Below are 47204 nucleotides of genomic sequence, written 5' to 3' on the forward strand. Positions count from 1 at the left end.
CGAGAAATGGCACAATCGTCCTCTACATCAGCGTTATTCGGTTTTATATTTGGATGGTTTATACGTAAAACTTCGTCGCGAAACCGTGGAGAAAGAAGTCATTTATGTGGTGTTAGGGGTGAACGAAGAAGGATATCGCGAAATTCTTGATTTCTTTGTGGGAGGACAAGAAAGCGCCTATGTATGGCAGGAAATCCTTCAACACCTCTATCAAAGAGGCGTCAAGGAAGTGCTTCTGGGCGTATTCGATGGACTACCGGGGTTGGAGGAAGCCTTTAAGGCGGTTTATCCGAAAGCCGATGTGCAGCGCTGTGTCGTTCACAAAGTCCGCAACACGCTCCATCGTGTTCGGAAAAAGATCAATTTGAAGTGGCAGAGGATCTGAAACTGATTTATCGCGCGCCGAATAAGGAGATGGCGTTACAAATGTTTCAACAGTTTGAGTCGAAATGGTCCAGCAAGTATCCGAGAGAAGTTCAATCTTGGGCCAATGAGTTGGATGTCCTCCTTACATTTATGGATTATCCAAGCAGTATTCGAAGTGTGATTTATACGACCAATGCCATCGAACGAACGATCAAGGAAATTCGGAAACGCCTAAAACCGATGAACAGTTTGAATAGTTTAGAAGCCGCTGAAAAAATCGTGTATTTGACCATTCAAGATTTTAATGAGAAATGGGCAGGGCGAAAGTTGCGAGGATTTGCCGAAGCGCATGAAGCCCTTCAACGAATGTTTGAAGAACGTTATTTTTAACCAAATATTGTAAATAAACAAAATAAGGGGATTCTCCCTTTCCACACAAGAGACTGAATATTCAGTCTCTTGTGTGGAGGAAACCAGTCTCCCCTCTATTCTAAATCTATTTCAGGGATACCCTATCTATTTTACATTACACAAAATTCTTGACGGTACCAATTTCACATACGCAAATGTTATAAAACAACTATTGACAAATATATATCTGTTATAATACAATAAAGTCAACAAAAGCGAAGGGGATGGGGAGTTATGTTAGAAAAAATGTCTGAATTTTATAAAAAGCTGCCACCGAAAACATGTTGCGAGTGCGGCGAAGAAATGGAAGAACAACATGAATGTTACGGAAATGTTTGTGCGCAATGTTTAAACGTCACTTGTTAAAGTAAAAAAGCAGCCACATTGGCTGCTTTTTTACTTTAATTTATAAACGCGTGCTTCATACGGTTTTAGCACGATCGTGTCAATCGATTCGTTTTCATCAACCGCATAGTTGCTAATGAGCAGTTGTTTTTCCGTAAACGTGATGTGGGACGGCAATGTAAATGTTGGCTGCTCGCTGCTAAAGTTTGTGATGACAAGCAGCTGCTCATCGTTCAACTTGCGCACGTATGCGTAAATTTGCTCATCATCTTCAAGCAACAGTTCATATGATCCGTATACGATAATTGGATGCTCTTTTCGGAGACGAATGAGCTTTTTGTAGTAGTGGAAGATGGAATTTTCATCTTTTAATGCTTGCTCGACGTTAATATCGCGATAGTTTGGATTGACGTCAATCCACGGCGTACCCGTCGTAAATCCTGCATGTTCTGTCGCATCCCATTGCATCGGTGTGCGCGCATTATCGCGACCGCGGTAATGAATCGCTTTTAAAATTTTCTCTGGTTCTTCCCCTTTATTGACAACAACATCGTTCCATAAATTAATCGTTTCAACGTCGCGATAATATTCGATCGACGGGAAAGCGACGTTCGTCATCCCGATTTCTTGCCCTTGATAAATGTATGGCGTTCCTTGCATCATATGCAACCATGTTGCCAACATTTTTGCACTTTCTACCCGATACGTTTTGTCATCGCCAAAACGCGAAACAGAGCGTGGCTGGTCATGGTTTTCTAAATAGAGTGAGTTCCACCCTTTTCCGTGAAGTTCCACTTGCCACTTGCTCATAATTTTTTTCAAATCTGTTAATTTCCACGGTTGAATGTCCCACTTGCCGAGATGGCTACCCGGTTTCGAATCGACGTCCATATGCTCAAATTGAAACAACATATTCATTACGCCATCTTGCTCGTTCGTAAACCGAATGGCATCGTCTGTCGTTACCATCGGCGTTTCTCCGACCGTCATAATGTCATATTTACTTAACACTTTCTCTTTCATTTCACGCAAATAGTCCATTAACTTCGGTCCGTTCACAAAATATTGTCCGCCCCATTGATAACGATCATTGTCATTCGTCACCGGAGCATCTGGCAACCCTTCCACTTTTGATAATAAGTTAATGACGTCCATCCGAAATCCGTCAATGCCACGATCTAACCACCATGTCATCATCTTGAAAATTTCTTCGCGCACCTTTTCATTTTCCCAGTTTAAATCTGGTTGCTTTTTCGAAAATAAATGCAAATAATATTCCCCTGTTGCTTCATCGTACTGCCATGCTGAGCCGCTAAAAAATGATTGCCAGTTGTTCGGCTCTTTCCCATCTTTCCCCGGACGCCAAATGTAATAGTCGCGATACGGATTATCTTTCGACTTACGTGATTCAACAAACCAATAATGTTCATCGGACGTATGGTTGACGACTAAATCCATCACTAATTTCATCCCGCGGGCATGCATTTCGCGCAGCAGTTCGTCCCAGTCAGCGAGCGTGCCAAATTCGTCCATAATGTCTTGGTAATCGCTAATATCGTAGCCGTTATCGTCGTTTGGTGACTTATAAACAGGCGACAGCCAAACGACATCGACACCGAGCTCTTGTAAATAATCTAGCTTTTCAATAATGCCGCGCAAATCACCGATGCCATCCCCGTTTGAATCTTTAAAACTGCGCGGATAAATTTGATACACGACTGCTTCTTTCCACCATTGTTTCATTTTTGGAATCGATTCCATCTTCTTTTCCCCTTTCCATTATTCTTTTACTGAACCGGACGTTAAGCCCGATACGATGCGGCGTTGGAATAATAATACCATAATAACGAGCGGAATCGTAACGATAACTGTTGCAGCTGAAATTTCGCCCCATGGAATCGTATATTGCCCTTGGAACATTGCGATCCCAACCGGTACCGTTTTATAATTTTCTGCTGTGTTAATTGTTAAAGCGAATAAAAATTCGTTCCATGCCGCAATAAACACGAGAATGGACGTTGTGAAAATGCCTGGTACAGCTAACGGCAAAATGACTTTAAAATACGTCTGCAACGGTGTTGCGCCGTCCATTTTCGCCGCTTCTTCTAAATCGAACGGAATTTTACGGAAAAACGTCACTAATAGCCAAATCGAAAGCGGCAACGCAAACGTCGTATATGGAATAATTAAGCCTAAATAACTATTCGTTAGCCCAAACTTTTTAACAAACATATAAATTGGAGAAATCGTCGCGATTTGCGGAAACATCGAAACAGATAAAACGATGCCAAGAATGATCGATTTCCCTTTAAAATCTAAACGGGCGATCGCATATGCAGCAAACGCTGCTACAAATACAGTATATACGGTTGTAATTGTCGCAATGACTGTGCTGTTCCATAAATATTTTAAAAACGGATAATTGACGAAAACAGAGACGTAACTTTTTAACGTCGGATGGCTCGTAAACCAATTAAACGCCTCATCTCCAAACAATTCCGTCAACGGCTTAATTGAACTTAATAAAATCCACAAAAATGGAAACATGATTAAAAAAACGAAAACAAATAAAAACACGTAAAACAATGGCCCGGCTTTCTTTTGCATCGTCGCACCTCCTATTTTCGATCAGAAATGAGGTCAGCACCTAAAATCTTAATGTAAATCGTCGAAATAATCGCTACGCAAATAAAGACGATTACCGCTAACGCTGAACCGCCACCGAAGTTTGTTTGTGAGAACATGACTTTATATGCTAAAATCGAAATCGTTTCTGTCGAGTTCGCTGGTCCGCCGCCTGTCAATACGAAAATTAAGTCAAATACACGAAACGCATCAAGCGTACGGAACAAGAGTGCAACAAGAATGCTTGACTTTAAAAGAGGTAGCGTAATTTTGACGAACTGTTGCCACTTTGTCGCTCCGTCAATCGATGCCGCCTCGTATAGTGAACTTGGAATCGTCTGCAAACCTGCTAGCAGCAATAATGCCATGTATGGAGTCGTTTTCCACACGTCAGCGAAAATGACAGCAAACATTGCTCCTGTTCCTGTCGTGAGTAGCTCACTCATATCATTAATAATTCCGATATCCGCGAAGTATTTTGCAACAATTCCGTTTTGTCCATCATATAAAAATTTCCACATTAACGCGGATACGGCTGTCGGAATTGCCCACGGAATTAAAATCGTTGCTCGGACAAGTCCGCGTCCAAAAAACGCTTTATTAATCAACAGCGCGATCGCTAAACCGAGCACTAATTCAATGGATACAGAAATAACCGTAAACACAGTTGTGTTCCAAAGCGCTTTCCATAAACGGGAGTCGCTCAAATAGTTTTTGTAATGTGCTAAACCGACAAAGTTCGGTTCAATAACCGCCCCGCTTAATCCGTTTGCAAGCCCTGTTAATTTGTCCCCTTGTTTTAATTGTCCGTTTTCGTTTAATGTCTTTAATGTTTGTTTCGTTTCGCTAATCGTTTTTGTTAAATGTTGTGCCGCTTCTTCATCAATAGAAACAATTTTGAGCTCTTCACTCGGCACTTCAAAATTGTTCAAAATCTCATCAACTTGTTCATATCGTTTTGCTGCTTCTTTATCCGCGCGAATTTCCTCATCAACTTGTTGCAATTTTTCTTGCAACGATTCCAGCTGTTCTTTTTCCGCATCCGTTGCTTGGGCTATCTCTTGCTTTAATGCGCTCATTAAAAATGGATAATTTTCTAAATATCGCTCTAAGTTTAAGCTGTAATCAAGATGGAGAGCTGATTTCGCTGGGTTGTTCAGACGATAGTCAAATAAACTGAAATAAAATGACTGAATGACTGGCCAAATGGCAACAGCTAAAATAAGCAAAAGCGACGGAGCAACAAGAATATACGCTAAACGGCGCTCCGATTTTTTTTCGTTTTTCACTCGTTGTTCCCCCTTTATGCAAAGGATTTAGCCTTCAGCGCTCATATGAGGCTGAAGGCTAATGTGCAACTACTGCATAACTGCTTTAATTTCTTTTTCCATGTTCGCCACGGCCTCTTCGACTGTAATTTGCCCCGCAATTGCTTTTGATACGTTAATTTGAATAATTTCAGATACTTCTGGATAGTTCGGTACAACTGGACGTGGTACTGCTGCATTTAATCCGTCAACAAATCCTTGTTCTGCAAAGAATGGGTTCGCTTTTAACACTTCTTCGTCTTTAAATAGTTCTGGAAGCGTTGGTGCTAAACCGCCGTAAATCGCAGAAATTTTTTGACCTTCTGGACCAGTCATAAATTTCACAAATTCCCAAGCTGCTTCTTTATTTTTCGAATATGCGTTAATTGCTGTCATCCATCCACCTAATGCAGCAGCTGACCCTTTATCACCCGCTGGTAGTGGCGCAACGCCGACTTTGTCAACGATTTTTGATTGTTCTGGATCGTTTGCTAACGCGTATTGGTATGGCCAGTTGCGAATAAATGGCGATTGACCTTCAATAAACGCTGTATGAGATTCTGGTTCTGTAAATGTCGTAATGTTGCTTGGCACAACGTCAGACGTTGCAATTTCAACAAGCTTTTTCAATCCCTTAATTGTTTCAGGGCTGTTGACGACTACATTGTTGTTTTCATCAACAATTTTTCCGCCGTATGCCGCAATAAATTCAATCGCATTACATACTAACCCTTCATATTGTTTCGCTTGCATTAAGTAGCCAAATTGTGTGCCACCTTGTCCTTTAAACTCACGTGCAGCTGTCAACAACTCATCCCAAGTTTTTGGTACTTTCTCCTCTGGTACGATGTCTTTACGATAAAATAATAGTCCTGTGTCAATAAACTTCGGCATCGCCCATTGTTTTCCATCGAAATTCCCAGCGGCAAGCGCACCTTGGTTGTATGCACTTAAATCAATGCCATCTTTTTCGATGAAACGATCAAGCGGAAGAACGTATCCAGCTTGTGCAAACTCTGCTGGCCAAACGACGTCTAAATCCATGACGTCAATTTCAGACGACTTCGCATTTAACATCGTCACGTATGCATCATGCTGAGCCCCTGTGTCTGAAGGCATTTCGCGGAACTCTACTTTAATGTTTGGATATTTTGCTTCAAACGCTTTGACAATTTCTTCAGTTGCTTTTGTCGCATCTTTACCACGAGCATAAACGATTTTTACAACTTCTTCCGATTTTTTTGTATCATCGTTTTTGTCCGTTGTTTCTTTCGTCCCTGTGTCTTGACCGCTAGAGCATGCTGTCAATCCGAGCGTAAGTGCTAGCAATGCAGAAGAAAATTTCGTTACCTTCTTCATGAAAAATCCCCCTTATATTTAAATTGGAATGTATGTCAAGCTTCACGTTGATGAAGCTTGCTACCAAGCGTTGATGCGCGCACAATAAGCTGAAGTGGAAACTCGTAAATTTCCTTTGTTTCATATTTTTTTGTTTGAATTTTTTCAACGATCACATCCACTGCTTTTTGCGCCATTTGTTTCACCGGTTGATGCACCGTCGTAATTGTCGGATTCGTTAACTCTGTAATAGCTTGATTATCGAAACCGACGACTGCTAAGTCTTCAGGGATACGATAGCCGCATTTCACCGCTTCCGATATAATGCCAGCGGCCACTTCATCGCTTCCAGTAAATACGGCGGTCGGTCGCTCTGAAAGCTCCATCATTTTTTGGAATACACGCTTCCCGTCTGCGATATGAAATGCATCGCGAAAAGCATACTGCTCATGAAATGAAACTTTATACTCCGCCAGCGCCTTTTTAAAACCGATTTCACGCGACTTTGCCACATTGCTTCGATAACCGCCGGAACAGTATGCGATTTTCGTATGGCCTTGTTCGAGCAAATGTTTTGTCGCTATGTATCCCCCGTATACTTGATCGAGCCGAACCGTTGGAACGTTTGCACGATCATCAAACTCATTGCAAAGGACAATCGGCCCGTATTGCAAAAAAGGTTTTAGCTTTTTCCATTCATTTTGAATAGAAGCTAAAATAACACCATCTACTTGTTTCGTTTTTAATAAATTCATATAGTTTAACTCTTTTTCAGGCGAATAGCGCGTCTGACAAATAATAAGCTGGTAGCCATATTCGGCTGCCGCAATTTCTGTCGCTTCTACAAGTTCGCTGAAAAAAGGATTTGTAATACGCGGAATAAATAGCGCTAAAATGCTCGTTTTTTGATTCCGCAAACTTCTAGCCGATGAATTTGGTACATACCCTAGCTTTTCCATCGCTTCAAGCACGAGCTTTCGTTTCTCTTCTGACACGTACGGGTGATTGTTAATAACGCGCGAAACCGTCGTCCGTGAAAGCCCTGTTAGCTTGGCGACATCTTCAATCGTCGCCATCCTCCCATCCCCCCTCATTCCAATCGAAAAGAAACGAATGAAATCGTTTTCATACTTATATTATACGCACATCACCTTGTATATGCAAATTAATTTTTTTAAAATTTTTTTCATCAAAAAAAGCTTCTGAAGCATATTACGCCTCAGAAGCTCGTTCGACAGTCGTTGTAAATTGACGACGATGTTGAATCGTAAAATACGTCATCGTTCCAGCCATCATAACTACGATAAACATAAGCAATTTGCCGACGTTTTCCCACATAAACGCAAAATCACCGCTCGAAATGACCGCTTTAAATCCGAAAACGGAATACGTCATCGGCAACCATGCGTTAAATAGCTGGAGCGCATGCGGAATTAGCTCAAGCGGGAACGTTCCAGCACTTGTCGTCAATTGCAAAATTAAAATGACGATACCGATAAAACGTCCCGGATCTCCAAAGGCTGTAACGAGAAATTGAATAACAGATAAGAAGGTAATGCTTGTCACGATGCTAAATACGATAAATAACGGAACGCTTTTTACTTCTAAATCAAGTCCGAGAAGCAGCACGCTAACAGCAAGAAGCGCTTGCACAATGCCAACGACGACTAATACGCTGAATTTTGCAAAAAACCAATGAAATGGCGAGCGCGGCGGTGCAGCTGGTTCCCGTAATGGAAAGACGATCGAAAGCAACAGCGCGCCAACAAACAACCCTAACGACAAGAAATATGGCGTAAATCCGGTACCGTAGTTTGGTACTTCATGTATTTTTTCATCTTTTACTTTAACCGGTTCAGCAAACATGTTATACACGTCCTCGTTTGCCTTCACATCGCTTGCTTTTTCAGCACCTTCTTTTAATTTATCCGCTAATTCTAAAGAACCGCTCGCAAGCTGATTCATGCCGTCTTGAAGTTTGTTCGTACCGGTCGATAATTCATTCATTCCATTTGTTAATTGTTGCGAACCGTCCGCTAAGCGCTGGGCGCCGTCTTGCAGCTGATCCGCACCATTGACAAGAACTTTTAACCCAGAAGCAAGCGCTTGGCTACCATCCGCTAATTTACTTGTTCCTCGCTCCGCTTCTTTCATTTTTTCATGTAGCGTACTCATACCCGAAACAAGCTTCGTTTGTCCATCGAGAAGCACAGTCATACCGTCTGTGACTTGTTGTTGTCCGGCAAGCAGTCGTTTCACGCCGCCGTTTAATGCTATATGCCCTTCATGTAGCTGCTTCGCCCCATTACTTAATGATGTAGCTCCTAATTGTAACGCTTTTGCTCCATCGTTTAATTGGGCAACCCCATTTTCTACTTGCTTGCTTCCAAGTGATAGTTGGACAACATGTTGTTTCAGCTGCTCATATATTGCTTTTTGCGTTGGATCCGACGTTTGTTCGATTAGTGAATCAAGTTGAACAGCTAATTGATCTAAACCGCCAGCTACTGTCATCGCTCCCGTTTTTACTTGCTCTGCACCTTGTTGCCATTGTGCGAGCGATGTTGAAAGCTGTTCTGCTCCTCCGCTTAATTGCTCAGATGCTCGGAGCAGTTGCGGCATGCGGGCGTCAAGTGCTTTCGTTCCGTCGAGCACTTGCTTTGCTCCTGAAGCAAGTTTCGTTGTCCCTTCTTGCGCTTGTTTTGTTCCCGAAAGCAATTGTCCTTGTCCGTCTGCCATCCGCTTTATTCCGTCATGAACAGCTTGAACACCTGTTTGCACTTGTGTTGAGCCATCGGCTGCTTCATGCATACCTTCCGTAAAAACGAGCGATTTTTCGGCAAGCGTCGCTAAATGACGGTGCAATTCATTAGAACCGTCTTGCGCTCGTTTCATTCCGTCATACAGTTCGTTCGTCCCTTCGCTTGCTTGTTTCACACCGTCATGTAACGTTTTTGCTCCGTCACTCGCTTTCGCCAATCCGTCTGCTAACGTTTTTATGTTATCAAACATGTTTTCTGCGTACGTTTCGGTTAACGTTTTCGCTACTTCTGTTTTTATTTTTTCAGCCGCCGTTTCACCAATTTGGGCAGATAAAAAGTTGAAGCCTTCATTCGGCATGTAAATGAGCTGAAGCTTTTTCGGATGATCGTCTTGTAACGTCGTCGCACGTTGTGAAAAATCTTCAGGAATTTGAATGAGCATATAATACCGCTGCTCCTTCAACCCTTTTTTTCCTTCTTCTTCACTGACGAAGTGCCAATCAAACTGTTTCTTTTCCTTCAGCTTTTCGACGAGATCTCGGCCGATATGCAGCTCTTTTCCTTCAAACGTCGCTCCTTTGTCGTTGTTCACAACAGCGACAGGTACCTCATCTAAACGATCGTACGGATCCCAAAATGCCCATAAAAACATGCCGCTATATAAAAGCGGAATAAACAAGACAGCGACAATCGGAATAAGCAGTTTCCGATTCGAGGCGATCATTTTCATTTCTTGCACCCATAATTTGAATGCGTTCACACACTCAACCTCCTATCAAAACATTGACCATTTTGTTTATTTAGTCATTCGTTACAAAAAAGAGAAGGATCACCGTAGAGATAATCCTTTTAACAAATACAAATCAAACAGTTCAGCAATTTTTTGTGGCGACAACGGTTCGTGTTCTTTTTCCCAGTCGACGTGTAACGCGATATACATTTTAAACATTAAAAACGCTGTTAACTCCGCATTGCACGAGCGAATTTCGCCTTTCGCCATCGCCTCTTCAATTTTCTCACGAATAAAAGCAATCATTTCGCGATCGAGCCGCTTCATCACATTGCGCACAGCTGGTGTACCGATATCGCGCACTTCTTGCAACAGTTTGATCGTCAACTCGTTCTCCTTACGAAACGTAAAAATGCGCTGTAACACCCGTTGCACATTTTCGTTAAACGGCAAGCGAGCGTCAACTGCTTCGTTCGCTTCGTACTTAATTTCAGAAATAATGGACGAAACGATATCTTCAAGCAGTTCTTCTTTGCTTTTAAAAAACGTGTAAATCGTCCCTTTCCCGACGTTTGCCATTTTCGCCACTTGATCCATCGTTGTCGCTTTATAGCCAAAAAGGGAAAATGACTTCGCTGCCGCTTCAACAATTTGCTTCTTTTTTTCCGACATAATCGTTCATCCTTTATTTTGACTAAATGAACATTTTGGTCATTTCGTTTTTTATTGTACCATCATATCGTTACATTTGCAACAAGAAAGGTGCCTTATAGTGAAGACACCTTTTCCTTTGTATAAGACAAGTAATGGAGCACCTTTTTTACTGCTTCTTCCCCTTGATCGATACAGTCTGGAAGGCCGAGTCCCTCGTACGAACTTCCAGCTAAAAATACGCCCGGCAAATGTTGTTGCATATCGTTCTTCACTTGCTCCATGCGCTCGCGATGACCGACGATATATTGCGGCATCGACTGTTTCCAACGCGTAACGACAGAAAATATCGGGCTCATCGTAATATTCATCACTTTGTTTAAATCGTCCATGACGACTTGAACGATATCATCGTCCGTTTGATCAACAATCGCTTCATCTCCCGGGCGCCCAACATAACAGCGCAACAAGACGTACCCTTCTGGTGTCGTATGCGGCCATTTTTTATGCGTCCACGTACATGCGGTAATCGTATAATCGCTATCGCGTGAAACGACGAATCCTGTTCCGTTCGTATCTTTCGCTATCGCCTCTTTCGGAAACGCTAGCGCAACGGTCGCAACGGAAGTAGACGGCATCGTTTCAAAAGCGGCAAACATCGACTCGTTCGGAAAAAGCGACGTTAGCGACTTGTGCGGAATAGCAATAATGACGCTATCTGCCTCTTTTACCTCGCCGTTGCTTAACGTTAAAACGTATTGTCCGTTGACTTTTTCTATTCGCTCGACGCGCACACCTTTATAGACTGTTCCCTTTTCTAGTTTTTGTTCAACTGCATCAACAAGTGACGACAATCCTGTTTTTAACGTTTGAAAAATGCCTTTCTCGCTTTTTTGCTTCGTTTTTTGCTTCGGCATCGAACGTTTCATTCCTAACACGAGGCTACCGTGTTTTTGTTCTAAGTGGAAATATTGTGGGAACGTCGCCATTAAACTAAGCTTATCAATATCACCAGCATAAATTCCCGACAATAAAGGCTCAATTAACCGATCAACGACTTCGTTGCCGAGACGGCGGCGGAAAAAATGACCGAGCGACACGTCTCCTTCTGCTTTTAACGGCGGCAATATAAAGTCCGCTGCTGCGCGAAGCTTGCCAAACGGAGAAAAGAGACGCGTCACTACAAACGGGGCGAGTTTCGTCGGAATGCCCATCACCGCACCGCTCGGAATCGGATGTAACGTTCGATTGACGAGAATGTACGATTGACCTGCCGTATTATGCACAAGCTCTTGATCGAGCCCAACCTCGTGAATGAGACGCGAGGCGCTCATCTTGCGGGCTAAAAAAGAATCAGGACCGCGCTCAATAATAAATCCATCGCGATAAACGGTCTGTACTTTTCCACCGAGTCGATGACTCGCTTCAATTAATTCACACGAAATCGGCCACTTGTTTTCTCGTGCTTCTTTTTGTAAATAGTAAGCGGCTGTCAATCCCGTCATGCCACCGCCAATAATGACGACTTTCTTTTTCATGATGTTTCGCCTTCTTTACGTAAATGGTTTAACACAACAGTCGCTAAAGCATCAATAAACTGCGGATGCGCATTCGGCATCGGCGGACGATAGTAGCTGACGCCAAGTTCATCCGTCACTTGCTTACATTCAATATCATTATCGTACAACACTTCTAAATGGTCGGATACAAACCCTGCTGGAACATAGACAAACGCCTCATATCGTTTTTCTTCATACAACTGCCGCGTTAAGTCTTGCACATCAGGACCAATCCAAGGCTCCGGCGTATTTCCAGCGCTTTGCCATCCGATCACATATTGTGACACACCTGCTTCTTTCGCGATCAAATCAGCCGTTTCTTGCAGCTGCTTTGGATATGGGTCTCCCATCGCGATAATTTTTTCAGGCAAGCTGTGAGCCGAAACAATTAATATTGCTTTTTCTCGCTCGCGCTCAGACATCTGGGCGTACGTCTCCTTCACCCGTTCTGCCCAATATCGAATAAATTTCGGCTCCGTATACCAGCTTTCAATGCACGTCAGCTTCGGTCCACCTAAGCGCGCAGCTTCATCTTTCGCTCGATCGTTGTACGATTTTACGCTAAACGTTGAAAAATGCGGAGCTAATACGATCGACACCGCTTGTTCAATTCCGTCTTCATGCATTTGCCGCACCGCATCTTCTACAAACGGCTCAATATGCTTCAAGCCTAAATACATGCGAAATTGTACGTCATCTTGCATGTCGTTCAAGCGCTCAGCGAGCTTCTCCGCTTGTTCTTTCGTAATGGCCGCTAGCGGAGAAATGCCGCCAATCGCTTCGTAGCGCTCACGCAACTCAGCAAGCATCTCTTCCGACGGCTTCCGCCCGCGGCGAATATGTGTATAATATCTTTCTAAATCTTCCTCTTTATATGGCGTGCCGTACGCCATGACGAGCAATCCGATCACTTTCTTTTTCATTATTCATTCATCCTTTTCTTTGCGCAGAGTAATCGTGAATAAACACTGTCAATCGTTTCAATGTCTCCGGTTGAATTTGTGGGAAAATGCCGTGCCCTAAGTTAAACACATATCCCCCTTCATGCGCCATGCCTTCATCTAAAATTTGCTTCACGCGCGCTTCAATGACTTCCCACGGAGCAAGCAATACGGCCGGATCTAAATTGCCTTGTAGCGCTTTTGTCAATCCCATGTCACGCGCCTCACGAATGGACAAGCGCCAGTCTAAACCGACAACGTCAAGCGGCAAGTCATGCCATTCTTTTGCTAAATGGCTCGCCCCGACGCCGAACATAATGAGCGGAACATTTTCATCACGAAGGGCCGTAAAAATACGCTCCATCGTCGGTTTAATGAAATGACGATAATCAGCAACGTTCACCGCGCCAACCCATGAGTCAAAAATTTGAATCGCGCTTGCACCGGCACGAATTTGCGCTTTCACGTAACGAATCGTCATATCCGCTAACTTGTCCATGAGCGCAAACCATGCTTTTGGTTCAGCGTACATAAACGCTTTTGTTTTATTATAGTTTTTCGACGGTCCACCTTCAATCATATAGCTAGCTAACGTAAACGGTGCACCTGCAAAACCGATAAGCGGAACGGTCAATTGCTCTTTCGTTAATAGACGAATCGTTTCAAGTACATACGGCACATCGCTCTCTGGATCAATTTCTCCGAGGCGCTCCACATCCGCAAGTGAACGAATCGGGTTGCTAATGACTGGTCCAATCCCTGCTTTAATATCGACGTCAACACCGATCGCTGGAAGCGGTGACATAATATCTTTATAAAGAATCGCCGCATCAACGTTATATTGTTCGACAGGCAAGCGTGTGACGTATGCGCACAATTCCGGCTGATGTGTAATTTCAAAAAGCGAATATTTTTCTTTCAACGCGCGATATTCGGGCTGCGATCGTCCGGCTTGCCTCATATACCAAACTGGAACGTATTCAGTCGCTTCGCCGCGACAGGCACGTAAAAATGTATCGTTTTTAATCATTATGGCCATCCTTTCTACATATGTAATCGCTTATATTATAGTGTAACGAAACTGTTCATTTGTTTCCACTAACACAACTATACCGATTTTTTCACCGTCTGGGTAGTAATAATACGCAACGTTCATGAAATCGCCAAGAAGAAAAGAAAGTGGTAAAATATGAGCAAGAAAAGGAAGGAGATGATATCGGTGTACGTATTTATGACAAATGGAACAATCGACTACTTAAAACGGTTACGCGATCAGCATCCAAATGAGCGCATGTTGCTCGCATGTAATGAGGACAATGGTATGCTCATTCATGAGACAGAAGGAAACTCTTTATTTCATGAGCCTCGTCCATATGAAGTGCTAGATGCTGTTGGATTGCTCGAAGGGGAGTTCATCGTTTGTAATAACATTCCTGTCACAGATGAAGGTAGACCACTATTTGAACATCGCTTCAATCAGCGAGCGCGTTTAATTGAAAAAGAACCTGGCTTTGTCGCTATTCGCGTCTTACGTCCGTTAAAAAGCGATACGTACGTCATTATGACGATATGGGAAAGCGAAAGCGCCTTTCATCGTTGGCAACAATCAAAAGCATACGAAAAAGCTCATCAAAAACGCGGGACTGAAAAAGGTAGCGATCAACAACGCTCTATTTTCCCTCGTCCATCTTATGTGACGACATATACGGTCGTAAAAGAAGGCTGATGCACTATCAGCCTTTATCCATTCCAAGCGTTCATCCCGCCGCGAACGTTTACAACATGTTTAAATCCGTTTTTCACTAATATTTTTGCCGCTTGATTGCTGCGCATGCCGCTTTGACAAATGACGATCGTTTCTTTGTCACGGTCTAATTCATCCAATCTTTTAGATAAATCATGAAGCGGAATATTTTTAAATTGGCGAATGTTGCGTGCGCGATACTCCGCCGGCGTACGTACATCAATAAACTGGCGGCCTTTCGCTTGTTTTAACTTCTCTTTTAATTCATCCGGCGTAATATGCTCCACACCTTTTGTCGGCAACATTTTTGTCGCGACAAAATAAACGAGTACAAGAATAAGGAAAGCATTGACCCATGTGCTCATATTTCCCCTCCTAAATACATATATGGGTATACTACACCCTTTTCGTCTGTTTGTCAACGATGGTATAATGGTAAAAAACAGAAGGAGCGGGACGCATGAAAACGTTACTGTTTGCTAAACTTCACGAATATTATGACGACATGGTAGCCATTCGTCGTCATTTGCATCAACACCCCGAGCTATCGTTTCAAGAGTATAAAACGGCAGCGTATATCGCCGACTACTATAAACAGCTCGGCATTCCTGTGCGAACGAACGTCGGGGGGAACGGAGTAGTTGCGACGATCACCGGGAAAAAAGGTGGAAAAACGGTGGCGCTTCGAGCTGATTTTGACGCTCTCCCGATTCAAGATGAAAAAGACGTTCCGTATCGATCAACCGTCCCAGGTGTCATGCACGCATGCGGTCATGACGGACATACAGCGACACTACTCGTTCTTGCTAAAGCGCTTCATGAACTGCGTGACCATTGGAGCGGAACAATCGTTTGCATTCATCAGCATGCAGAAGAATACGCACCGGGTGGCGCAAAAGCGATGATTGAAGCCGGATGCTTAGAAGGGGTCGACGCGATTTTTGGCACCCACCTATGGGCAACAGAGCCGACAGGTGTCATTCAATATCGTACCGGACCGATCATGGCTGCTGCGGACCGCTTTCAAATCGTCGTCAAAGGTTCGGGGGGGCATGGAGCGGAGCCTCATAAAACAAAAGATGCGATCGTTACAGCCGCGCAACTTGTGCTACACTTGCAACAAATCGTTAGCCGGCGCGTCAATCCACTCGAACCTGCTGTCGTTTCAATCGGATCATTCATATCTGACAACGCATTCAACGTCATTGCTGATCGGGCAACGTTAGTCGGAACAGTACGTACGTTTTCTGAACAAGTGCGAAACGATATTGAACGAGAAATTGAACAAATTGTCAAAGGAACGTGTATCGCCAACCATTGTACATATGAATATAGTTATACGCGCGGTTATCCACCTGTCGTAAATCATGAAAAAGAAACGGCTTTTCTCGTCTCCATTGCCCATGAAGTAGAAGACGTCACTCACGTTGTAGAAATCGCTCCCCATATGGGTGGGGAAGATTTCGCCTATTATTTACAACATGTCAAAGGAACGTTTTTCTTTACAGGTGCAAAAGCAGAAACGACGACGAACGCTTATCCACACCATCATCCAAAATTTGATTTTGATGAGCGCGCCATGCTTATTGCCGCAAAAACGCTTGGGTTAGCCGCGATAGAATATATGAAATAAAAAAAAAGAAGCGGTGTTCATTCCGCTTCTTTCCATTTTTTCTTTACATACATAATGAGCAGAGTGCAAAGCAACCCTTCTGCTATAAGTACAGCCGTTCCTGCCGAAAGTGATACGATGAACGTAGACAACATTGTAAATAGAGCCGTTTGCATGCCGAATACAATAAGCCATATACCCAACACAGATTGACGTCGCTTTGTCATAGTTAACGGGTATAAAGCAAGCATCGGATGGCTGCGATGATGAGAAAAAAGCGGCAATAGCTGCAGCGCCGTCGCATAAGTGAACAACAACGAAAAAAATACATATCCTGTCGGTATCGTGTAAATAAATATAGCGCCAATCACTGTTAATCGGGTAACAATCCCTAAATATTCCCCGCTTCGCACAAACGTCCGCACATGTAAATATGTGTACGCTTGCTTCGTCGCCCGATCAACGATACGTAACAGCGGAGATAGCCAATAGCGCTTTTTTACCGTTTTACGCAAATGTGGAACGTCAACAAATAAATGAACGACACGATAAAATGACTGCATCCGTCTAGTTTCATCTTCGAGCAACACGTCCCACTTTAATGGGGTGTTTTTGACACTTCTTGTTATGTATCGTGCAACGATCATCATTATAACTGCCATTGTGACGACAAAAGCGTAAGCACCGACAAGAAAAAAATACATCGCCATGACATTCAACAAAAAGCGAATACAACGATGAAATAATGACCGCTGTGAGAAAGCATCTTCTTTCCATTGAACGAGCATATTCCATCCTTTTAGCGGAAAAAGCACGACACATAGCAAAACGAAAGATTGACTAGAAAATGTACGATGGAGCGGAAAAAGAGCGATCGCGATCATCATACATATGGACATATGCACGACAAAACTATACACGCCGGCGCGAAAAAAATACGGGCGCATATTTCTTTCAACCGGAAGAAGAAAAACGGTATCCGCTTCTTTCAGCAGCGTCCGCACCCCGCTTGACGTTAATACAAAGGCGAAAATGATCGATGCGACTATGGCGTATGGAAACTGTTGCAACGAATCGGTCCATTGCTTATACACGTATGCCCCCGCTCCAACGGCGATGAACAACACGATAAGCAAATGATCATTAAACATATACCGACCATATCGTCTCACTTGTGCTACATAGGCAATAAGCCGCTCTTTCCACAACTGTTTTTCATCAATCATCGTTCGTCTCTTCCTTTGTTAATTCGATATATATTTCGTCGAGCGTCGCATGAGGCATATGAAGCTGTTCTTGAAGCATCGGCAATGAGCCGCACGCTTTCACTTGACCGTTATGCAAAATAACGAATGAGTCACAATATCGCTCTGCCGTCGCTAAAATGTGCGTCGACATCAAAATGCCTGCCCCTTGTTTTTTCCGTTCATCAATAAGCTGTAGTAACGCTTGAATGGCGAGCGGATCTAACCCGACAAATGGCTCATCAATAATATAGAGTGGAGCGTCTATTAAAAAGGCGCACATAATCATGACTTTCTGTTTCATCCCTTTAGAAAAAAACGCAGGAAACGCCCTTAATTTTTTCTCAAGTCGAAACATCTGTAGCAACTGCGGCACTCGCTGATCGTATTGCTCATTTGAAATGCCATACGCCATGGCAGTGAGGCGCAAATGCTCTTCAAGCGTTAATTCTTCATATAAAACAGGCATTTCGGGAATGTACGTAAATTGGGCACGATACTGTTTCGGATCATCGTGAAAAGTTATTCCATTCATCGTAATCGACCCTTTTCGTGGTTGCATCAAGCCGATGATATGTTTAATCGTCGTGCTTTTTCCTGCCCCGTTTAACCCGATTAAGGCGACAACTTCTCCTTGATGGACAGTAAACGATACGTCGTCTAAAACGTTTTGTTTCGTATAGCCCCCGACTATATGTTGAACTTGTAATAACGCCATCGTCGTTTTCCTTTCTTATGTAATTATTTTTTATTTTAACAAATGAATAATGAAAAGAAAAACGGGTTATGATAAGTAGCGAAGAGGGACAAAACAAGTAGCAAGTCGCAGTGAGCAACAAAGCAAGTTCAAGAACATGATGAAATGAGGTGTCTACGGGCCGCATAATAAGCTAGCCTGTAACAACGAAAACACTCCCTTAAAAAGGGGATGGTCATCTTGAACAACATCGTACTCACAAACGCGTAACTGATTCTACTCGTAAATGAGGTGTTCCCAAAAGACACGTAATCATAAAGTTCCCTCTTCAGTGGGCAGGATGCGATGCGCATCCTGCTCTTTCCGTTTCTCCAATAGCCATCATTGTGGTAAAATGAAGACAAAACGGAAAGAAAGGTGGCGTAAACATGAGCGACTGTATTTTTTGTAAAATTATAAACGGTGATATTCCTTGTGCAAAAGTATTTGAAAATGATCACGTCATCGCTTTTTTAGACATTAGTCAAGTGACAAAAGGGCATACGCTTGTCGTACCGAAAGTACATAAAGAAAACATTTATGAATTAACACCTGAACTTGCCCAGCGTGTCTTTGAAGTCGTCCCTACAATCGCCAATGCGATTCGCGAACAATTTTCTCCAGAAGGCATTAATATTTTAAGCAACAATGGAGAAATCGCTGGGCAAACGGTCTTCCATTATCATATGCACATCATCCCACGCTACGGAAAAGGAGATGGCTTCGGGGCGGTATGGCGGTCACATCAAAGCGACTATACATTCGATCAACTTCAAGACATCGCCGCACAAATTAAGCAAGCTCTATAGAAAGAAGGTGTCCTAAAAAGGGCACCTTCTTTTTCAAACCGACTTATTCGCTCTTTAATGCATCTTTTAACGACTTGTCTTTAATTTCTACATTGGCATCTTTCATAAGCTGATCGAGCTTCGATTGTACTTTCGATGCATCAAGCTTGCTTTTTTTCACTTCATATTCAATTTGCTCTTTCATTTCATCGAACGATTTTTTCTCTTCTTTATCTGTCACTTTAATGATATGGTAACCGAATTGCGTTTTTACCGGTTCGCTAATTTCCCCTTTATTTAAAGCATACGCTGCTTTTTCAAACTCCTCGACCATCTTGCCAGGTCCAAACCATCCTAAATCGCCACCGTTTTGAGCAGAGCCGGTATCTTTCGAATATTCTTTTGCTAATTTCGCGAAATCTTCACCTTTTTCTAATTTTGCTTTAATTTCTTTTGCTGTTTTTTCATCGTCAACTAAAATATGACTTGCTTTCACTTTCGGCTTATATTCATCATAATATTCTTTCAATTCTTCATCCGTTACTTTCATGTCTTCCATCGCTGCTTTTTGGCGTAATAAATCGAGTTTTACCATGTTGCGAATGACTTCTTCGCCGTTTTGCTGCACCGCTAAATCATATTGCATACCGTACATTTCTTTTAAATTTTCAATTTCCTTATTCAATTCTTCGTCCGTCACTTTAAATTTTTTACTTAACACTTTTTCATGAACGAGATCGCGTAACACATCTTTCCCGAAACGTTCTTTCATCTCGTTGTATAGCTCTTCTTTTGTAATGTTGCCTGCCTTCGTTTCGACAACAACTTCTGATCCGTTATTACAAGCCGAAAGCGCAAGCATCGCTGCTGCCGACATGGCAACTGTCCATTTTTTCATTTCCCACAACTCCTATCTATAAATGTACACAAAACATACTATACCATATTTTTTCCGAAAGCTAAAATAAACCGCGAGTGCGCCCATACATTTTCGCTTCTTTTTACATACAATACATTGTCAAAGCGTCGCAACGCCTTCATATACGAAAGGAGGTGTCGTCTATGGGTGCAGGAGTAGGATATGCAAACGGATTTGCGTTAATCGTTGTGTTGTTTATTTTATTAATTATCGTTGGTGCAGCTTGGTTATACTAATCGAAAGGAAAGCTGACAGGAACGCTGTCAGCTTTTTCACGTAAACAACACTTCGATGTAGGAAGAAATGAGTAAAATGGTAATAAGGACGTTAATCGTTCGAAATACTTTCGGCTGTTTTTCTTCAGGAATTTCTTTTTGAATACAAAGTGAATTCGTTAGCTGATTAACGATGAACAGTACAATGGTCGCAAGGGGTATAAAATAAAGAGCCAAACGATTCCCCTCCTGTTTTATGTATGTATTTACTCCCCTAATTTACAACGATTTTTTCGATAAATCAATAATAGCATTTCATTTATGCAACAAATCCTGTAAAATAATACACACAAGTAGAGAAAAGGAGTTTCGAAAGATGAGCATTGAACATCGCATTGAAAAATTAGAATATTATTGTTCGCTCATGCTAGACATGATCTCACCAGAAAAAAAGCCTTTTTATGCGCTCGTCATCCGCTATGGCTTAACGAAAAAAGAAGTCGAAGACACGCTGCGACTGTGCGAACAATTAACTGAACAATATAAACAACAAAAAGAGGAAGGATTCGTGATTTTCACCTCGCTCTTTACTGAATTTGCGAGTGCGCTTCATCCGAACCTTCCGCTAGCTGAGACGATTGATGCGTTACAAAAACAACAACTATTCGTTCCACTCATGAACGAGTTTCAACGGTTATTACATACGCTCAACAAATGAAGCGACTTCTTCTTTTGGCTCATCTTTCTTTTTCAACTTCCCGTTCTCTTCCACGAACTCCTGTTCAATATTTTGAAAAGAACGCTCAAAAATTTCCATAAAATCGTCCCCGTACACATTTCGGATCACACACATCATTTCTAACATTTCTGGAAATTTACCGTACAATTCATACAACGGCTGAATGCCTTGAAGCACAGACGTCCGTTTCGGATCGTACGACTCCATTAATTTTAATAAAATATCTTCCCCTTTCTCCGTCAACTCGATGTACGTATTTCGTTTATCGTCTTCTTTTTTCGAAAACGACAACAATCCCCGCTCCTCTAATTTTTTCGAAAAGTTAAATGCGGTCGATACGTGCATAACACCAAACTTTGCAATTTCAGAAATAGATGCTCCTTTTAAATGGTATGCAATCCATAAAATATGATGCTCGTTAATGTTTAAATCAAACGGTTTGATCCATTGTTGCCAATCTTTTTCAATCGACTTCCATAGCGCTTTACTTAATTGGGCAACTCTTTGACTAAATAACATCGCCTCTTTGACAGAATAATGTCGTTCCGTGCTTTTCATCTCTCCACCCACTTTTTCGTATTTCCTTTGTTTTATCTTTTATTATGCCAGTAAAACAATAAATAATAAAGTATTAAATATTAGAATTTTTTAATAAATTTTAATATACACTTTTTGAACTAGGAGGAACAAGCATGGTCATCGCGACGGCGACAATTGGTCTCATCTTTTTGTATTTCACGATTGCTACGTTTTCTATATTGAATAAAGCGCGCATGTATCCCCCGAAAAAAGTATTAAAGCAACGCATAAGCGTATTCGGAACCCTCGCCCTTTTTTTTATCGCCCTCACTCTTTTACTCGTTCGTATGCAGTAAGAATGATATAAGGAAAACCCGACCAGAAACGATCGGGTTCTTTTTTATTACTGTTGTGAAACGGTATATGTTCGTCTCATAAGCGACTGAACGATCGGATAAATGACGATCATCGCAATCGTATTGACAAACGCCGTTGGAATGACGACAGCAACGAATAGACCACCAAACGTCGCTCCCCCTGGTAAGCCAACGATGGCTAATGCGACAGCTAAAAACGTCGCCCCAGAAATGAATGTGCCGACAGCAGTAAGCAATGCCGCCTTTACTGGCGTCGCTTTTGCCTTAAACAGCATAAACAATCCAAAAAAGAGCGCAGCCGTCACCACTTTATCAACGACGTTCGGAATAAATCCACCTGGGAAACTTGTCGTTACTCCAGAAATGATCCCTGTGGCAATAGCTAGTAAACTGACAGCCGTTTTGTTCGGAAAAAGCATGATGCCTAAAAACATCATCGTCAACATCATATCCGGCTTCATTCCGAAGAAAAAGCCTGGAATGACCGTGTGAAGCACAGCACCGATCCCAACAAAAAGCGATAACAACACTAACGTTCTCGTATTCATTTCTCATCTCTCCTCATCTCATTCTTTTCTCTTCTCAGCTTGTAAGCAACTTTAACAATATTATAGCACTTTAAAGTGTCGAGGTAAAATAAAAATTTTCAAAAAATATTTTTTCGGAATGTTTCCATAAACTGCACCAGCGCCTCGCACGCTTCTATATCAACAGCGTTATAAATTGACGCGCGGCACCCCCCGACCGAACGATGGCCAGCTAATCCAATAAACCCGCTTTCTTTCGCCTGCGCTAAAAATGCTTTAGTGAGATGTTCTGTCGGCAACGTAAATGTGACATTCATATGCGAGCGGCTTTCTTTTTCAGCATGACCTTTGTAAAAACCGTCGCTTTCATCAATACAGCGATACAACATCGCCGCTTTTTCTTCATTTTTCTTTTCGAGCGCTTGGACGCCACCTTGTTCCTCTACCCACTCAAGTACGAGCGACAACATATAAATCGCAAACGTTGGCGGCGTATTGTACAATGAACGGCTTTCGCTGTACGTGCGATAATTCAACATAGTCGGTAAACGATCGTCCCCTTTTTGCAACAAATCTTTCCGAATGATGACGACTGTCACACCTGAAGGACCTAAATTTTTTTGCGCCCCTGCATAAATGAGCGCAAAACGGCTCACGTCAATGTCACGGCTTAAAATATCGCTCGACATATCTGCGATCAAGTCGACAGAAACGTTTGGAAATTCACGCCATTGTGTTCCTGCAATCGTGTTGTTTGACGTAATATGCAAATAAGCAGGGCGTTCGGATAATTCGATATTCGTCGGAATATATGTATATTTCTCCTTTTTCGACGAAGCTGCGACGTGCGTTGCCCCTACTTTTTCTGCCTCTTTCATCGCTTTATCCGACCATGAGTCCGTCAGTACATAGTTGCCAACTTCCCCTTCTTTTAACAAGTTCATCGGCACCATCGAAAATTGCAAACTTGCCCCTCCTTGTAAAAAGAGGACATCGTGCGTGTTTGGGATATTCATTAACTTACGCAACAACATCTCCGCACGTTCATGCACAGCATCATATTCTTTGCTTCGATGGCTTAACTCCATGACAGACATGCCCGTTTGTTGAAAGTTGAGCAATTCCTTTTGCGCTCGCTCTAACACAGCAAGCGGCAACGCGGAAGGCCCAGCATTAAAGTTGTACGTTCGCTTCACACTTTTCTCCCCCTCGTATCATGTAATAATATATATCCTAACATGAAATATAAAAAAATGAAGAAAAATTTTTGAGAATTTTTTAAAAAAGAAAAGACCTTGTTATTCCAAGGCCTTCTGTCGCTGTGCGCGCGCTTGACGAATACGTTCCATATACACTTCCCCTTCTTTCTCAAGCAACGTCTCATCTATTTTCCGTTCTTCCCTAGCCGCGCGAATCGCCATATATCCGCTCATCACAATACCGACAATAAGCAACGTTATAAGCATAAACATCCTCCTTTAAGCTTGTCTTACTTTACACATATGCAAATAAGCGAAAAAATAGACGCATAAAAGAAGGAAATAGTTGTGAAGGAGCGAATATATGCGAAAGAAAGGGGTTGGGAAGATGAACGTATACACGCTTACTGTGTTTGAAAAAACGGGTGAAAAATTGCTCGATGAAACATTTACTGCCGCAAACGATGAGGAGGCAAAGCGAATAGGGGAACAAAAGTTAAAAGAAAAACAGCTTGAACATAAAACGCATCGCTGCACAACATCGAGCGGCAAACTCATTTTATTCCATCGATAAAGCCCCGATCATCTCGGGGCTAAAATAATTGTTCCATCATGTTTAATTTTTCTTTTGTGTAGTGTTCATAATTTTCATTGTACGCCTTCGGTTCTTTCGGATTGGCAAAATGGGTAATGGCTTTTGTTTCAGGATGCACGAACTTGCTCGATGCACCGCATCCTAGTCCAATAATGGACTGCTGTTCTTCCATGATCATAATGTTATAAATGCTTTCTTGGCCTGGCAAAGCATAACCGACGTTTTCTAAATTGCCGAGAATATTTTTTTGACGATATAAATAATACGGCACATATCCTTTTTCTTTCGTCCACTGCTCTGCTCGCTTCATCATTTCACTAATTTCATCGCGATCAGCTACTTTATACTTCTCTTTATTTTTCGTCATTTCTGAAGCGCGCTTGAATGACAACGTATGCACCGTCAACGACTCCGGCATAAGCTTTTCTGTTTGCTCAAGCGTATAACAAAACTGTTCAACACCTTCACCTGGCAACCCGATAATTAAATCCATATTGATATTGTTCATGCCTGCTGCACGCGCGAGATGAAATTTTTCGATCGTCTCATCAACAGTATGGTGGCGACCTATCGCCCGCAACGTTTCTTGAATATATGATTGTGGATTAATGCTAATGCGATCGATGTTCCATTTTTTCAACACCGCAAGCTTTTCTGGCGTAATCGTATCTGGTCTTCCTGCTTCAACTGTAATTTCACGCACCCGCTCAACGTTTGGAAAAACGCGATACATATGGGCATATAACGCATCCATTTCTTCTGCAGTAATGCTTGTCGGTGTTCCGCCACCGTAATAAATTGTCGTAATCGGAATGTTGCGTTCTCGTAAAAATCGCCCGATTTGTTCCATTTCATAATGCAATCCAATTAAAAATGCATCGACTGATCCTTGCTTTCCTTGAATGGCATATGCTGGAAACGTACAATATGCACATTTCGTCGGACAAAACGGAATGCCGATATAAATGCTCACTTCTTTTGACAAGTCATAAAGATCAGGGACGACCGTCAACTGACGGTCAACAATTTGTTGCATAAGCTGAATTTTTTCATCCGTCACTAAATAATCTTCGCGCAGTTGACGGTGCGCTTCCTCTTTTGTTACGCCAGACCGCAATGTTTGGTGCAGCAACTTTACCGGACGAACGCCCGTTAAAATGCCCCATTGCTGCACAAAACCTGTATACTGCTGCAGTAATGTTAAATATATATACGAAACCGCATGCTTCACTTGCTTCATGCGTCCTTTTTCTTCTGTCGTCTTCCACGCTCGCTCATAACGAGCGGAGCACGTACGATCATGTTCATCATGCAACGTTCCTGTAACGACAAGTTGCTCCTCACGTCGTACGACAATCGTCACGCGCACGTTAGCTTCTTCCGTCGGCATAAATGAAACTGTTCGCTCTTCAAAAAATAAACCGGTAATGACTTCAAGTGAACGTTGAAAACGTTCAACCGGATCGAGTCCACAAATGTCAATACGCAATGAAATCACCTTTCGCTTCAAAGTATTAGGCTCATTTAAGTGTACAGAAGAAGCGAAAAGCTCGTCAAGAAACGGAAATTATTTTTTCTCTATCGTGCGAATTTGCCGTAAAAATCGCTGACGATGTTGTTTACGAAAATGTTCTTTAATCATATATGCAACACCAAGTTGTTCATTTGAACGTGTCACCCAATCCGCCACAGCTTTCACCTCGTTCGGCGCATTCCCCATCGCGACGCCAAGTCCAGCCGCTTCGATAGCTGGCATATCATCAATTTGATCCCCGATGACGACCATTTCTTTCAATGAAATACCGAGTTCGTTTCCGAGGCGAATGAGTCCGTTTTGTTTTGATACACCTTTTTGGAACAGTTCAATTTTCCCTTCACTTATCGTGACCGCAAGCTCTGGAAACGCCTGTTCGATCGTTTCGACAATGTCATCACGTTCCTCTTCATCTGAATAAAACACGTCAATTTTCATCACATCAATTGGATCGTCTCGCAACACATCACTTAACGAATCAACAAATTGAGCTGGATAAAAAAACGGATCTCCTAAAATCGTTTTCGCAATCATATTGTTCTTTATTTTTTTTCGATTTCCGATCGAATACCGCTCATGAAGTAAGCGCACGTTGCAGTTAAAATGTTCAAGCACATGCACAATATCAAACGTTTTTTGTGCTGGAATGACTGACTCATGCAGCTTTTCGTCTAGTGACTTTGCGATGAGCGCACCTTGAAACGTCACTAAATACGAATCTAATTTGAGCGCTTTCGCTACTTTTTTAGCGGACAAAAAGTTCCTTGATGTCATCAATGTAATATATACATCTTTTTTCTTTACAAATTCGATTGCTTCTTTCGTTTTCTTCTCTAGCTTTCCATTTGTTTTTAATAACGTGCCGTCAATGTTTAACGCAAGTAATTTATACATGATCGTCCCCCCCTTGATGTCGTTGTCCTCATTCATACGTATGACAAGGGTATAAAAAAAAGAACACTCATTTTTCATGAGTGCCCATCATACAGCTGTTCAATCGGCTGAATCATCGCAGCCGTCGCCTGTGCAAACAACTCGTTTAACCGCTCTTCTGCACGAATTAAACGCGCGATATTTTCGTTCATTTCAATGACGTGCAAATGTTGCTGTAACATCTCTACATCCGTATCGCTTACAGGTAATCCATTCATTTGCTTTTGTTGCAGCTGTTTTTGTAGCGTGCGAAATTTCGTAAATAATTGGTGCGCAGTCGGATCGCGCTGCACTTGCTCATATGCGCGACGAAGTTCCATAAATGGTTCGCTCGTACGGATGGCTGTCGAAAGTTCATGAATAGCTTGAAGGACGTTCATGCGACACGCTCCTCTCCTTTTCCCTTTCTTTTTACGATATGAGCGAAGCGGTCGCCGTATGTCTACAATTGAACGAAAAACGCAACACATCCTTGGACGAGCCCGATGATTCCTCCTAACAAAGCACCTAAATACGTAATCATTTTAAACTCGCGGCGCGAAATCGTTAAAATCATCTCTTCTAACCGTTCAACAGAGAACGAAGCTACTTCTTCTCGCACAATTTCTTGCAAGTGCAACCGCTTCATCCATTGTTCCAATCGCTCAGATGCAAACTGTAAAAAGAAGCGTACAAACTGCGGCAAAGAAGAGCGTACATACGGGGCAACAAGCGGACCGAGCGGCTGTTGCAACGGCTCTTGCACAATCGCCGACGTCAATCGCTTCAACCATCCGACAACAGTTTCACGACCGACAAACTGTTCAACGTCACGGACGTGCATCGCTTTTACTTTTCCCCATTCGTTTGTAAATAATTGCACAAGCAATTGTTTTGCCCCATCACTTTGCAAAAACTTCACGACTTCTGGGCGAATTTTATCCGCTAAACTAACGTTGCCAAGAAACATTTGAATCATATTGCCAAACATACCACGGCTTTGTAAAAATTCATGAATCATATGCTCCATCTGCCGTTCCCCTTGTTCGCTCTCTACATATGCGCGCAAGCGGAACAATAAACGATCGACAATGGCTGGAATGGCGTCATCTATTTTTTGCAATAACTCGCTCGGAATCGCTGCATGGAGCGGAAGTTCGCCACGTTGCGTCATCATCATGTTACATTTTGTTTCGATCCACGTTTCAACCATTTGTTGCGGATGCTTTATACCCATCCGCTCTAACCAAAACGCAACCGTTTCGTCGGATTGAAGCCATTTTTCTACTTCTTCTTGCACGTAGTTCGTCATATCGCGAATAAACGTTTCATCGTTTAACTTTCGACGCAAGCCGTCCGCTGTTAATAAATGCTCAACAACCATGCGTCCGAGCTGTTCCGCTAACTCTTCACGCCGCTTCGGAATAAGTCCAGGGGTAAACGGGAGTCTTTTTCCTGCGATATAAATGGGACGATACGGACGGAAAAGCATTTTAATCGCAAGCGAATTCGTCATTCCCCCGATGAACGCTCCGACAACCATCATAAAAACTAAATAAAGAAAAAGCCCCATAACGATCTCCCTTCTACTAATGAACTGCTCTAACCATTCATTATAGGGCTTGTCCGTTATGAGTGCAAATGCGCGATAACTGCTTGTGTAATCGTTTCAAACATTTGCATAATAAGACGCGAAACACTTCCCGCTCCGTCGCATGTTCTGAAGCAAGCCATGCCTCTTTATATATATTCATTTTCTCAAATTGTTCGCGCCATCCATTTTCCGTTTCTTTCGTTGTTGTGTTCCATTCCTTTCCTAAATGAAGCAAATATAAATAACGAACGAGCGCTTCTTCTTCCTCGTCTAAATGATAGTTCATTAACGCATGTAAATAATGGACAACCATACTGTTCACCTCTCGTCATGAATATATGAACAAAGGAAATGAATCATGTATACTTTTTTTTCGGTCATACAAAATAACGAATAAGGGGGTATGCATAATGAAAGAACGCAACAATTATGAATGGGATGTCGATCGCATGATTAACGAAGGCATGGCGGGAGGTTACGTATATTCGTGCCATCACGCAACAAACATTGAAGAAGCGCGTGATGTTCAAACAGAACAACCACCACATGAAGTAAAATGAAGCGGCGAGCATTTTCTCGCCGCTTTTTGTATAATGGTCGTGATAGGATCGGAAAGGACTGGGATACATGTTAGAAAAATTACGGGCATATTACCAAGACGCACTTATTGAACGCGAGCAAGTGGACGAGCGGGATCAATATGAATGGTTTTCGACGGAACGCGGCGAAGTTTTTGGCATAAAAAAAGAAGCGCTTACTCCAAAAGAACGGACGTTGTTAGCAACGTTATTTACAAGATATGAAACGATCCCTTCTTGGTTGAGCGAGCGACAACAAAGGTGGTATCGCTTTTTAATACAGCATGATACGACAGCATTCGAACATGTGCCTTCTTCTACACATACACGCTTCATTTATTTTTACATTCAAAAAGGAACTGTTGATCCACATGACTTTATGGAAGCGATTCAATCGCTTTTTCCATATGATGTGACGATGTTATCGGAAACAGAACAACAATTTATCGTCATCGATCAACAAGAAGAGAGCATTGCCTCCACTCTTTATGAACTGATCGATACGCTATGTAGCGATTTCTACATTCAATTGCGGGCCTATATTGGACAAAAGTGCCCACATGGCGTTGAACTTACACACATATTTACCGCGGAAAAGCGATATTTTCACATCGGTATGAAACATAAACCCGAGCAGCGCGTTTACTCCATTGAAGACATCTTCCCTCTTTTGCTTATTAACGATGAAGAGATGACGTACGCCATGACGTTTTTACAAACAGTAAAACAAGATGACGATATGATTAAAACGATGAAGACGTTTTTCGAATGCAATTTAAACGTTTCGCTAGCAGCAAAAAAGCTTCATATGCACCGCAATAGCTTGCAATATCGCATTGATAAACTTATCGAAAAAACAGGCATTGATATAAAACAATTTAAAGGGGCGCTCACCGTTTATTTGGCTATTTTACTTCATGAACAACACTAGGCATATTGCCCGAAAACGTTTTCTTTTTTTTGTGCATCGTGTCCATTTACGACTCTCCCCCTTTCATATATGCTTAAATCAAATGAAATCGATTGCATAAGGAGGCGTACGTATGGCTGAGCTTCGTTTAGAACATGTGTACAAAATTTATGACAACAACGTTACTGCTGTAAAAGACTTTAACTTACACATCCAAGATAAGGAATTTATCGTTTTCGTCGGTCCGTCAGGTTGCGGAAAATCAACGACGCTTCGAATGATCGCAGGTCTTGAGGAAATTTCAAAAGGCGATTTTTACATCGATGGCAAACGGATGAACGACGTTGCGCCAAAAGATCGCGATATCGCAATGGTGTTCCAAAACTACGCTCTTTATCCACATATGAGCGTATACGATAACATGGCGTTCGGATTGAAATTGCGCAAGTTTCCAAAAGAGGAAATCGACCGTCGTGTTCGTGAAGCGGCACGCATTCTCGGCCTTGAGCAATATTTAGATCGCAAACCGAAAGCGTTATCCGGTGGTCAACGTCAACGTGTAGCATTAGGACGTGCAATTGTGCGCGATGCGAAAGTGTTTTTAATGGACGAGCCACTTTCAAACTTAGACGCAAAATTGCGTGTACAAATGCGCGCAGAAATCGCGAAACTTCATCAACGTTTAGGAACAACGACAATTTACGTTACGCATGACCAAACGGAAGCAATGACGATGGCAACTCGCCTTGTCGTGATGAAAGACGGAGTAATCCAACAAGTCGGTTCACCAAAAGAAGTGTACGAAAAACCAGAGAATATTTTCGTCGGTGGATTTATCGGCTCACCAGCAATGAACTTTTTGCGCGGCGTGCTTCAAGACGGCGTATTCGTCATTGGCGATGTGAAAATTGCTGTGCCAGAAGGAAAAATGAAAGTGCTTCGCGAGCAAGGTTACGTCGGTAAAGAAGTCATTTTAGGTATTCGTCCAGAGGACTTCCACGATGAACCAGTCTTTCTTGAGGCATCGCAAAATACAAAAGTACGTGCCCTTGTCGAAGTGGCAGAATTGCTCGGTGCAGAAATTATGGTATATTCACAAATTAGCGGCCAAGAGTTTGTCGCACGCGTCGATGCGCGCACAGACGTAAAAGCAGGTCAAACGATCGATCTTGCATTAGATATGAACAAAGCTCACTTTTTCGATGTCGATACAGAATTGCGCATCCGTTCCAATAGTGAGAAATAAATGGGAAGCCCGTTCATTTGAGCGGGCTTTTACTCTTGGATGAAACGGACAACATCGTCGCCGCAACGTTCGCAATGAAACAAATGAACACACATATGCTGCTTTCGCGTATGCGCGTATCCATCAACCATTTTCATCACATCTGCATCCATATACGGACTATAATCATCGAAATAATCCGTTAATTTCCCTTCGTCTTTTAATTTTTCCCCACATTGGTCACAATAAAAAACGATTGTCCGCAAGCCATTACATAACGGACAAATGTTCATTTTCATCCCTCGCTTCGCTATTTTCCATTATCTTTCCCACTTCACAAAAAATTACCACATAAAAAAAAGAATAATAACATGTTTTTTCCCCAAAATAGTAGTACAAGCAAGCAAACAACATTCGATGGGTTAAGCCAAGCTTGGCAGCGTGAAAAACATCACGCGTTGCTGGTGCAAATCCAGCTAACCCAACCATAAAAAAACTTTTCACGAGGAGATGATTGAACATGGCTAACACAAACCAATTATTAGTATACGGTGCACAACAAGCAATTGATCAAATGAAATACGAAATCGCTCAAGAATTTGGTGTAAACCTTGGACCAGATGCAACATCACGCGCAAACGGTTCAGTTGGTGGCGAAATTACAAAACGTCTTGTTGCAATGGCGCAACAACAATTAGGCGGATCTTACACAACTAAATAACATGGCTGAAAAACCCCCAAGCATTTCGCTTGGGGGTTTTACTGAATTCGTTGCAAAAACTGGCGCGTCCGTTCATGCTTCGGGTTTGTAAATAGTTGTTCCGGGTGGCCGCGTTCAATCATCATTCCTTCATCAAAAAAAATCACTTCATCAGCCACTTCACGAGCAAAGCGCATTTCATGGGTCACAACGACCATCGTCATCCCTTCATTCGCTAAATCTTTCATCACTTTCAACAACTAACATCACAACTCTCCTCATTCCGATTATCGCACGACGTATCGGCTTAACCGTTGTTCGATTTTCCCTTGAATGGTTGTCAATAAAAAAGGAGCAAATTGCTCCCTTTTTACACGTTTTCCACAATCGGCTCGCGAATGCGAACGAGCACTTTTCGGATGCGGCGATTTTCAACTTGACGGACAGTGACAGTTAATGACTCATGCTCAAACGATTCGCCAACAGCCGGAATGCGCTCAAACATTTCAAACACCCAGCCACCTAGCGTATGAGAGGAGCTTTCTAGCTCTTCGATACCTAAAATGTCACAAAACTCATCAAGCGGCAATTCCGCATTAAATTCGTATTCGTAATCATTAATTTTTTGGAACGTTTTTACCGCTTCATCGTGTTCGTCCCATATTTCCCCAACAATTTGTTCTAAAATATCTTCTAGCGTAATTAATCCCGACGTTCCGCCAAACTCGTCGATGACGATTGCCATATGCACTTTACTTTTTTGTAATTCAGGTAACAATGTCGATATGCGCATCGACTCGACGACGAATAGCGGTGTGCGCAACAATTCACGAACATTTACTTCTTTCCCTTGCACAAGTTGACTAAAAAAGTCGCTTTCCGATAAAATACCGATGACGTTATCAATATCCCCTTCGTATACCGGGACGCGCGAATATCGTTCACGTAAAAAAATGTCGCGAATTTCTTCGATTGGCTGATTCACTTCCACCGCAACCATATCAATGCGCGGAGTGAAAATCTCACCAACTAAAATATCGTTAAAATCAAGTGAACGATGAACGAGCTCTTTTTCTTTATTGTCAATAACCCCTTCTTCTTCACTTAAATCGACCATTACTTTTAGCTCTTCTTCAGTGACCAAAGGCGTATCTGCCCGATGACCAAACAGTTTCGAGACGAATTGTTTTAACATGACAAGCAATGCCGTAACAGGAGTAAATAGTTGAATGAGCATATACAGCACACCGGAAATCATAAGCGAAAACGACTCGGCATTTTCTTTCGCTAACGACTTTGGCAACACTTCACCAAAAATTAAAACTAAAATGGTCATGCCGACTGTGCTAATGACGAGACCTGTATTGCCACCAAACAAGTCTGTCGCCACTTTCGCAGAAATAGATGCCGCAGCAATATTCACAATATTATTTCCGACTAAAATGGTCGAAAGAGCACGGTCGAAGTTTTCGGCAATATACAGCGCTTTTTTACTTCCCCGCCGCTTCTCATCGACATAATTTTTTAAACGAATTTTATTGACGCTCGAAAACGCTGTTTCTGAAGCTGAAAAAAAAGCGGATAAAAAAATTAAAAAGATGAGTAAAAAAATTAAACTCAGAGGCAAATCTCCCAACGAACATTCACACTCCTATCGGATGATTTTATAAAAATATATATTCATCATACCAAATTTACATGAAAAAGAAAACGACCACACATATGTGCAGTCGTTCGTCACGATTCGATTAACGTCGTCCCGATAAAAAAAGTTAACAGTAGCACGTACGTAATGTTTAATGTAATTGAAAGTTCTTCCATCTTATTCGCCCCTCCAGCAACATATTCCCCATTTCTATTTTAACAATGAGAGGAACGAATATGTTTGTCAATGGTGTGAACATTTTTACTCATAAAGCGCCCAATGGTTCGTCGGACCGTGTCCACTGCCGATGTGTAGCGCTTGTTCGACAGCAGCTTGAATAAATCGTTTTGCGATATCAATCGCCTCATATATCGTTTTTCCTTTCGCCAGTTGCGCGGTGATGGCGGCAGCAAACGTACAACCTGTGCCGTGCGTATGTTTCGTTTCAATCCGTTCGCTTTTCCATTCGTAAAATCGTTCACCGTCATACAACAAGTCAACTAGTTCGCTTCCTTCGGCGTGTCCACCTTTCATGACAACGTACCGAACGCCCAGATGATGAAGCTTTTTTGCTGCCTCTTTTCGATCCTCGAACGTTTCAATTCGCATATTCGTTAACACTTCCGCTTCTGGAATGTTTGGCGTTAACACATAAGCAAGCGGCAACATGTGACGTTTGAACGCTTCAATCGCTTCTTGCTTTAACAACGGGGCACCACCTTTTGCAACCATGACCGGATCGACGACGATGCGCGTCCATCTGTATTGAGCCGTTTTTTGAGCGACTAGCTCAATAATTTCATGGCTGAATAACATTCCCGTTTTTACCGCATCAGGCGACAAATCAACCGCAACGGAATCGATTTGCTTTTCGATCGCCTCAAGCGGGAGCGGATATACCGCTTGCACACCGAGCGTATTTTGTGCCGTTACTGCTGTAATGGCTGACATGCCAAACACACGGAACTGGTGAAACGTTTTTAAATCCGCTTGAATGCCAGCCCCTCCACCGCTATCTGAACCAGCAATCGTCAACGCTTTATATACCATATCCCTCACCCCAAATATTGATAATATAACCTTTTTGCTTCTTGGATGTCATTTGTACCATGAATAAATACGCGCCCATCAAAAAAAACGACAAAACGATGCCAATCAACTGTAAACGAAAATAAATAGTCATTTCGCTCCACTTGAATGCCTTGTTGTTGTAAAAAAGAAATGAGCGTTGTCCATTCCCACCCATCTCTCTGGGCAGGACGAATTTGTACAGTATCACGTCCGCACAATACAGCAAATTTCGTTTCGTTTTCATATTGAAGCGCTGGATACGTTCGCTTATCGCCGCATGACGGGCAACCGTCTTTTTTTATACGTTTGACGTCAATCATGCGGTATTGTCCACGCCATATATCAAACGAGACGAGTTTTCGATTGATGCGCTCATCATTCACTAAAATTTTCAATGCTTCTGCCGTTTGATGGGCGACAACCATATGAACGACAGGACTAATGATGCCGGCTGTATCGCACGTCGCAACACCGAGCGGCACTTCTTCAAGAAGACATCGTAAGCACGGCGTTTCATGCGGGATAATGACGTAGCTTAATCCATAACTACCTACACACGCCCCATAAATCCATGGCACAGCATACTTTTGCGAAACATCGTTAATGATCATCCGCACGTCGAAATTATCGGTGCTATCGATGATGACATGAGGGCGATCGCGTGCAACAAGATACTCAAGCAACCGCGCATCTGCATCCGCCACGATCGGCTCGATAACAACGTCGCTATTTATCGCGCGCAAATGCGTAGCGGCCGCCATCGCTTTTGGCAGGCGTTTGATTGCATCTTCTTCCGTATATAGCTGCTGACGCTGTAAATTGCTCCACTCGACATAGTCGCGATCGACAATCGTTATTTTTCCAACTCCAGCTCTCACAAGCGTTTCAGCATTTGCTGCTCCAAGCGCGCCTGCCCCAACGACGAGCACACGTTTTTCACGAATACGTTGCTGACCTGTTGCACCAATTGGAGCAAACCGTTGTTGCCGCGAGTAACGATCCATTAGACGATGCTCATCCCTTCGAGCGGGCTACTTGCTGTCGCATATCGCCTTTTCGGAATTCTTCCAGCTTCATAGCCGAGTCTCCCTGCCTCAATCGCAAGTTTCATCGCTTTCGCCATTTTTACTGGGTCTTTCGCACAAGCAACAGCTGTATTTAACAACACTCCGTCAGCCCCAAGTTCCATTGCCAACGCTGCATCCGCTGGTCCACCAATGCCTGCATCAATAATGACAGGCACAGTTGCTTGTTCAATAATAAATTGAATGTGTAACGGATTGATAATGCCTTGACCCGATCCGATCGGTGACGCCCCCGGCATAATAGCATGGCAACCGAGCTGTTGCAGTCGTTTCGCCAACACGACGTCATCTGACGTGTAAGGTAAAACGATAAATCCTTCCTCTAACAGCATTTCTGTCGCTTTTAACGTCTCTACTGGATCAGGAAGCAACGTTCGGTCGCATCCGATCACTTCAACTTTCACCATATCACAAAGCCCTGATGCTTTCGCTAATCGGGCGATGCGCACCGCTTCCTCTGCTGTTTTTGCCCCCGCTGTGTTCGGCAGTAACTTATATTTCGTCACATCGATTTTTTCTAAAAAATTTGGTTGATTCGGTTCAAAAATGTTCATTCGGCGCACCGCAAACGTTAAAATTTCTGCCCCCGATGCCTCCACAGCTTCTTTTTGAATGTCGATGTTCGGATACTTCCCTGTACCGAGCAACAGACGAGATTGAAATGTGTACGGACCAATTTGTAACATATTATCCTCCCCCTACAAAATGAACAATTTCAATGCGATCGCCGTCCGCAATCGCTCTTTGCTCATAATTATCTTTTGGAACGATATCCATATTGATTTCGACAATCGCAATCTTTTCATGAATATGAAAATGGCGTAACAGTTGAGCAACGGTACGCACATGATGAGGTAATTCAATCGTCTCACCATTAATGATGCAACGCATGCTTTCCCTCCTTTCTTGTAAGCGAAAACGGAGTCATATCAAATGGAACTTCTTTTCCTTCTACCATATCGCTGACGCATCGACCGGTGATGGCACTTAGTAAAATGCCATTTCGATAATGCCCCGTCACAACGAATACGTTTGCATATTGTGGATGCTCTCCGATATATGGCATACCGTCTTTCGTTTGAGGACGAATGCCTGCCCAAGCTCCCTCAAACGTAGCGAAAGCAAGTTCAGGAACGATTCGCATCGCACGCGCTAACAATTCATGCACGCTGCACGCTTGCACTGTTTTATGAAACGAATGAACAAGCGCACTAGCCCCGATCACCAAGCGATTGTTTGCTTTCGGCACAATGTAACAACCGTTTTTTGCAAATACAGTCGCTCGTAAAAGACGTTTTTCTGTCGTGACAGCGATACACTCTCCTTTAACGGGATACATATGTAACGATAATTGGAGCTTTTCGGCGAAAAAAGGTGTCCATGCCCCGCACGCGATGACGATTTGTTTTGCATATATCGTCCCGCGCGTCGTTTTTACTCCGACTATGCGCTCATCATCGAAAACAAAATCATATGCTTCTGTATACGGCAAAAATCGCGCTCCTTTAGCTATAGCGGCATGAGCAAACGCCAATGAAAGCTGCCGCGCATCAACTTGCTGATCGATTGTATACATCGCCCCATAGTCAGTTTGTACATACGGCTCCATTTGAGCAACTTCTTCTGCTGTCAACCAACGGACATGTTGTGGTTGTATACGCCTCCAAAATTCATAATGTTCCATTAATTTTCTATCCTCTTCATTTGTTGTAGCGATTTTTAGCATCCCTACATCGTTCCAGCCGATATTGATGTTCGTTAATTCAACCAATTCAGCGATGATGCTCGGAAATAACGATTGGCTAGCAAGAGCAAGCGGAATAAGAGGATGATCGGTCGAAAACTCCGAATGAGCACCGAGCATCCCTGCCGCTGCCGATGATGCTTCTTGCGCTAGCTCACCGCGCTCAACAACTGTGACAGATGCCCCACGTTTTGCTAGCTCAAAAGCAACGCTACTGCCAATAATGCCTCCCCCGATAATTAAAACGTCCATGTGCTCTCCCCCATTTGTTTTCGATATAATCGCACCATTTCCAACGGGTCATCGCCATAAAATATAGTGGACATCACCGCGATTCCTTTTGCACCTGCCATAAACACATCGCGAACGTGCGCCGGTTGAATGCCGCCGATCGCGATTACAGGAATGTGTACGCGACACGTCAACTGCTGCAACACTGTAACCCCTCGCGGTTTCACTCCTTCTTTACAACTCGTTTCGTAAATATGCCCAAAAATCACATAGTCCGCCCCTTCATTTTCCGCTTGTTTCGCTTCTTCAAACGTATGAACGGAACGGCCGACACGCAAAAAAGGAAAACGTTCCTTTACTCGTTTTGGCGATAAGCTATGATGTGCAAGCTGAACCCCGCCCACGCCGTAGACGACCGCAACGTCTACGCGATCGTTGATGACGATTTTTTCCGCAGGCACACCTGCTTGAAGCAGTTTTTCTACAATGATCCCAATCTCTTTTGCCGAACGATGCTTTTCACGAATATGAATGAAATGAGCATAGGTGTGAACGAGCGATGAAATGTGAACGAGCGCATCTATTGACTGCTTTCCAGTTGAAATGAGATGAAGTTCTCCCATATTACCGCACATCCTTCACCGCAACGTATGGGAACACATCCGCCATATAATACCCAACAGCAACAATCATACATATGACAACAAATAAATAAACATCATATTTTCCGAGCTTTACTTCATAATAAAATGTTCGCTTTCGGTCATTTGTAAATCCTTTCGTCTCCATGGCAACTGCAATGCGCTGAGCGCGCCGAATGCTTTGCGATAAAAGCGGGATAGCATATCGCTTCACAAGTTCAAGTTTGCCGCGAAATCCGCTCGCTTTGGCGGCTCGTCGTACTTTCAACGCCTGATGTACCGTTTGAAATTCTTCGATCATGATCGGCAGTAAGCGAATAGCCGCTAAAAAGCTATATGCGTATTTTGGCTGCAACTTCACTTGTTGCATAAGCGAATAAAATAAAAGCACTGGCTTTGTCGTGAGCGCAAACATCAATCCGAAAATCGCAAATAAAAGGGCGCGAAACCCGAGATGTACACCGCGATAAAAACTTTCTTCTGTAATGTGAATAAGCCCCCAGCGAAACCACGTCGTTTCTCCCTTGCCAAACAAAATCATCGACGACGATGTAGACACGAAAATAAAAAGAAACGGGAGAAGAAATAAAAAGATATGTTTCATTCGATAGCCGCTAAACAATATAAACAGCACCGTAAACCCAACCGCCCAGTTCATAAGCACGTTCGGGTTATGAACAAAAACGATGACGACAAACATCGGCAAAAATAAAAGCAGTTTCGCTGTCGGATTCGTTTGATGCAACCACGTTTCTTTATGTTCCATACTCCATCTCATCATATTCCACCTCGCACAACGATCCGCGGCGCAATCTTTTCTCAGCGACAAGCTTTCCGTTTTCAATGACCCATCGTCTCGTGGCGAATTGTGACACGATGCGCTCATCGTGTGTTACCATCACGATCGCTTTTCCTTGTTGCCGATACGCTTCGAGCCATTCAAGCAGCGCAAACGTATTTTTCGCATCTTGCCCGAACGTCGGTTCATCAAGCAACAATAAGCGATGGCTCTCTGCCACCGATGCAGCAACGCTTAGCCGCCTTTTTTGCCCCATCGACAATTGATATGGATGTAAATGTCTCTGGTCAGCTAAATGAAAGCGAGCAAGCAACTGCTCTACTTTTTCTGCAATCTCGTTTTCCTTGCGCTTCTCGAGCCGCAAGCCGTATGCCAACTCATCATCGACACGATGTGTGACAAATTGAAATTCTGGATTTTGAAATACAAAAGCCATGTTGTCGTATAACGACTCCTCATCTATGATCTGATGGCCTTGCCAATACAAATCGCCTTCTGTTCGAATTAATTTCATCAAGCTTTGCAGCAACGTACTTTTTCCGGCCCCGTTTTCCCCTGTAACCGCAATCCATTCTCCTGCATAAATCGTCAAATGGTTGACTGCGATTTTCTCTTCTTTTTGTCGAAAGCCACGGAGCGATGGCACATGTAAAAGAACGTCTCCCTCTGCATACGGTTGTTGCGCAGTTTTTGGCTTTTCATACGCCTCCCACACCCCTGGGTACCAAATGCCTTGTTCATCGATAAACGAGCGATACGTTGAAAACACGACGTGCGTCGGACCATCAGCGATAATATCGCCATGTTCGTTAAATAAAACGATGCGCTCAACAAAGTCGAGAATGTGATCAATTTTATGCTCGACGATAACAACAGTTCGATCTTCTGCCACTTCTTTTAACGTTTCCCATACCGCTTTCGTTCCTCCTTCATCAAGAAGCGCTGTCGGTTCATCTAAAAATAGCACATCAGGCTCAAGCGCCAAAACCGATGCAAGCGCCAATCGCTGTTTCATGCCCCCCGATAGCGTTTGAATCGGTACGTGAACGTGCGGCAGACGAAGGCGAACAAGTTGAAGAACGTGAGCGATTTTTTCATCCATGTGGGCGCGAGGTACACCGAGATTTTCAAGCACAAACGCTATTTCTTCGTCGACGTATGGCATGCAAAACTGAGAATCTGGATCTTGAAACACATAGCCTGCACGCTTTGGAACATGAAGCTCTTTCGCTTTCATCGGCACATCGACAGAGCGTGGGATAATCCCTGCCATTACTTGTAGTAGCGTCGATTTTCCACACCCTGACGGACCTAAAAACAACACTTTCTCTCCTTTTTCAATCGAAAGCGATAAATCTGTAAATAATCGCTTTTTTGCTCCAGGAAACTTTAATCGGAGTTGCTCAATGTGAACGGCTTTTATCAATGATGTCACCTTCTATTGATCCAACGAATCGTAATCTTCTTTTGATGTCGGGCGCAACAATTGTGTCACACCTGTTTTTTCAAGTGCTTTCACAAGGGAATAAGCAAACAATCCCGAAATCACGATCGCCCCAACAAAGCGTGCACTGATGAGTAACGTTAAGTTCCACCACGCTAATTGATCGATGTAACCTTTGTAAAAATCAAGCACGAGCGAAGCGACCGTCGAACCGATTGCCGCAAGCGACACAACTGCAACATCAAAACGTTTATAGCGGAAAGCAGCAAACACAAGCTCAGCAAACAATCCTTGTAAAAGACCGTAAAGCAGTACTTCTAACCCCCACTCAGAACCAACTAAAAACTCCCCAGATGCAGCGGCGACCTCAGCAAGCAATGCCACCCCCGGCTTACGAATGAGTAAATATGCGACTGTAGCGGCGATAAACCACATGCCGTAAATAAGCTGATCAATATGAAGCCCGAGCGGCTTTACCGCATAGTAAAGCGGCCCCCACACTTTATACACAATACCAAATACAATTGCTATAACAACGGTCGTTAATACATCTGTCAATTTAAGCCCTTTCGTTTGCATGAACACTCCCCTTTCCAATTGGCCAATATTCTAATTTGTACGCCATCTCCCAAAATAAATACTCGTATTGACTGCTGATCCAAAAGTGTTGCTTCATTCGCTCACGTTCTTTCTCGCTCGCTGTTTTTGCGATGTCGTTTAACCGTGCAATTTGTTGCTCGACAAGCTGTTTAAACCAGTCGGAGCCGTACGCTTCAATCCATTTCGCATAAATCGGCTGCTTCGGTTTGCAATGCTTCAATCTCTCCCCGATTTCGTAATACAACCAATAGCACGGCAAAATGGCTGCCAATACATCGCCAAAACGTCCTGCAAATGCTGCTCGATACATGTGCGACGTGTAAGCATAAGCGGTTGGTGACGGAACAAACGACGCCTTTTCTTCCTCGGTAACATGAAGCTCTTTCATAAACATCTCATGCAAACGAAGTTCAGCTTCATATGTGTTTTGCGCATGATTGGCCATGCTCGCTGTCGTTTGTAAATCGTCGGCCATCGCCCCGCCAAGCGCTTGCACTTTTGCAAAGTGCGTCAAATAATATGAATCTTGTAATACATAATAACGAAAACAACGTAAATCAAGTGTTCCTTCCCCTAACTCCTTCACAAACGGATGATGAAAGCTCGCCTCCCAAATCGGATCGACAGCTTTGCGCAATTGCTCTGAAAACAACATGTCCTCTCCCCCTTATGAAAAATAAAAAACCACTTTCTTTGCGTAAAGAAAGTGGTTAATAAACGATGGAATTTGATATAAAGACACACTTCGCACCGTTTCCACTTCCCTACGCTGGTATGATCCAGATCAGGTTCTAAGGGTCTCAAAGGCACACTTTGATCTCAGCCTATCTAAAGGCCCCCCTAGTGGAATACATTTGTGTTATTGACTTTGTCACTAATATTAGCATATTTCACTCAATTGTCAAATATTTTTTATCCATCATTTGCGCACATCATTTTCTTCCTGTATGCTAAAGTAGCGAATATATAGTCAGGAGTGGGAAACATGGCAAATGTTTTTTTAAAACGAAAGCGAAAAAAGCGGCTCGAACTTGGACATCCATGGGTGTTTCAAAGTGAAGTCGATTATATTGAAGGGGATTTTGAACCGGGTGATTTCGTCAACGTATATAACCATCAACGTCATTTTCTAGCGAAAGGATATATCAATCCGAAATCACAAATGATCGTGCGCGTGTTGACGCAAAATCCAAATGATGAATTAAATGCGCAATTTTTTATGAACCGTATTCGACAAGCATGGGCGTATCGCGAACGCATGATTCCTGGCGTCCGTTCATGCCGCGCCATTTATGGTGAAGCAGATTTTTTACCTGGATTGATCGTTGATAAGTACGAGGATGTGCTTGTCGTACAAATTTTATCGCTCGGCATGGAAAAACGAAAAGAATGGATTTTACAAGCTCTTCTTGACGTTTTTCACCCGAAAGCTATTTATTTGCGCAACGACGTACACGTGCGTGAATTAGAAGGACTAAAACAAGAAAAAGGATTTTGGTATGGCACGTGCGATACGAACGTACAAATTGAGGAAAATGGCGTCAAATATATTGTTGATATTGAAAATGGACAAAAAACAGGATTTTTCTTCGATCAACGCCAAAATCGTGCTGCGATTCAACCGCTTATTACAAGCGAATCGACCGTGCTCGATTGCTTTACACATACAGGTTCATTTATGTTAAATGCTTGCTTATATGGAGCAAAACATGTTACTGCTGTCGATATTTCAGAGCATGCCATTGAAACAGCAAAACGAAACGCCGCGCTAAACGGATTTACAAATGTACAGTTTGTCGTCGCAAACGCGTTTGATTATTTACGCGAATGTGTGCAAGAGGGGAAAAAATGGGACGTTGTCATCATTGACCCGCCGGCGTTTGCAAAATCTGCTCATGCGGTGCCGAAAGCGCTCGCCGGTTATAAAGACATTAACTTAAACGGCTTAAAACTTGTGAAAGACGGCGGCTTTTTCGTCACAGCAAGTTGTTCGTATCATGTGCATCCCGACATGTTTCAAGCTATGGTTGCCGAAGCGGCATTTGACGCAAAGAAAGTTTTACGTCAAATTCATTGGAGCGGCGCAGGATACGACCATCCAAAACTGCTTGCCGCCGACGAAGGCGACTATTTAAAATTTGCCATTTACGAAGTGCATTCACGCAAATAAAACAGGTTGGGGCATCCTAACCTGTTTTCAGACTGTTGAAAAACGATTTTGTCAAGGGCAAAATCGTTTTTCAATTGTATATTTTAGGTAGATAACATGGGTGAGAGGCTGAATATTTGTGAATTTCTCTTCTTTGAATTAGGAAATTTCGGGAATTCGGCAAGCTAAAGAAAAGAAAAAGTCCACGTCTTTCGTGAACTTTTTCTTGACGTCCCACTTTTTCAACACTTTGAAATCCCCTTTTCCATATCGGAAAAGGGGATTTTCATTATTTCACCAAATATACACGCGCTTCATACGGACGCAATGCAAAGCGTGTCGCATGTTTATGCGGTTTTACATCGTAGTTTGCTAACACCAATTGCTCGCTATTTAATTTCAATGAATCGTAACGATACATTGTTTTTCGGTCTGTTAAGTTCACGATGACGATCGCTTTTTCATCACCTAACGTGCGCGTATACGCATAAATTGCTTTATGGTTTTCTAATATTAAATCGTATGTTCCGTAAACAAATACGTCATGCTGTTTTCTTAGTTGAATCATGCGTTTGTAAAAGTTTAACACAGAGTTCGGGTCGTGCAACTGTTTTTTGACATTAATTTGTTTATAATTTTCATTCACACCAATCCAAGGTGTTCCTGTTGTAAATCCGGCGTTTTCATCATCAGACCATTGCATCGGTGTACGTGAATTATCGCGGCCGTTTTTCCAAATCCATTGCATCACTTCTTCATGTGAACGCCCTTTGGCTCGCTCAATGCGATAATAGTTTTTTATCGCGACATCATCATACTCATCAATCGTTTCAAAACGAACATTCGTCATACCGATTTCTTGACCTTGATAAATAAACGGTGTTCCTTGCATAAGAAAATACAATGCCCCTAACGCTTTTGCACTTTCTACAAGATATGTTTCATCATTTCCCCACGTCGACACCGAGCGCGGCTGATCGTGATTTTCGAGGAACAACGCGTTCCAGCCAATGCCTTCTAATCCTTTTTGCCATTTCGTTAATACACGTTTTAATTTCCGAACATCGACGCCGCCATCTGTTCCTTTTTGCCAAAGTCCTAAATGCTCAAACTGAAAAATCATATTAAAAATGCCGTTTTCTTCACCGACCCAATCTTCGGCTTCTTCCACTGTAACACCATTCGCTTCCCCGACCGTCATAATGTCATAACGCGCAAACGTTTGCGCTTTGAGCTCACGAAGATACTCCATAATCCCTTCTTGATTCATATGCCCATCAAATGACGGGACATAGTCAAGCCCTTTTGGGTTCGGTAAGTCGGGAAGCCCTTCTTTTTTCTTAATGTGCGAAATCGCATCAACACGGAAGCCGTCAATGCCTTTATCAAGCCACCAGTTAATCATATCATATAGCGCACGCCGAACATCTTCGTTTTCCCAGTTTAAATCTGGCTGTTTTGTCGCAAATACGTGCAAATAATATTGATCTGTTGCTTCATCGTATTCCCACGCTGAGCCGCCAAAAATGCTTTCCCAGTTGTTCGGCTCCTTTCCGTTTTTCCCGTCGCGCCAAATGTACCAGTCGCGTTTTGGGTTGTCGCGTGACGAACGCGATTCAATAAACCACGGATGTTCATCGCTCGTATGGTTAATGACGAGATCTAAAATAACTTTCATGCCTCGCTTATGAATTTCTTCAAGCAGTTGATCGAAATCTTCCATCGTGCCAAACTGCTCCATAATATCTTGATAATCGCTAATATCGTAGCCGTTGTCAGCATTCGGCGATTTATAAATAGGGCAAATCCATATGACATCGATTCCAAGGTCTTTTAAATAATCAAGCTTCTGAATGATTCCTTGTAAGTCTCCGATCCCGTCTCCGTTCGAGTCCATGAAGCTTCTCGGATATATTTGATATGCAACCGCTTCTTTCCACCAAACTCTTTTCACGTAAAAACCTCCTCAATCCATTCAAACTAAATCCCTTTCAATAATCTCTACTCTTTCATGTTAATACACAAACGCTCTCGTTAAAAGAGGAAGTTGCACTTTTTTCACAAAAAATTTCGTTTTATGTGTGTAAACGGTTTAACTGCGAACAAAAATAAGCAACGATTCATCATCGTTGCCTATTTTATACTTATATTTTATTCCATTTCATTCACTTTATTCGTTCGATTGGAAATCGTAATGCGACCGATAAACATCGCAAAAATAAAACCAATGCCAACAAAAATTAACCCGTATAAAAACACATCACTTAACGCATCAACAAGCGTTTGTTTTAATACAGGCACAAACATTTGTTGCATTTGTTCAGGAATTTTTTTTAACGTATCTGGATTTAAAATGACGGAATATACGCTTTGCGGGTTCGATTCAACAAGTTGCTTAAATGAATCTGTCATCGCTTGCGCTTGCGCTGGCAATTGTTCTAACAACGGAAGAAACTTCGCTTCTAATAAATCTTTCGAACGATGATTCATAATCGCCCCTAACAACGTCGCCCCAAACGTTCCACCAATTTGTCGGAAAAATTGGCTTGATGACGTCACAATGCCAAGCTGCGATTTCGGAAACACTTCTTGCAATGCAAGGGTAATGACCGGATTGACAAATCCTAATCCGAAACCGAGCGTCGCCATAAAGGACATCGCCGTCCATTTATTCGTATGAACATCCATTGTTGACAGCAAGAAAAAGCCAAGCGCCACAAGCACCATCCCAACAATCACTTGCGGACGAACACCTATTTTTTGTACAAGTCGTCCACCGATCATACTTGCGATAATAAGCGCAAACATCATCGGAAACATCATCGTTCCTGATTCTGATGGGCTCATGCCAATGATGCCTTGCATAAAGAGCGGCACAAACATAATCGCTCCAAACATGCCGACAGACATAAAAAACCCGACGCTATTAAGCACAACAAACGTTTTATTTTTTAATAAATGAATCGGCATAATCGGCTCTTCTGCTTTTCGCTCTACAAATACAAATAAACTAAAGAAAACGACCGAGCTAGCTAGTAAAGAAATAATTTGCCACGATAGCCAATCGTATTTATCGCCACCGAACGTTAAGGCAAGCAACAACGAAACAACGGCTACAACCATCGTAAACATGCCTGCCAAATCAAGCTTTACTCGCTCAGCGACACGATGATTATGCAAACCGAGCGAAATGAGAACAATGGCTAATATACCAACAGGAAGATTAATGTAAAATACCCAACGCCAATTTAACGAATCGACAATCCATCCACCCACTTGTGGCCCAAGAATAGATGCTAATCCAAATACGCCACCAAACACACCTTGCCATTTTGCACGCTCTGCTCCTGTAAACAAATCGCCGATAACGATCATTGCCATCGGCATCATAATACCGCCGCCAATACCTTGAATAGCGCGGAAAATGATAAGTTGGGTCATCGTATTTGCCATGCCGCATAGCGCTGAACCGATAATAAAAATCACTAATCCAGCAATATAAATCGACTTGCGTCCAAATAAGTCAGCGAGCTTCCCGGCAATCGGCACAATCGTTGTCGATGTGAGCATATAAGCGGTTGTCAACCATGCCATCATGCTCAATCCACCGAGTTCCCCAACGATGCGTGGCAACGCCGTCCCGACGATCGTCCCATCAAGTGCTCCAAACAACATCGCAACGAGTAATCCTGTAATTAAAATGCCCCGCTTTTGTTGTATATCGGCCATGTTTGCTTGTATCGCGGCCTGTTCTTTCATCAGTTTTAGGCGAGGAGACCCCGACTTCTAAGCGAGAGCGAAAGTCGGGGAGGAATCGCCCTTCCTCCTTTCAATTAGTAATGTACTAGCATACTCAACTCTTTTTAGCTTTTTCCAGCTTGCTGAAGCATGCACTTTTGTGCCATCTAACAGCCGAAGGTCAAAATAACCGCTGCTTCTTCTGCCAAATATAAAACATTCTTTCCCTTCGTACACCACCTTGTCAAACAGTTGAAACCCTTTGACAAATCGTGGAGCTTTGTTTGATTTTCGTTTTCCACCTTTCAAGATGGTTGCCTTATGCAATTGACGGTTGTTTTTGCGAACGAATTTT

51 protein-coding genes, 3 pseudogenes and 1 riboswitch are annotated in these 47204 nt (G+C 42.8%); of the genes and pseudogenes, 14 read left to right on the forward strand and 40 right to left on the reverse strand.

From position 1 onward, the window contains the following. A pseudogene (locus tag BM213_RS05960) lies at positions 1–756 on the forward strand (IS256 family transposase); the annotation flags it as partial. A 255-nt stretch (positions 757–1011) separates the two neighbouring features. After that, positions 1012–1143: a protein YhfH gene (gene yhfH, locus BM213_RS05965; protein WP_091701937.1), complete on the forward strand. Its 132-nt coding sequence runs from the start codon at positions 1012–1014 to the stop codon at positions 1141–1143. A gap of 30 nt (positions 1144–1173) precedes the next feature. On the opposite strand, the gene BM213_RS05970 is transcribed toward yhfH, so the two are convergent. From BM213_RS05970 to hemE, 10 genes are all read right to left on the reverse strand, one after another. After that, positions 1174–2883: a glycoside hydrolase family 13 protein gene (locus tag BM213_RS05970; RefSeq protein ID WP_091701940.1), complete on the reverse strand. Its 1710-nt coding sequence runs from the start codon at positions 2881–2883 to the stop codon at positions 1174–1176. 18 nt (positions 2884–2901) lie between these two features. Then, a complete protein-coding gene (locus BM213_RS05975) occupies positions 2902–3729 on the reverse strand; it encodes a carbohydrate ABC transporter permease (RefSeq protein ID WP_091701942.1) in 828 nt (275 codons plus the stop codon). Positions 3730–3740: 11 nt separating this feature from the next. After that, the gene (locus tag BM213_RS05980; protein WP_091701945.1) at positions 3741–5036 is read right to left on the reverse strand and encodes a carbohydrate ABC transporter permease; all 1296 of its coding nucleotides are present in this window, start codon (positions 5034–5036) and stop codon (positions 3741–3743) included. Between the two features lie 69 nt (positions 5037–5105). Further along, positions 5106–6413 (reverse strand): ABC transporter substrate-binding protein, encoded by a 1308-nt coding sequence (locus BM213_RS05985; protein WP_091701948.1) that lies wholly within the window; start codon positions 6411–6413, stop codon positions 5106–5108. 35 nt (positions 6414–6448) lie between these two features. Next, a complete protein-coding gene (locus BM213_RS05990) occupies positions 6449–7468 on the reverse strand; it encodes a LacI family DNA-binding transcriptional regulator (RefSeq protein WP_091701950.1) in 1020 nt (339 codons plus the stop codon). Between the two features lie 136 nt (positions 7469–7604). After that, a complete protein-coding gene (locus tag BM213_RS05995) occupies positions 7605–9914 on the reverse strand; it encodes a YhgE/Pip domain-containing protein (protein WP_091701954.1) in 2310 nt (769 codons plus the stop codon). Positions 9915–9983: 69 nt separating this feature from the next. Further along, positions 9984–10556 (reverse strand): TetR/AcrR family transcriptional regulator, encoded by a 573-nt coding sequence (locus BM213_RS06000; protein WP_091701957.1) that lies wholly within the window; start codon positions 10554–10556, stop codon positions 9984–9986. A gap of 95 nt (positions 10557–10651) precedes the next feature. Further along, positions 10652–12073, reverse strand: coding sequence for a protoporphyrinogen oxidase (gene hemY, locus BM213_RS06005; protein ID WP_091701960.1), 1422 nt, complete (start codon positions 12071–12073; stop codon positions 10652–10654). Then, positions 12070–13017: a ferrochelatase gene (hemH, locus tag BM213_RS06010; protein WP_091701962.1), complete on the reverse strand. Its 948-nt coding sequence runs from the start codon at positions 13015–13017 to the stop codon at positions 12070–12072. Before hemH ends, hemY begins: the two co-directional genes overlap by 4 nt. Before the next feature lie 7 nt (positions 13018–13024). Beyond that, a complete protein-coding gene (hemE, locus tag BM213_RS06015) occupies positions 13025–14074 on the reverse strand; it encodes a uroporphyrinogen decarboxylase (RefSeq protein WP_091701965.1) in 1050 nt (349 codons plus the stop codon). A 180-nt stretch (positions 14075–14254) separates the two neighbouring features. Between hemE and BM213_RS06020 the strand changes: the two genes are divergently transcribed. Continuing rightward, positions 14255–14761 carry an antibiotic biosynthesis monooxygenase family protein gene (locus BM213_RS06020; protein ID WP_091701967.1) on the forward strand — a complete coding sequence of 169 codons (507 nt, stop codon included), beginning with the start codon at positions 14255–14257 and terminating at the stop codon, positions 14759–14761. Between the two features lie 14 nt (positions 14762–14775). Here the strand turns inward: BM213_RS06020 and BM213_RS06025 are convergent, their stop codons facing one another. Further along, positions 14776–15144 carry a rhodanese-like domain-containing protein gene (locus BM213_RS06025; RefSeq protein WP_091701970.1) on the reverse strand — a complete coding sequence of 123 codons (369 nt, stop codon included), beginning with the start codon at positions 15142–15144 and terminating at the stop codon, positions 14776–14778. A 95-nt stretch (positions 15145–15239) separates the two neighbouring features. On the opposite strand from BM213_RS06025, the gene BM213_RS06030 reads away from it, so the two are divergent. After that, complete coding sequence (locus tag BM213_RS06030; protein ID WP_091701973.1) at positions 15240–16412, forward strand: M20 family metallopeptidase; 1173 nt, start codon at positions 15240–15242, stop codon at positions 16410–16412. Positions 16413–16429: 17 nt separating this feature from the next. Here BM213_RS06030 and BM213_RS06035 read toward each other — a convergent pair whose 3' ends face one another. Beyond that, positions 16430–17617, reverse strand: coding sequence for an ABC transporter permease (locus tag BM213_RS06035; RefSeq protein WP_091701975.1), 1188 nt, complete (start codon positions 17615–17617; stop codon positions 16430–16432). Beyond that, the gene (locus BM213_RS06040; protein WP_091701977.1) at positions 17610–18353 is read right to left on the reverse strand and encodes an ABC transporter ATP-binding protein; all 744 of its coding nucleotides are present in this window, start codon (positions 18351–18353) and stop codon (positions 17610–17612) included. Before BM213_RS06040 ends, BM213_RS06035 begins: the two co-directional genes overlap by 8 nt. Positions 18354–18760: 407 nt before the next feature. On the opposite strand from BM213_RS06040, the gene BM213_RS06045 reads away from it, so the two are divergent. Further along, on the forward strand, positions 18761–19180 hold the full coding sequence (locus BM213_RS06045) for an HIT family protein (RefSeq protein ID WP_003395621.1): 420 nt from the start codon (positions 18761–18763) through the stop codon (positions 19178–19180). Between the two features lie 43 nt (positions 19181–19223). On the opposite strand, the gene BM213_RS06050 is transcribed toward BM213_RS06045, so the two are convergent. Next, complete coding sequence (locus BM213_RS06050) at positions 19224–20057, reverse strand: peptidylprolyl isomerase (RefSeq protein WP_091701979.1); 834 nt, start codon at positions 20055–20057, stop codon at positions 19224–19226. Between the two features lie 164 nt (positions 20058–20221). On the opposite strand from BM213_RS06050, the gene BM213_RS06055 reads away from it, so the two are divergent. Beyond that, positions 20222–20314 carry a YjcZ family sporulation protein gene (locus tag BM213_RS06055; RefSeq protein WP_009362001.1) on the forward strand — a complete coding sequence of 31 codons (93 nt, stop codon included), beginning with the start codon at positions 20222–20224 and terminating at the stop codon, positions 20312–20314. Positions 20315–20350: 36 nt separating this feature from the next. Here BM213_RS06055 and BM213_RS06060 read toward each other — a convergent pair whose 3' ends face one another. Then, positions 20351–20530 carry a hypothetical protein gene (locus tag BM213_RS06060; RefSeq protein ID WP_091701981.1) on the reverse strand — a complete coding sequence of 60 codons (180 nt, stop codon included), beginning with the start codon at positions 20528–20530 and terminating at the stop codon, positions 20351–20353. A 139-nt stretch (positions 20531–20669) separates the two neighbouring features. Between BM213_RS06060 and BM213_RS06065 the strand changes: the two genes are divergently transcribed. Continuing rightward, entirely contained in the window at positions 20670–21011 is a 342-nt protein-coding gene (locus tag BM213_RS06065) for a YhaI family protein (protein ID WP_091701984.1), read from the forward strand. On the opposite strand, the gene BM213_RS06070 is transcribed toward BM213_RS06065, so the two are convergent. After that, positions 20991–21590: an HTH-type transcriptional regulator Hpr gene (locus BM213_RS06070; protein ID WP_208601872.1), complete on the reverse strand. Its 600-nt coding sequence runs from the start codon at positions 21588–21590 to the stop codon at positions 20991–20993. The genes BM213_RS06065 and BM213_RS06070 overlap by 21 nt on opposite strands. A gap of 134 nt (positions 21591–21724) precedes the next feature. On the opposite strand from BM213_RS06070, the gene yhzF reads away from it, so the two are divergent. Then, positions 21725–21907, forward strand: a complete 183-nt coding sequence (gene yhzF, locus BM213_RS06075) for a membrane protein YhzF (RefSeq protein ID WP_003395631.1) — start codon at positions 21725–21727, stop codon at positions 21905–21907. Positions 21908–21954: 47 nt separating this feature from the next. Here the strand turns inward: yhzF and BM213_RS06080 are convergent, their stop codons facing one another. The 3 genes from BM213_RS06080 to BM213_RS06090 form a co-directional block, all read right to left on the reverse strand. Next, positions 21955–22476: a tryptophan transporter gene (locus BM213_RS06080; RefSeq protein ID WP_091701989.1), complete on the reverse strand. Its 522-nt coding sequence runs from the start codon at positions 22474–22476 to the stop codon at positions 21955–21957. A 98-nt stretch (positions 22477–22574) separates the two neighbouring features. Then, positions 22575–23651 (reverse strand): 3-phosphoserine/phosphohydroxythreonine transaminase, encoded by a 1077-nt coding sequence (gene serC / locus BM213_RS06085; protein WP_091701992.1) that lies wholly within the window; start codon positions 23649–23651, stop codon positions 22575–22577. 102 nt (positions 23652–23753) lie between these two features. Further along, on the reverse strand, positions 23754–23921 hold the full coding sequence (locus BM213_RS06090) for a sporulation YhaL family protein (RefSeq protein WP_003395637.1): 168 nt from the start codon (positions 23919–23921) through the stop codon (positions 23754–23756). A 121-nt stretch (positions 23922–24042) separates the two neighbouring features. Between BM213_RS06090 and BM213_RS06095 the strand changes: the two genes are divergently transcribed. After that, positions 24043–24228: a YhzD family protein gene (locus BM213_RS06095; protein WP_003395639.1), complete on the forward strand. Its 186-nt coding sequence runs from the start codon at positions 24043–24045 to the stop codon at positions 24226–24228. 19 nt (positions 24229–24247) lie between these two features. Here the strand turns inward: BM213_RS06095 and BM213_RS06100 are convergent, their stop codons facing one another. The 5 genes from BM213_RS06100 to BM213_RS06120 all read right to left on the reverse strand — a co-directional run bounded on the left by BM213_RS06100 (position 24248) and on the right by BM213_RS06120 (position 28602). Beyond that, complete coding sequence (locus BM213_RS06100) at positions 24248–25747, reverse strand: coproporphyrinogen III oxidase (RefSeq protein WP_091702052.1); 1500 nt, start codon at positions 25745–25747, stop codon at positions 24248–24250. A 69-nt stretch (positions 25748–25816) separates the two neighbouring features. After that, positions 25817–26677 carry a Cof-type HAD-IIB family hydrolase gene (locus tag BM213_RS06105; RefSeq protein ID WP_091701995.1) on the reverse strand — a complete coding sequence of 287 codons (861 nt, stop codon included), beginning with the start codon at positions 26675–26677 and terminating at the stop codon, positions 25817–25819. Positions 26678–26751: 74 nt separating this feature from the next. Beyond that, a complete protein-coding gene (locus BM213_RS06110) occupies positions 26752–27096 on the reverse strand; it encodes a YlbF/YmcA family competence regulator (protein ID WP_091701998.1) in 345 nt (114 codons plus the stop codon). Between the two features lie 62 nt (positions 27097–27158). Continuing rightward, positions 27159–28268, reverse strand: coding sequence for a DUF445 domain-containing protein (locus BM213_RS06115; RefSeq protein WP_091702002.1), 1110 nt, complete (start codon positions 28266–28268; stop codon positions 27159–27161). Positions 28269–28308: 40 nt separating this feature from the next. Further along, positions 28309–28602: a hypothetical protein gene (locus tag BM213_RS06120; protein WP_208601873.1), complete on the reverse strand. Its 294-nt coding sequence runs from the start codon at positions 28600–28602 to the stop codon at positions 28309–28311. 97 nt (positions 28603–28699) lie between these two features. Here BM213_RS06120 and BM213_RS14650 point away from each other — a divergent pair, with 97 nt between their 5' ends. From BM213_RS14650 to BM213_RS06130, 3 genes are all read left to right on the forward strand, one after another. Further along, positions 28700–28849 carry a hypothetical protein gene (locus BM213_RS14650; RefSeq protein WP_167357379.1) on the forward strand — a complete coding sequence of 50 codons (150 nt, stop codon included), beginning with the start codon at positions 28700–28702 and terminating at the stop codon, positions 28847–28849. 67 nt (positions 28850–28916) lie between these two features. Next, entirely contained in the window at positions 28917–29798 is an 882-nt protein-coding gene (locus tag BM213_RS06125; protein WP_091702007.1) for a PucR family transcriptional regulator, read from the forward strand. Between the two features lie 112 nt (positions 29799–29910). After that, positions 29911–31023, forward strand: coding sequence for an ABC transporter ATP-binding protein (locus tag BM213_RS06130; protein ID WP_091702010.1), 1113 nt, complete (start codon positions 29911–29913; stop codon positions 31021–31023). Positions 31024–31052: 29 nt separating this feature from the next. Here the strand turns inward: BM213_RS06130 and BM213_RS06135 are convergent, their stop codons facing one another. Further along, positions 31053–31295 carry a hypothetical protein gene (locus tag BM213_RS06135; protein ID WP_091702014.1) on the reverse strand — a complete coding sequence of 81 codons (243 nt, stop codon included), beginning with the start codon at positions 31293–31295 and terminating at the stop codon, positions 31053–31055. Positions 31296–31522: 227 nt separating this feature from the next. Here BM213_RS06135 and BM213_RS06145 point away from each other — a divergent pair, with 227 nt between their 5' ends. Next, on the forward strand, positions 31523–31723 hold the full coding sequence (locus BM213_RS06145; protein WP_003395655.1) for an alpha/beta-type small acid-soluble spore protein: 201 nt from the start codon (positions 31523–31525) through the stop codon (positions 31721–31723). 38 nt (positions 31724–31761) lie between these two features. Here the strand turns inward: BM213_RS06145 and BM213_RS06150 are convergent. The 12 genes and pseudogenes from BM213_RS06150 to tenA form a co-directional block, all read right to left on the reverse strand. Next, positions 31762–31962: pseudogene (locus BM213_RS06150) on the reverse strand (ectoine/hydroxyectoine ABC transporter ATP-binding protein EhuA); the annotation flags it as partial. A gap of 110 nt (positions 31963–32072) precedes the next feature. Beyond that, positions 32073–33338: a hemolysin family protein gene (locus tag BM213_RS06155; RefSeq protein ID WP_091702020.1), complete on the reverse strand. Its 1266-nt coding sequence runs from the start codon at positions 33336–33338 to the stop codon at positions 32073–32075. Between the two features lie 270 nt (positions 33339–33608). Further along, complete coding sequence (gene thiD, locus BM213_RS06160; RefSeq protein WP_091702024.1) at positions 33609–34397, reverse strand: bifunctional hydroxymethylpyrimidine kinase/phosphomethylpyrimidine kinase; 789 nt, start codon at positions 34395–34397, stop codon at positions 33609–33611. 5 nt (positions 34398–34402) lie between these two features. Beyond that, the gene (locus BM213_RS06165; protein WP_091702027.1) at positions 34403–35422 is read right to left on the reverse strand and encodes a MoeB/ThiF family adenylyltransferase; all 1020 of its coding nucleotides are present in this window, start codon (positions 35420–35422) and stop codon (positions 34403–34405) included. Continuing rightward, positions 35422–36189: a thiazole synthase gene (locus BM213_RS06170; RefSeq protein WP_003395663.1), complete on the reverse strand. Its 768-nt coding sequence runs from the start codon at positions 36187–36189 to the stop codon at positions 35422–35424. The genes BM213_RS06165 and BM213_RS06170 overlap by 1 nt, the downstream gene beginning before the upstream one ends. 1 nt (position 36190) lies before the next feature. After that, positions 36191–36394, reverse strand: coding sequence for a sulfur carrier protein ThiS (thiS, locus tag BM213_RS06175; protein WP_003395664.1), 204 nt, complete (start codon positions 36392–36394; stop codon positions 36191–36193). After that, positions 36378–37499 carry a glycine oxidase ThiO gene (thiO, locus tag BM213_RS06180; protein WP_091702029.1) on the reverse strand — a complete coding sequence of 374 codons (1122 nt, stop codon included), beginning with the start codon at positions 37497–37499 and terminating at the stop codon, positions 36378–36380. The genes thiS and thiO overlap by 17 nt, the downstream gene beginning before the upstream one ends. Further along, positions 37487–38101: a thiazole tautomerase TenI gene (tenI, locus tag BM213_RS06185; RefSeq protein ID WP_091702032.1), complete on the reverse strand. Its 615-nt coding sequence runs from the start codon at positions 38099–38101 to the stop codon at positions 37487–37489. The genes thiO and tenI overlap by 13 nt, the downstream gene beginning before the upstream one ends. Position 38102: 1 nt before the next feature. Further along, on the reverse strand, positions 38103–38897 hold the full coding sequence (locus BM213_RS06190) for an energy-coupling factor transporter transmembrane component T family protein (protein WP_091702035.1): 795 nt from the start codon (positions 38895–38897) through the stop codon (positions 38103–38105). Next, positions 38875–40344 carry an ABC transporter ATP-binding protein gene (locus tag BM213_RS06195; protein WP_425265917.1) on the reverse strand — a complete coding sequence of 490 codons (1470 nt, stop codon included), beginning with the start codon at positions 40342–40344 and terminating at the stop codon, positions 38875–38877. Before BM213_RS06195 ends, BM213_RS06190 begins: the two co-directional genes overlap by 23 nt. A gap of 12 nt (positions 40345–40356) precedes the next feature. Next, positions 40357–40941: an ECF transporter S component gene (locus BM213_RS06200; protein ID WP_425265918.1), complete on the reverse strand. Its 585-nt coding sequence runs from the start codon at positions 40939–40941 to the stop codon at positions 40357–40359. Continuing rightward, a complete protein-coding gene (gene tenA, locus BM213_RS06205) occupies positions 40922–41617 on the reverse strand; it encodes a thiaminase II (protein ID WP_091702041.1) in 696 nt (231 codons plus the stop codon). The genes BM213_RS06200 and tenA overlap by 20 nt, the downstream gene beginning before the upstream one ends. A gap of 89 nt (positions 41618–41706) precedes the next feature. Continuing rightward, a riboswitch (TPP riboswitch) is annotated at positions 41707–41814 on the reverse strand. 133 nt (positions 41815–41947) lie between these two features. Here tenA and BM213_RS06210 point away from each other — a divergent pair. Beyond that, positions 41948–43132 carry a class I SAM-dependent rRNA methyltransferase gene (locus tag BM213_RS06210; protein WP_091702044.1) on the forward strand — a complete coding sequence of 395 codons (1185 nt, stop codon included), beginning with the start codon at positions 41948–41950 and terminating at the stop codon, positions 43130–43132. 268 nt (positions 43133–43400) lie between these two features. On the opposite strand, the gene BM213_RS06215 is transcribed toward BM213_RS06210, so the two are convergent. From BM213_RS06215 to BM213_RS06225, 3 genes and pseudogenes are all read right to left on the reverse strand, one after another. Continuing rightward, positions 43401–45065, reverse strand: a complete 1665-nt coding sequence (locus BM213_RS06215; protein ID WP_091702046.1) for a glycoside hydrolase family 13 protein — start codon at positions 45063–45065, stop codon at positions 43401–43403. 197 nt (positions 45066–45262) lie between these two features. Beyond that, on the reverse strand, positions 45263–46870 hold the full coding sequence (locus BM213_RS06220) for an MDR family MFS transporter (RefSeq protein ID WP_091702049.1): 1608 nt from the start codon (positions 46868–46870) through the stop codon (positions 45263–45265). 27 nt (positions 46871–46897) lie between these two features. Further along, positions 46898–47204, reverse strand: a pseudogene (locus BM213_RS06225) (RNA-guided endonuclease IscB); the annotation flags it as partial.

It is taken from the genome of Anoxybacillus pushchinoensis (assembly GCF_900111795.1).
Classification (GTDB): Bacteria; Bacillota; Bacilli; order Bacillales; family Anoxybacillaceae; genus Anoxybacillus; species Anoxybacillus pushchinoensis.

Excerpts from the sequence above, each read along its gene's own strand:
- yhzF (WP_003395631.1), top strand. The coding sequence starts at position 21,725 with ATGGTCATCGCGACGGCGACAATTGGTCTCATCTTTTTGTATTTCACG.
- thiO (WP_091702029.1), bottom strand. The coding sequence starts at position 37,499 with ATGGACGTTTTAATTATCGGGGGAGGCATTATTGGCAGTAGCGTTGCT.
- BM213_RS05975 (WP_091701942.1), bottom strand. The coding sequence starts at position 3,729 with ATGCAAAAGAAAGCCGGGCCATTGTTTTACGTGTTTTTATTTGTTTTC.
- hemY (WP_091701960.1), bottom strand. The coding sequence starts at position 12,073 with ATGAAAAAGAAAGTCGTCATTATTGGCGGTGGCATGACGGGATTGACA.
- BM213_RS06050 (WP_091701979.1), bottom strand. The coding sequence starts at position 20,057 with ATGAAAAAATGGACAGTTGCCATGTCGGCAGCAGCGATGCTTGCGCTT.
- tenA (WP_091702041.1), bottom strand. The coding sequence starts at position 41,617 with ATGTTGTTTTCAGAGCAATTGCGCAAAGCTGTCGATCCGATTTGGGAG.
- BM213_RS06035 (WP_091701975.1), bottom strand. The coding sequence starts at position 17,617 with ATGATTGATGAAAAACAGTTGTGGAAAGAGCGGCTTATTGCCTATGTA.
- BM213_RS06125 (WP_091702007.1), top strand. The coding sequence starts at position 28,917 with ATGTTAGAAAAATTACGGGCATATTACCAAGACGCACTTATTGAACGC.
- BM213_RS06055 (WP_009362001.1), top strand. The coding sequence starts at position 20,222 with ATGGGTGCAGGAGTAGGATATGCAAACGGATTTGCGTTAATCGTTGTG.
- BM213_RS05970 (WP_091701940.1), bottom strand. The coding sequence starts at position 2,883 with ATGGAATCGATTCCAAAAATGAAACAATGGTGGAAAGAAGCAGTCGTG.
- BM213_RS14650 (WP_167357379.1), top strand. The coding sequence starts at position 28,700 with ATGAAAGAACGCAACAATTATGAATGGGATGTCGATCGCATGATTAAC.
- BM213_RS06165 (WP_091702027.1), bottom strand. The coding sequence starts at position 35,422 with ATGGATCGTTACTCGCGGCAACAACGGTTTGCTCCAATTGGTGCAACA.
- BM213_RS06115 (WP_091702002.1), bottom strand. The coding sequence starts at position 28,268 with ATGGGGCTTTTTCTTTATTTAGTTTTTATGATGGTTGTCGGAGCGTTC.
- BM213_RS06170 (WP_003395663.1), bottom strand. The coding sequence starts at position 36,189 with ATGTTACAAATTGGTCCGTACACATTTCAATCTCGTCTGTTGCTCGGT.
- thiS (WP_003395664.1), bottom strand. The coding sequence starts at position 36,394 with ATGCGTTGCATCATTAATGGTGAGACGATTGAATTACCTCATCATGTG.
- hemE (WP_091701965.1), bottom strand. The coding sequence starts at position 14,074 with ATGGCCATAATGATTAAAAACGATACATTTTTACGTGCCTGTCGCGGC.
- tenI (WP_091702032.1), bottom strand. The coding sequence starts at position 38,101 with ATGGGAGAACTTCATCTCATTTCAACTGGAAAGCAGTCAATAGATGCG.
- BM213_RS06105 (WP_091701995.1), bottom strand. The coding sequence starts at position 26,677 with ATGTATAAATTACTTGCGTTAAACATTGACGGCACGTTATTAAAAACA.
- thiD (WP_091702024.1), bottom strand. The coding sequence starts at position 34,397 with ATGGTATATAAAGCGTTGACGATTGCTGGTTCAGATAGCGGTGGAGGG.
- BM213_RS06080 (WP_091701989.1), bottom strand. The coding sequence starts at position 22,476 with ATGAATACGAGAACGTTAGTGTTGTTATCGCTTTTTGTTGGGATCGGT.
- BM213_RS06130 (WP_091702010.1), top strand. The coding sequence starts at position 29,911 with ATGGCTGAGCTTCGTTTAGAACATGTGTACAAAATTTATGACAACAAC.
- BM213_RS06190 (WP_091702035.1), bottom strand. The coding sequence starts at position 38,897 with ATGAGATGGAGTATGGAACATAAAGAAACGTGGTTGCATCAAACGAAT.
- hemH (WP_091701962.1), bottom strand. The coding sequence starts at position 13,017 with ATGAAAAAGAAAGTGATCGGATTGCTCGTCATGGCGTACGGCACGCCA.
- BM213_RS06110 (WP_091701998.1), bottom strand. The coding sequence starts at position 27,096 with ATGAACGTCCTTCAAGCTATTCATGAACTTTCGACAGCCATCCGTACG.
- BM213_RS06000 (WP_091701957.1), bottom strand. The coding sequence starts at position 10,556 with ATGTCGGAAAAAAAGAAGCAAATTGTTGAAGCGGCAGCGAAGTCATTT.
- BM213_RS06120 (WP_208601873.1), bottom strand. The coding sequence starts at position 28,602 with ATGGTTGTCCATTATTTACATGCGTTAATGAACTATCATTTAGACGAG.
- BM213_RS06210 (WP_091702044.1), top strand. The coding sequence starts at position 41,948 with ATGGCAAATGTTTTTTTAAAACGAAAGCGAAAAAAGCGGCTCGAACTT.
- BM213_RS06200 (WP_425265918.1), bottom strand. The coding sequence starts at position 40,941 with ATGCAAACGAAAGGGCTTAAATTGACAGATGTATTAACGACCGTTGTT.
- BM213_RS06040 (WP_091701977.1), bottom strand. The coding sequence starts at position 18,353 with ATGGCGTTATTACAAGTTCAACATATAGTCGGGGGCTATACGAAACAA.
- BM213_RS06095 (WP_003395639.1), top strand. The coding sequence starts at position 24,043 with ATGAACGTATACACGCTTACTGTGTTTGAAAAAACGGGTGAAAAATTG.
- BM213_RS06145 (WP_003395655.1), top strand. The coding sequence starts at position 31,523 with ATGGCTAACACAAACCAATTATTAGTATACGGTGCACAACAAGCAATT.
- BM213_RS05985 (WP_091701948.1), bottom strand. The coding sequence starts at position 6,413 with ATGAAGAAGGTAACGAAATTTTCTTCTGCATTGCTAGCACTTACGCTC.
- BM213_RS06070 (WP_208601872.1), bottom strand. The coding sequence starts at position 21,590 with ATGAAAAGCACGGAACGACATTATTCTGTCAAAGAGGCGATGTTATTT.
- BM213_RS06065 (WP_091701984.1), top strand. The coding sequence starts at position 20,670 with ATGAGCATTGAACATCGCATTGAAAAATTAGAATATTATTGTTCGCTC.
- BM213_RS06045 (WP_003395621.1), top strand. The coding sequence starts at position 18,761 with ATGAGCGACTGTATTTTTTGTAAAATTATAAACGGTGATATTCCTTGT.
- BM213_RS06220 (WP_091702049.1), bottom strand. The coding sequence starts at position 46,870 with ATGAAAGAACAGGCCGCGATACAAGCAAACATGGCCGATATACAACAA.
- BM213_RS06025 (WP_091701970.1), bottom strand. The coding sequence starts at position 15,144 with ATGAGCACATGGGTCAATGCTTTCCTTATTCTTGTACTCGTTTATTTT.
- BM213_RS06135 (WP_091702014.1), bottom strand. The coding sequence starts at position 31,295 with ATGAACATTTGTCCGTTATGTAATGGCTTGCGGACAATCGTTTTTTAT.
- BM213_RS05990 (WP_091701950.1), bottom strand. The coding sequence starts at position 7,468 with ATGGCGACGATTGAAGATGTCGCCAAGCTAACAGGGCTTTCACGGACG.
- BM213_RS06090 (WP_003395637.1), bottom strand. The coding sequence starts at position 23,921 with ATGCTTATAACGTTGCTTATTGTCGGTATTGTGATGAGCGGATATATG.
- yhfH (WP_091701937.1), top strand. The coding sequence starts at position 1,012 with ATGTTAGAAAAAATGTCTGAATTTTATAAAAAGCTGCCACCGAAAACA.
- BM213_RS06030 (WP_091701973.1), top strand. The coding sequence starts at position 15,240 with ATGAAAACGTTACTGTTTGCTAAACTTCACGAATATTATGACGACATG.